General features: G+C 26.5%; 22 protein-coding genes and 1 tRNA gene (2 of these 23 running past the window's edge). 5 read left to right on the top strand and 18 right to left on the bottom strand.

The genetic code is table 11. The features are described 5' to 3' along the window. The 14 genes from MarbSA_RS06470 to MarbSA_RS06405 all read right to left on the bottom strand — a co-directional run. Positions 1-3,420: the 5' portion of a DUF1565 domain-containing protein gene (locus MarbSA_RS06470; protein WP_221061225.1), read on the bottom strand. Its footprint begins 1,482 nt before the window's first position; 3,420 of the gene's 4,902 nt are visible here — the first part of the coding sequence; the start codon lies at positions 3,418-3,420; the stop codon falls past the left edge of the window. Between the two features lie 125 nt (positions 3,421-3,545). Continuing rightward, positions 3,546-9,338, bottom strand: a complete 5,793-nt coding sequence (locus MarbSA_RS06465; RefSeq protein ID WP_221061224.1) for a beta strand repeat-containing protein — start codon at positions 9,336-9,338, stop codon at positions 3,546-3,548. Positions 9,339-10,173: 835 nt separating this feature from the next. Then, on the bottom strand, positions 10,174-10,617 hold the full coding sequence (locus MarbSA_RS06460) for an MFS transporter (protein WP_054834661.1): 444 nt from the start codon (positions 10,615-10,617) through the stop codon (positions 10,174-10,176). A gap of 124 nt (positions 10,618-10,741) precedes the next feature. Then, entirely contained in the window at positions 10,742-11,479 is a 738-nt protein-coding gene (locus MarbSA_RS06455; RefSeq protein ID WP_221061223.1) for a hypothetical protein, read from the bottom strand. A 92-nt stretch (positions 11,480-11,571) separates the two neighbouring features. Next, the gene (locus MarbSA_RS06450) at positions 11,572-14,043 is read right to left on the bottom strand and encodes a right-handed parallel beta-helix repeat-containing protein (RefSeq protein WP_280636280.1); all 2,472 of its coding nucleotides are present in this window, start codon (positions 14,041-14,043) and stop codon (positions 11,572-11,574) included. Continuing rightward, positions 14,039-16,336 (bottom strand): right-handed parallel beta-helix repeat-containing protein, encoded by a 2,298-nt coding sequence (locus tag MarbSA_RS06445; RefSeq protein ID WP_221061221.1) that lies wholly within the window; start codon positions 16,334-16,336, stop codon positions 14,039-14,041. The genes MarbSA_RS06450 and MarbSA_RS06445 overlap by 5 nt, the downstream gene beginning before the upstream one ends. A gap of 408 nt (positions 16,337-16,744) precedes the next feature. Beyond that, positions 16,745-21,913 carry a beta strand repeat-containing protein gene (locus MarbSA_RS06440; protein ID WP_221061220.1) on the bottom strand — a complete coding sequence of 1,723 codons (5,169 nt, stop codon included), beginning with the start codon at positions 21,911-21,913 and terminating at the stop codon, positions 16,745-16,747. 501 nt (positions 21,914-22,414) lie between these two features. Continuing rightward, a tRNA-Arg gene (locus tag MarbSA_RS06435) sits at positions 22,415-22,490 on the bottom strand. A 290-nt stretch (positions 22,491-22,780) separates the two neighbouring features. Continuing rightward, positions 22,781-27,403, bottom strand: a complete 4,623-nt coding sequence (locus tag MarbSA_RS06430; protein WP_221061219.1) for a right-handed parallel beta-helix repeat-containing protein — start codon at positions 27,401-27,403, stop codon at positions 22,781-22,783. 443 nt (positions 27,404-27,846) lie between these two features. Further along, positions 27,847-30,828 (bottom strand): Ig-like domain-containing protein, encoded by a 2,982-nt coding sequence (locus MarbSA_RS06425; RefSeq protein ID WP_221061218.1) that lies wholly within the window; start codon positions 30,826-30,828, stop codon positions 27,847-27,849. 171 nt (positions 30,829-30,999) lie between these two features. After that, positions 31,000-35,862, bottom strand: coding sequence for a cobaltochelatase subunit CobN (locus MarbSA_RS06420; protein ID WP_221061217.1), 4,863 nt, complete (start codon positions 35,860-35,862; stop codon positions 31,000-31,002). Between the two features lie 202 nt (positions 35,863-36,064). Beyond that, the gene (locus tag MarbSA_RS06415) at positions 36,065-37,567 is read right to left on the bottom strand and encodes an Ig-like domain-containing protein (protein WP_054834675.1); all 1,503 of its coding nucleotides are present in this window, start codon (positions 37,565-37,567) and stop codon (positions 36,065-36,067) included. A 464-nt stretch (positions 37,568-38,031) separates the two neighbouring features. After that, complete coding sequence (locus tag MarbSA_RS06410) at positions 38,032-45,108, bottom strand: CLIPPER-2 domain-containing protein (protein ID WP_221061216.1); 7,077 nt, start codon at positions 45,106-45,108, stop codon at positions 38,032-38,034. 273 nt (positions 45,109-45,381) lie between these two features. Then, positions 45,382-47,205: a helicase C-terminal domain-containing protein gene (locus MarbSA_RS06405; protein WP_221061215.1), complete on the bottom strand. Its 1,824-nt coding sequence runs from the start codon at positions 47,203-47,205 to the stop codon at positions 45,382-45,384. A gap of 254 nt (positions 47,206-47,459) precedes the next feature. On the opposite strand from MarbSA_RS06405, the gene cobI reads away from it, so the two are divergent. Continuing rightward, a complete protein-coding gene (cobI, locus tag MarbSA_RS06400; protein ID WP_221061214.1) occupies positions 47,460-48,209 on the top strand; it encodes a precorrin-2 C(20)-methyltransferase in 750 nt (249 codons plus the stop codon). A gap of 240 nt (positions 48,210-48,449) precedes the next feature. Here cobI and msvR read toward each other — a convergent pair whose 3' ends face one another. After that, positions 48,450-49,253, bottom strand: a complete 804-nt coding sequence (gene msvR, locus MarbSA_RS06395; RefSeq protein WP_042702816.1) for a transcriptional factor MsvR — start codon at positions 49,251-49,253, stop codon at positions 48,450-48,452. A gap of 675 nt (positions 49,254-49,928) precedes the next feature. Between msvR and MarbSA_RS06390 the strand changes: the two genes are divergently transcribed. The 4 genes from MarbSA_RS06390 (at position 49,929) to MarbSA_RS06375 (ending at position 53,442) form a co-directional block, all read left to right on the top strand. Next, positions 49,929-51,161 carry an FprA family A-type flavoprotein gene (locus MarbSA_RS06390; RefSeq protein ID WP_054835780.1) on the top strand — a complete coding sequence of 411 codons (1,233 nt, stop codon included), beginning with the start codon at positions 49,929-49,931 and terminating at the stop codon, positions 51,159-51,161. Between the two features lie 170 nt (positions 51,162-51,331). Next, entirely contained in the window at positions 51,332-51,745 is a 414-nt protein-coding gene (locus tag MarbSA_RS06385) for a ferritin-like domain-containing protein (protein WP_221061213.1), read from the top strand. 574 nt (positions 51,746-52,319) lie between these two features. Further along, on the top strand, positions 52,320-52,697 hold the full coding sequence (locus tag MarbSA_RS06380; protein WP_054834773.1) for a putative zinc-binding protein: 378 nt from the start codon (positions 52,320-52,322) through the stop codon (positions 52,695-52,697). 61 nt (positions 52,698-52,758) lie between these two features. Beyond that, the gene (locus MarbSA_RS06375) at positions 52,759-53,442 is read left to right on the top strand and encodes a DUF166 family protein (protein ID WP_156314575.1); all 684 of its coding nucleotides are present in this window, start codon (positions 52,759-52,761) and stop codon (positions 53,440-53,442) included. Between the two features lie 174 nt (positions 53,443-53,616). Here MarbSA_RS06375 and MarbSA_RS06370 read toward each other — a convergent pair whose 3' ends face one another. The 3 genes from MarbSA_RS06370 to purL all read right to left on the bottom strand — a co-directional run. Then, positions 53,617-54,774, bottom strand: coding sequence for a site-2 protease family protein (locus tag MarbSA_RS06370; protein ID WP_042702811.1), 1,158 nt, complete (start codon positions 54,772-54,774; stop codon positions 53,617-53,619). A gap of 246 nt (positions 54,775-55,020) precedes the next feature. After that, a complete protein-coding gene (locus MarbSA_RS06365) occupies positions 55,021-56,256 on the bottom strand; it encodes a molybdopterin molybdotransferase MoeA (protein WP_221061212.1) in 1,236 nt (411 codons plus the stop codon). 174 nt (positions 56,257-56,430) lie between these two features. Further along, a protein-coding gene (gene purL / locus MarbSA_RS06360) for a phosphoribosylformylglycinamidine synthase subunit PurL (protein ID WP_221061211.1) crosses the window boundary here: on the bottom strand, positions 56,431-57,671 show its 3' portion. Its footprint extends 982 nt past the window's final position; only the last 1,241 of its 2,223 coding nucleotides appear in the window; its start codon lies beyond the right edge, outside the window — the gene reads right to left on this strand; its stop codon occupies positions 56,431-56,433.

Raw genomic sequence — 57,671 nt, 5'->3', positions numbered from 1 at the left:
AATAGTAAATGATCCTTGATTTTCACTACTATTAAACCATTCATCACCATTAAATGAAACCTTAACATCATAAGATCCTTTAGGTAAATTAGCTATAATTTTTGCAACACCTTGACCATCGGTAGTAGAATAATAATTGTAAGTTTTACTACCAGATTTTATATTAAAATAGATTTTTTGACCAACAACAGCACGACCATAAATATCTTCCAAAGAAATTTGCAAAACATTATTTTTACCATAAAACAACTGATCTTTTAAAATAAATATCTTAGTAGAAGAAGGTAAAATTGTCAACAGTGCACTAGAATTACAAGGAAAGAAATACCCATCACCTTCATAGAAAGCAGAAACATTGTAAATACCAATACTATTATTAAGAATAATACTAGCTCTTCCATTCCCATCAGTTATTAAGTAATAATCCTCAACAGTACCATTCTTATATTTTATCTTCAAAATAACAGTCTGATTAGAAATATCATAACCATTAATATTTCTTAAAATCACAGTATAACGATTATTTTTACCATAAAAAGTAGTATCATTCATTTCAATAATAGTATTCTTATTGTGAACTGTTAAATCAACAGTCTGACCATCAACTGTAACATTAACAATATAATCACTATCAGAACCAGAAAGAACACTTGCATAAGCATGATTGTTAGTCAAATTAGTAGTTTTTGGAGAAATAGGTACCATACTAGAGTTGAAAACCGCAACACGATCTGGAATAGTACCATTTAAATCATAAATATTACCAACAGCATCAGTAACTTTATCTAGACTAGCTATTAAAGTAGAACCATTAACATTAAGAGTCAATATAACCCATGTATCTAAATGGACATCACCTAAAAACCTATAGACCTTACCATCAGTAGGACCACCATTCCAACCCCACCAATTGTTATTTAAGTAAGCAACACCATTAAAATTAAAAATATCAGAACCAAAAATAGTAGCAGTATTATTTAAAAAAACACTATTTGAAACATTTAAAATTCCACTGTTAAATATAGCACCACCATAACCAGCACTATTACCAATAAATACACAATAAAGAATCGATAAATTACCACTACTTGATATAATACCATTTCTATCATGATCATCTGTAAGAGAATTAAAAGCATTTCTATTATTAATAAAAGAACAATTATAGATAAATCTAGCATTTGCACAAGAAATATTATTATTTACAAAGATAGAATTAAGAATATTAGATGCAACTACAATTGAACCACTCCAATAATTAACAGAATTGTCTGCAACATAACCATTATCAAAAATACTTGCACCAGAAACAGCCCCAAAACTATTACTTACAAATCTAGAATTATTCACAATAGAATAATTAGAATTAATAACTGCTCCAGTAGCATTATTATTTACAAAAGTACAATTATCAATTAAAACCTTATCTGAAACTAAATAAAGAATTCTAGCAGAATTTTCATTGTTGGTAATAGCACCAGACATTCCACTAAAATAAGAATTAAGAATAGTAATTGTACATGGTACATAACCATAAGAATACCTATCATAAGATGAAGATTTTATTACATAATGTCTCAAATCATGAAAATTAGAATTATTAATAAACAAATAAGAGCCAGAAAATAAAATATTTCCCCAGTAAGAATTGCCAGAAGCATTCCTAAAAGTACAATTATTAATAGTCAAATTACCAGAACAATTAATGAAAAGAACAGAATAGGTGAGATTATAGGTTGAAAAAGTAATATTATTAAGATTTAAAGTTCCATAATCAGCAACAATGAAAATACTATTACTAGTATGACGATAAATAGTAACAGGACCATTATAAGAAGAAAAAGTCAAATTCTTCCAAATAAACAAATTTGAATTAAAAGCATTATAATAATCACCAGAAGCGATATAAATAGTATTACCATTTAAAGCAACACTAACCGCCTTGGCAAGAGTTTTAAAAGGACTTTCACGAGACCCATTATTAGAATCATCACCATCATTTGAAACATACCAAGTATGATTAGTATAGCCTTTACCAACAGTTAATTTCAAACGTTGGTTATCAACAACCACATAAACAAGAGTATCCTCACTATTATTCAAATAATAAGTAGTGAAAATATTATTAGAAAGTATTCCAGAATCATTAGTAAAATATCCATTATCAGTTTGTAAATAAAGAGATCTAGAAGGAATATTAATTCCTTCAGGTAAATCCCAAACATTAACACCATCAGTATACTTAAAAATCACTTGAAGGGTGACATTAGTATTTTTACTAGGAATAGACCCTCCATAATCAGAAACAAAAACTGCTACAATCCAATATTTTTGACTATTATAATAATTACTATTTCCAGAATATACAATAGGACCTTTATTAGATAACCACCAATTATACTCAGCACTAATATTACTATTATTCATATAATGATAAATAGAACCACTACTAATAACAGAATAAGTTATATTAACAGTGGAATTTGTAGGACTAACAGATAAAGTAGAACCATTAACAAACAAATTAGAATTTGTAACACCTACATTAGCACATGAAGAATTTAAAATTTTTATTGTGTGATTTGAAGCAGAAATATCAGAATTAATATTAGAAGAATTCATAAAAATATTATTATCCCTATTCTCCCAATTAACCCCTTCAATACTATTAGAAGTAAAATTAGAGGATAAAATAGTTAAATTCCCATCACTGAAAATAGCAGATCCCGATTTAGCTGCATTCCCACTAAACACAGAATCAATAATTTTAACCGTATTAAAATTGGTTATTCCTCCACCATAATTTACACCATTATTATTTTTAAAATTAGAACCAATAATCTCTAATTTTCCATTGTTTAAGATTGCTCCACCTCTTAAACCAACATTAGAATCAAAAGTACAATTTTTTATGGTTAATTCTCCATTATTAAAAATAGCTCCTGCAATAAAATCTTCACCAGAATTATTACCTTGATAAAAAGTGATATTAATTAATGTTAATTTACCATTAGGAGTAATCTCAAAAAAGTCATACTTTCTCTCACCATTAAATATAACCTTTCCATTGCCACCATTAATACCAGAAATAGTGATAGTTTTATCAATGATCATCTTTGTGTTATTTTCTCCAAAATATTCACCAGGCATTATATAAATATTAGAATTGTTAGATGCTTCATTAATAGCTTTTTTCAAACTTTTATAAGGATTATTTTCACTACCATCCCCACTAACATCATTTCCTGATAAATTAACATAAATATCATTAGAGTTAAGACTATTATCAAGAGTATTGGTACTATTAACACTATGATCTATATTATTCCCATTAACATAATCATCAGAAGCACTAGCCATATTCATAGAAAAAAATACAACAATAATGAACATTAACAGTAATAAACAATTTTTTTTCATAATATCTAATCTCTTAAATATAATCTATTAAAATCTAATCTTTATAATCTCTTAAAATATTAATTTCTTAAAATATATTCCTTTAACAAATTTCTATACTAAAATTTATCCAATAAATAAAAATTTTAAAGCCTACTTCTTTTATTATACCTATGTCCAACAATAACTAAAACAATGAAGCCAATAACAGCTAATATTATATAAACAAAGTCAATTGGCTTCATATTATTAATAGTATCTTCTAAAATTTCATAAGAATTTTTAATAGATTGTTCACCAGATCCACCTTGACCTCCAGCTGAACCTCCTCCAGATTTACCACCAGGATTAGAGCTAGAAGAGCTAGAAGGATTCATAATACTTCCAATACCCGGTAAAATGTTATTATTTGTTGAATTAGAACCACTACCTTTTCCATTATTAGAATCAACACCTGTTCCAGAACCAGTTCCATTTCCATTGCCAATTCCATTACCGGAGCCATTACCTAATCCAGAACCAGAACCAGACCCTATTCCAGAACCTGTACCTGTTCCCCATCCATTACCTGATCCACTACCACCAGGCCTAAGTCCCGAACCAGTACCAGGCCCAATATGATTACCTGAACCAGAACCAGAACCTCCAGAAGAATTAGAACCATTAGAACCTCCACCAACAATAAGTTCCCATCCAGAACTTTCAAATAGCCAATTTTTAAATTTATTAGCACGATTCCAAACATCATCACTTGGACCAAAGTTAGAACCCCACCAATTATTATCAAAATCAAGGAAACCGTTGTTACCTCCATAAATAACAGAATTAACTGGAGCAAAGTTATTTAAAATATTAGAATCTTTAATATTAACATTAGCATAATTAAAGTAAAAGGCACCACCATAATGCATAGCGAAATTAGACTCAATAGTGGAATTAAAAATATTTAACTGATTTAAAACATGCCCATAGCTAGAATCACCATTATAATAAACAGCACCACCACTATAACCAGCACTATTATTAGAAATAATAGAATAAACTATTGTAATATTACCATTAATAGCTAATGCACCACCATAAGATCCTGCGGTATTCTTTGTAAAGTTAGATCTTTCAATTGAACCATTATTTGCAGAAAAGTTAATAGCTCCACCTGTAGTTTTAGCTTCATTTTTATGGAATACTGAATTATAAACCAATAAATAACGAGCATTTCCATAAATAGCCCCACCATAACCACCATAATATACACTAGTAGTTACATTATTAAATTTAAAACTAGAATTCAGAATGTATAAATAACTATCATTAAACTCTCTCCAAATATAAACAGAATTAGCTATAACACCACCATTATTAGCTAAATTACATTCATAAGTAGAATTTATAGAATATAAAGTTCCAAAATTATAAATAACTCCTCCATGACCAGGAGCTAATCGAGTCTCATTATCATTATAAAGATAAGAATTACCATCTGTTCTAGCAGTGTTTGAAGCAAAATAAGAGTTACTGATTATTGATGTACAATTATGATAACTATAAATAACACCACCACTACAAGCAGAATTATTAATAAATTTAGAGTTAGATATACTCATATTTCCAAAATTACTAATTACCCCACCAAGATAAGCAGAATTATTATAAAAACTACAATTATCAATTAAAAGGCGACCTTTATTAAAAATTACTCCACCTTGGTCTATGGCAGTATTATTATAAAAATTACAATTCATTAAATTTACATAACCATTGTTAGAAATAATAGAACCATTATTACTAGAAGCATTTAAAAAATTAATTCCAACAATAGTTAAATATCCATTATTACTTATAATAAATATTTTTCCTTTTTTACCATTTAAAGTGACATTTCCATTGTTTTTAATAGTTATTGTCTTGTTTACAAAAATATCATTCTCATAATAAGTTCCACTTAGAAGATATATGATTGCTCGATTATATGCCTGAGAAATAGCATGAGAAATTGTCTTAAATGGATTATCTATACTTCCATCACCAGTAATATCACTACCATTAGTTGAAACATAAACATAATGGGGAGTATTATTTTGACCTAAAACATTTGATCCATAAATAGCATCATTAGCTATAAAAAGACCATTATTACTTACAAGATAATTACCAGAAACTATGAGATAAATAATACCAGTAGAACCAGAACCATTAGAGCTATTAGAACCAGAACTATCAGAATCTAAAGAATCATCAACATAAACTGCATAATCTCCACCTTTTAAATAATTTGAAGTAATATTATTTTCGCGAATCAAATTATTATGAGAATTAGAATAATAAACACCAGCTTGAGCTACATTAATCCAACTTTCAAAACTACCATTAGACCCATTATTAGTATTACTATTAGTATTATGATTATTATTAGTATTATTAACATTATTATTAGTTCCAGAACCATTAACAACAATATCATTATATTCAATCTTATCCCCAGAAGTTTTATAACCTATATAAGCAAAAGACCTGTTTCCATCTGCCAAAAGACTATTGTTTGCAATATATGTATTATAAGATTGATATGATTTAATTAAGAAAATATTGTTTCCTAAGCCATAAAATGTATTATTAACAATTTTTGTATTATTAGACCAAACAGTAGTAGGATAAGGTGCAAAAGAACCATTAGAAACTATTTCAACAGCATATCCAATATTTTTAGCATATAAATAAATATCATTGTTAAAGATTTTTGTATTATCAGCCATAGAAACATAAATGCCCTTAGCAACATTTTCAGAAATAATAAACAATAAATTACTCTCAATAAGATTAGAGTAAGGGCTTCTACCAAACCGATTCTCATAAAAATTAGAAACACTAATACCAGTCAATGAATTTTTACCTTTCAATGTAATAGCATTATTAATTATCCGATTATCATAACTATTATGAGCAATGATAATACCTGTGAGATTTTTTTCAAGAACATTGCTAATAAATATACTATTAGAATGAATAGTGATATTATAAACATCAGATAAAATAATCGCAGAATTATCAGTGAGATTAAACAATAATCCAGTTACATTAGAACCTGCAGAACCAGATTTAAAAATAAATGTAGCATCAATAGTATTAACCTTATAAAAACTAATATTTAGTGGAATATTGAAAATCAAATTATAATGTCTAGAACTTAAATTATTGAATAATAAAGTATCATTAGCTTGGACTGAATTAGCTTTTATAAATTCACCATTACTAGTAAAATAATTAATAACATTAACATCATCAATGACAAAATAATTTTGAGAAAAAGTATTATTTAGATCAATTTTAGTATTATTAGTACCATTAGTAGTATTAATATTACTATCACTAGTATTAGTAGTATTAATGATTATTTGATATCTTGCATTAGTATAAATTATATTGTTCTTAACAAAAGTATTGTTAGAATTAGAAGTAAGGAAAATAGCACTATTACCACTACCTAACACATCATAATTAACACCAATTCCACTTAAATCTCCACCAGTAGTTCTAATTTCATTATCGATAATAGAAACATTATCAGAATTATACAAAGCTACACCATAAACCCCACTACCAAAACCTTCAAGAAGATTATTAATAATAGTAATATTTGAACTAATGTGTAACTCAATTAAATAAGCCATCTTCTTAACATTAACAACAATAATATTATTTTTAATGGTTATGTTATTCACATTTCCCTTCATATAAGCAGTAGCTACACCATAACCAAAACCATTACCCCATAAATTTATCAAATTATTAGAAATTTCACTATTACTCATTGAATCAGTATAAATACCCTCAACTAAATTATCTCCAACAAGAATAATACTGTTTTGAGTTATATTAATGTACTTTGAAAATACATAAGTAGAATCAGTAACTGAAATACCATAAACAAAGCCCTTTTTACTTGAAATATAAATATTATTAGCTTCAACAAGAATATTTTCAGATTGGCCAATCTTAATTCCAATTACAGATCCAGTATAATTATTATCAGAAATTATAGTAATATTATTATTTTTTAATGTAACAAACTCAAGATAATTTTCTAAAATAATAGCTGCAACATTAGTATTATAAAAATTCAAATCACGAATAACAGAACCAGCACCTTCAGAAGTCACAATAATAGTAACATTTGTTAAAAGATTATTTAAACCATTACTCAAAAGAGTCATCTTATAATCAACATAAATCTTCTTATTTGTTAAATAAGTTAAAATCAAAACTAAAGACTCATCAAGAATACCTAATTTAAAGTAACCATCTTTATCAAAATAATTATAAAAATTACTATCCCTGATAACAATACCAGTTGAATCCTCAATGATATCATTCACAGTATTATCGGACATATTGTCTCCATAAGAATCAGTAGTATCTTTAAAAATACCAACAGATGCATTAGTACTGATTTTATTACCAACTATAGTAGTATTATAAATTGTTCCCTGTAAAAAAATACCATAATCATTACTAATAATAGTATTATTAATAATACTAGTAAAATAAAACTTGATGTTATTTGTTTTAAAATAAATACCATAAGACCCAGACCTTATAGAATTACCCAAAATTAATGCATTAGAAGTACCTAAACTAATTCCTGGATCAACCTTAGTATTGATAATATTATTCAAAATCTGAGCGTAATTTCCCCTAATATTAATTCCAACACCAAAATTATAAAGATTAATAACATTATTTTTAACAAGAACATTATCTCCAGAAACAATAATTCCATTATAACAACCATTACTAATAGTTACTTTATTATTAACTACAGTAATATTCTCATTATAACCATCACCACCAACATATATTCCACCACCATAAGAATCAGTAGCTATAACAGTATTATTTTCTAAAAGTAAATTAGAAGAAGTAACGATTATTGCATAAACACTCATATTAATTAAAGTATTACCAACAACAGTTGAATTTATACCATACAAACTTATTCCATAAAATTGATTAACCAATGTATTGTTAATTATCTGAGTGTTTTGATGCTGAGCATATACCAATTGCATCCCAATAGTAGTATCACTTGCATAAATTGCATACAAGTAATTGTTAGTAATAGAGTTATTATAACAATCAGCAGGACCACCATAATCTGCATGACCAAATGGATTATAATAAATTATATTTGCAGCAGTAGTCTGCAAATAATTATAAGAAATATTATTATTATGAGACTGACCCATAGGCATACAAGTACTCCAAGTACTAATCAGCCTATTATAAATAATAGTATTGTTAGAAGACCAACCCATAGGCATTGCAAAAACTTTTAAAGCATCGGCAACCTGAACAGAATTATTAACAATGAGATTATTGTTAGTATTAGTCAACCAAATACCATGTAAACGAACAACATAAACACCCTGATACACAATATCAGTCTTATCATTAAATATCTTAAGATTACTAATAGTAGAACCATCACTACCTGCAATTAAATGAATAACACCATTAGTTATTTGAACATCAGCACCAGTACTAGTTAAAGTCAAAGGAATATCAATAATAAAAGCTTTATTAGAAACATTCCCAATTTTAATAGTATCCCCTGGACTAATACCAGAATTAGAAAGTAATTTACCAGTAAACAAACTAAAATATTGAGAATAATTATCATCAGTGATTATAAACACTTTTGAAGCAAAAGTACTTACACCAGATTTTTCAACCTTAGCTGATGATTTAGTAGTTGCAGAATTATTATTATAATTATTATTGGAATTATTATTAGAATTAGAATTGTCAATAGAAGAATCAGAATGAATAGAATCAGTATCAGTAATTTGAACATCGTTAACAGCATAATTATTAAATCCACTATCAATTTCAGAATGGCCATCAGTACTATCTAAAGATTCTCCATAAATAGGACTAATCAAAAATAAAACAGAGAAAATTAAGACCAAAATGAATTTTTTACTGATTATTATACTAAAAACCTCCTTTATTGATGACTCTAATAATACAACTAAGAAAATAAAACAAATTATTTTATAAATTTTACTTGATTAAATTTAAAGTTTAATTGATAATATATTAATAAACATAATATATAAAGATTACGACAAGATTTAAAAGCTAATATAATCACCATCAATAAAAATTTTATCCTTAACTTTACCAATAATAATTATACTTCCATCTTAAGTAATATAAACCTTAATAGCAACAATTTCAGCATATTATATTTGTCAAAATAAGTACCTTCATCTAAATAGACATTGGTATTCTGAATCACTAGAATAATTAATATTTTTACTATTGAATGATAGAAATTGCCAACAGAACTATTAATAAAATTATTACTATTAAAAAAATTTAAATGCCATTTGAAGCAAAAAATTAGTTAATACCAAATACAAATACATTAGACTTAAAACAATCACGATGAAAACTACTCAATTCAAAAATTAATAGAAATAAAATAAAAAATATATTTAAAGTAACTTAAGAAAAATTCTTAAATTTAAAAGAAAATTAAATATAAATTATATAACTAAATATAATTTTTAATATGTTAAAACAAAACCAAACAAAAATAAACCTACTAATCTACCAAAAAAATTTACAATATAAACATAAATTTAAAATCACTATACAAAAATCCTGTAAACATTGAATACATTATCAGATATCTCTAATCTAAACCTAAATGATTACGATTTTCAAATATTGTGTATTTTAAATTTTTTAATTATTTTTAAGTAATACATTTTAGTTGGTGTAATAAATTATAATATCTTCTTTGATTATTTTTTTAAGTTGTTTTAGTGACCATGCAATTAAAGGAACATTAATCAATATTGAAAATGGATTAAAATATAAAATAAGAGAAATTAATAATGTTATTACGATTATAATGTAAAAATATTTATATGCCTTGTTAATAAGAATATAAATCTTTTTTAATTTTTCAAAATCATATTCATATTTATTTTCATACGATTTTTCAAATAATAAAATAATTAATGATCCTAAAAAGAATATTAATGCAGTAAAAAAATACCCTGTGAAAAAGTTTATCAAAATATAAAAAATTACTATAGAAAGTAATGAAAACATAAATATATTATTATTAATTTCTTTTTCATCTTCCTTACAATTATCTTTATATTCCATTTTACTAACCTTAACTTGACGAATTTTATCATAGTTCATGTTATCAATCCTATTTTCATAAATCTATTATAAAATAAAAGAAATTAATAAATCTTAAATGAAGAGTTAAAAATTCTCTAAAAATAATAATATTTCTTTGAGTTTTAAAAAATTATGGAAAAAATTAATAATAGTATACTTTAATGCCCTGAATAATTATATTTTCATACAATTGAATTTTCAAAATAAATTTTCCATGCCCTTTAAAAATTCTATAAGAAATTTTAGTGCCTTTGACATTAGTTAAAAGTAATTTAACTGCCTTAATTTTGTATTTTTTATTTTTAGTTAAAAATTTAACATTTTGATATTTCATTATTGGGATATTACCAAATTTTGTAATCTCATAATCCCCTTTTTGTACTAATTTAGCAATAACCTTTTTACCAGCCCAATATCCAACAAATGACATATCATTATTATAATAATAAAAACTTTCATTTTTAATCTTTCCTTTAGTATAATAATTAATAATAACCTTATCAATAAAAATATTATCTTTATCTAATATATTTATTTTTAAAGAGTTCTTATTTTTCCCAGTATAATTCTTGTAGAAAAAATTTATAATTTCGTGTGTTTCATTATCAATAAGAGAATACTTTACACTCACAGATCTGATTTTATATCTATTTTGATAATTTTTTTTAATATTAATTTTGTAGTATTCTTTAGAATTATTATTTTTAAAAGCAGAAATTTGTTCAATATTCGAAATCTTCTTATTTAAATTGGAAGAAAAAGAACCTTTATATTGTGTTAATTTTTCAGTACTAGCACAAGCTGCAAAGGTTGTGCTCACTGCAAAAATAGACAAGATAGCAACTATACCAAAAATCAATAAAATTCTACTAAATTTCATCAAATTTCCCTCCATAATTGACATACATACAAATTTAATGTTATATTAAACTTTTAACATTACTCAATTAATTATTTTTTTCTTAATCATTATTATATATACCAAAATTTATTAGAATCTTTACCATGTGCAGTAAAAGAATATTTAACAATTTTTCTTGCATTTATGCCATGAATTTGCAATACTAGTTGTTTAGGGTTCATTCCAAAAAAATATCCACTTACTGATCCATACCCAAAACTTTTTTGATTTGATTTTATAACTTTTACAAAAACTTCGAATGCAACAAAATGATTAGGATATATATTTTTTCTTTTCAATATTGTAAATACAACTCCCCCTCTAATTTTAAAACTAATTGTGAAATATTGAGTTCCTATATATCTTTTTGTTAATTTACCAATTAAAATTTCTGTTTCATTATCTGATAGGAGTGTTATATTTATTAATTGTGTATCTGTAGCATTATTAGTAATGATTATTGCTTTTCCACTGTAAAATTCTAAAAATTTTTCCATTGTCATATTTATATTTCCAAGAGAGGAATCAGCCAAGTATACTATATTATTAGTGATGTTCTTTATAACTACAAAATGACCTTCTCCATTTATCATTAAAAAAACAATATTGTTCTGTCGAAGTTTATCAACAGATAAATTCACTCCTTCTACAATCAATCCTTTTTCTCTTGCAGCCTGAATAAGCCCATACATTGATGTTCCACTAATATCAGACCCTGTAAGTTCTATAATTTCTTCTAATGTAGTGTTAATTCCTAAATTTTTGAGTACTGTTGCTAATGAAGCAGGACCACAATCATAAACATAATCTGACATTACTATTCCTGTTGAATTGATATTTATTAGATTTTCTGTAGTATTTGTAAAATTAACTTCAGTAATATTGAAAATTGAATCATATAAACAAATTCCATAATTACTACTAATTATATTATTATCATTTATTTTTCCACTAGAATTATATAAATAAATTCCTATCCAATCATTTGTTAAATTGTTTTTACTAATAGTTAATGAATCAGATTCTGAAACATATAATGCAAAATAACTATCAATTATTTTATTACTTGAAATATTGTTGTTTGTTGAATTTTCTAAATATACCCCATTATAACCATTATTAATTGTGTTTTCAATTAAAATATTATAAATAGAATTTTCTAAATAAATTGCATAATTTGGAATATCTTTAACATTGTTTTTTAATATTTGATTATCTGTTGAATTTTCTAAATAAATTCCATAGTTATTATAAGATATATTGTTTCCAGATATGTTATTATTAGTTGATTTTTGTAGGAATATTGCATAGTCATTATCTTTTATTGTATTATTTATTATATTACAGTTAGATGTCCAGTTTAAAAATATACCATATGCATCATATGCCTCAGATATAACTAAACCAATTATTGTGGATCCATTACCTCCACTATTAATAGTGAAAACATTCTTTTCGAAATCATACGGATTAATAACTACCTTACCAGAATTAATAGCCTTAATTACTATTTTTTTATTTATAACAATATTTTCAAGATATATACCATCAGATAATAATATTACATCACCACTAGTCGCATTATTAATAGCCTGTTGAATATTATCAAAATAATTTTTAGTCCGATTATTGTACACTCCTTTCATAGTTACATTAAGATTACTTGAAGACAAAACACTCTGATCATTCAATACAGTAGTTACATTAGTTTGACCATTATTTGTTATTTTAAGAGTAGCTTTTGCTTTTCCAGCGCTAGTATATGCAGTGCTATTTATAGTTCCTCTTGTTGTAGAAAAATTAATAGGCAAACCATCAGGCAAAATACCATCAGAAGTATCCTCGCCATTATTATTATGTGTCAAATCAGCAGTCACAATATAAACACCATGAGTATTATTACTTTGTGCGAAATCTCTTTCAACATTAGTTTTTAAAACCAACCAATAATCACAAGTAACATCACTATAATATGTATCAATATATTTTCCAGTAAATGAGAATGGAAAAATATCGTTATTACCCCACCAATTATTATTTGCATTTATTATACCTGTTGAAAAAATTGATGACATTCCATAAGAATTATTAAAAATCGCATTAAAATTAACATAACCAAAAAAATCTTCTAAACATAATCCCAGTTGATTATTAGAAAAAATATTGCTAATAATCTCCCCATTAGCAGATACACTATAAATACCATTATTACTATTATTTATAATGTTTGAATAAATAGAAACATTATTCACACCATTAAGATCTATACCTGCTATAGTACTATTGAATATATAATTTCCCTCTATAAATAAATTATTTGAAGATATTGCACTTATTCCATAACATCCATTTGTTATATTATTTCCAGATATAGTAATATTATTTTTACCATTAACAAAGATTCCATAAGCATACATAGAAGATTTAATAATAAGATCAAGAATACTTACTGAATCTGAATTAATACTGAAAACAGGACTATTATTTGATGGCATAAAAGTTGAATTTCCAGATAATGATTTTAAAGTTAACTGTTTATTAATAACAATTACCTACAGATAAATTTTTACCAATAACTATCACATCTCCATCCAAAGTATCAATATCATCAATAGCTAGTTGAAGATTATCATAAAATTTTTGTGTTCTAAAATTATAAATTTTTCCAGGATTAGAAACCACAACCCATGGAATCAAATCTACAGAATCTACTAAAGAATTATTCGATGAAGAATAAGTAATTAATATTTTAGAATACATATAAACCAAAGATTCAAAGTTAATAGTTAAAAACATAGTTGTAACTATATCAGGACAATATCCATTAGTATCTGCGAAACTCTTAATATACTTTGCAATTTCAACATATTCATAATAATAAAATATATTATTAGTCGAATTTTCAGTTTGATTAAATCGATGATCTAAAATATGGTCTAAAGAAAATGTTGGAAATGTAAGATTATTATCAACTGATAAAACAACTTCAATTAAAATTTTCAAAAATGTAGAAATACTAACTGATCTTTCACCAATGAAAACATTTGAAGGAAGTCTATGATTAGTTTCTATATATGTTTTAACAGTATTTGCTGCATTTAAAATCTGTTCACTATTAAAATAAACAATACCAGAACTATTATCCATATTATTAGAAATTAATGTTATATTAAACGAATTTTGAATTAATAAACTAGATATATTATTATAAGAAACAATATTACCCTGTGAATTATTCAATTTAAAATAATTTATTACTTTATTTGAAAAAACAACACTAAAATTAGAATTAAGCATATATATACTATTAATTCGGTTGTTTGAAAGATTTAAATTATTAGAATTAAATATTTCAGTGATATTTTTAATATTATTTGAAAAAAATGTGTTAAAATTAGAATTATTTATAAATAAATTCTCAATTTGATTATTTAAAATATTTAAATAATTAGAGCTTGTTATTGTTAAATTCTTGATATTAAAATTTGAAATTTTAGAACCACTACCACCTTCATTAATTAAAAAATTATTTATAATCAATCCAAAACCATTTATTGTTAAATTTTTATGAATGAATATATTCCCACTATTATCAGGTCCATACAATTCTAGAATATGACCATTTAAAGTATAAACATCATCAATTGCTTCTTGTAAATTTTTATAATAATTACTAGTATTACGATTAAAAATAAAACTTTCATCTTCAAAAATTGCAATTACTAGATTATAGTCTATTAACAAATAAAATAAACCTCCATTATAGGGTAGACTTATTTCAGCAAAACCATTATTTATCTCAGATATCCTAACATCATAACTACTATACATATGATAAAGAATATTAATTTTATTCATGCTTCCTAAAGATGAAATATCTTCATTAAGATTATTAAAATTAAAATCAAAAACTGTTTTATAATCTATTATATTAAACTTAGGAACAATCCACTTATCCAAAACAACAGTAGACCCCTGATTTCTAATAAGTTCATTTTTAATACTTTCAAAATAGCCAGGATCATATGTTACTATTTCCATCCAATACCACAAATTATTATCTAAATCTAAATAACTACCTCCTGCATCTATATCCCCATAAGGATAATAATCACTTTTATCAAACAGGTTAAATCTAAAAATGGAATTACTCCCCCCAGATAATATGAATAATCCATTAGTATTCTGTTTTATCCTATTACTTTCAAATAAATTATAATAAGAATTACTTATCATAATAACAGGGTTACTTGTGGGCCAATTATTAAATTTTTCATAATAGTCGAAAAAGTTGTTGCAAAAAACATTTTCATGTGCATTATAAATATCCATTGAGTTTATAGTAAAACCTGAAATATTACACCCACTTACAAACTGAACATATAGATTGCCTATTGTAGAATTATAGTGATTAACACAGGTTATAGTCAAACTTTTATGAGATAAAATAATATTTTCATAATAACCACCATAAACTATTAACTTATCCCCTTGCCATGCAGAAGAGATAGCTTGTTGTAAATCATCATAATAAATACCAGTATTTTCATTAAAAACATTACCATAATAATTACTACTCTGAATACTCATAAAATTATGTTTATTAAAATTTGAAACTTCACCAGAATCTTTATTTGAAACAGAATCATTATTTACTGATTCAACCACATCATCCTGATTATCAGATTTATTCACAACAGACTCACTGATAACCTGATTGCTATCACCTAAATAATTACCATTATCATAAGTAACATTATCAGTAGCTGCAACACCATTTATACAAAAACAAATACATAAAAGTAAAACACCTAGACAAAAATACTTTCTAAACATACAAATACACAAACCCATTACATTATATATCTTAAAAGTTCAAATAAAAAAATGAATAAATAAAGCTTAATTGATAAATTATCAAACAAACTTTATAAATGTTTATAAAAAATACAATAAGAAAAAAATATATATCACGAAAAACAAAAGTAATAACTTCATAATAAAAAAACAAAAAAGAATAATAAAAAATATTTTATGAAAAACTAAAAAATTTATAAAATCATGAAAAATCTCCAAAATAAAAAAAACTAAAAAGTAGATTTATTAATAGAAAATAATCTTAAATATTTAAACATTCATTAAGTTTTAAAATTAAAAATAATTACAAAAAATTAAAAATAATTAATAAATGATAAGAAATTTTTATAATAAACTTCCTATCATCTAAAAAAACAAATTTCATTTTTATTTTACTCTTATGTTTTTTAATGCATTATTTCCATAAACTAATGAACCAGCTGATTTTTTAACAGAATTCTTAATATAGTACTTGCCTTTTTTAGCAGATAAAGAAATAGTTAAAAGTGCTGATTTAGACTTACTAAGTTTTAAATTCTTAACAGTCCAAGACAGAATACCAGTCCTCTTATTATACTTAACAAGACCACTAGTAAGAGACCTTTTAAGAAGTTTAACACCTTTAGGTAGCTTATAAGAAATCACAAGACTGCTCTTATCAGGACCAAAATTAGCTAACAGAGTCTTAAAAGTAATTTTCTTGCCTTTAACAGCATATGAATTCTTAATTTTAACTTTACTTAGTTTTGGAACAGATAGTTTACTAGAACGAGTAGAGCTTTGATAAGTGCTGTCACTGACTGAAATTGCTTTAATAGTTAAAGAACCAGTGTTTTTAACTTTATAATTTAATGCAGCTAAACCTTGTGAGTTTGTTTTTGCTTGACCAACATATTTATTGTTCACATAAAACTTAACATATCTACCAACAACAGCTTTACCATTTGCATCTTTTAAAGTAGCCTTTAAAACAGTATTTTTACCATAAGTTCCTTTGTAGTTGCTCATACTTGTGCTTGTTTTTATTTTATTGATTTCAAAGTTAGTAGTTTTTTGATTGTCAACATAAGTATAATCATCAGTATAATTAGCCATTACACTTACTTTACCAGGATTACCACTTACAGTCCAATTAGCATAAGCTTTACCATCCACAACATCAAAAGTACCTAAATATACTCCATTGACATAGACTTCAACAAAACCACTAGTTATAGGATTTTCCTGATTATCACGTACATTAACAGTGATTAAAACCTTATCACCACGATTACCAGAAACCTTAGATAAATCGATAGTTAAATTAGTTGGAACAGTTAAAACTGTGAAATCTGTTGTATCAACAGATCCAGTATAAGCATCATTTTCATGATATTCTGCATATACTTCGCCATTATTAAAATTAGGTTCATTAACAATCCAAATAAATTCAGCTACACCGTCCTTAACAGTGGCATATCCTAATGACTTACTACCACTAATACCATTAAATAAAAACTCAACAATACCCCCATTAACAGGATTACCTTGATTATCTTTCACATTTGCTGTGATAATAATAGTACTACCATTTTTACCTGTAGGATTAGAAACTGTAACATTAGTAGTACTTCCTAAAATATATAATTCAAAAGTTTTCGAAGTATTAAAAGTATCAAAAACAGCTTTTACAGTGTGATTACCATAACCAATACCAGTAAAAGTAGAATTGAATCCAGAATCACTAACATTACCAGTATTTGGTGTTATATAACCAGTATCATTAACAACTTCCCAAGTAAATTCCCTATCTTCAGGAGGAATAGGAACACTACTAGTATCATAATCATACAAAGTACCATTATCATCAGTAACCTTTGGAACAACACTAATACTCTGAGTTAAACCTGAATTACCACTATTAACCAAAGCCATAACAATCCAATATTCAATTGTATAATTTTGGCCATTAATAATTATGTCTGGTTTATCATTAGCTCCCCACCAGTTATAATTCAAATTAATTTCTGAAACCTGAGTATTAGAAATCACATATAAATAAGTTGCAAATGCTGAATTAGTGACAGTTAAATTACAACCACGATTATCATTAAAATTAAATGTTAAATTGCCTTTTGTTAAATTACCAGTTGAGTTATTTGTATTAACAAAAATACAGTTACTAATTACAGAATTATTCCATAATTTAATAACAGAACCTGTATTGTTAAAAATTGAATTAACTGCTGTTAAAAATACAGTTACTCCATACAAATTATCAAAACGAGTATTATTTTCAAATTTACAATTATAAACATTTAAAATCTGTTGTGAACCACCACTACCCCATCGATTAGTAACTACAGCTACTGAATTGATAATAGAACTATTAATCAAAGTTGTATTGCCAATGCCAAAACCTGAGAAATCAGAATGGAAAATACCAGAAGATAAACTATTGTTAAAAATAGTGTTAACTATTAATAAGTTAGAAGGGTTACGAATATCAGAACCACTAAGAGTATAATTGTTACTATCAAATATAGAATCATAAATAGTAAGATTACCCATACCATTATCAATAACACCTAAACGAGTTGAAATAGGTGATGTACCTGTTTCAGGATCACATTTATTACTATTGAAATGAGAATTACGAATAATCATAGTCCCATTATTTTTAATAACTGCATTTGTGTTATTATAAAAAATACAATTAATAATCTCTAAATAACCATGATTAGTTATTAAACCATATTCAACAGCTATCTGACTATTACCTGGAATACTTCTAGAATTCTGTAAAGTTAAATTAATTAACTTATGAATACCTGGACCTTCTTTAGAAGTAATGAATCTAAGAGTATTATTAATATCAGAAATAACACTATTATTTCCAATAATTGTAACATTAAAATCACCAGGTAATTCTAAATTTTCATTCCCAACACCAGTATAAACTCCTTCTAAAAGATAAATGAATACATTTTTAGAATCACCATAACCTTTAATTAAAGCATAATTGATTGTTTTAAATGGATTACCTTTAGAACCATCTCCAGTAGAGTCACTACCATTTGGAGAAACATAAAAAGTTGAATTAGTTTTAAGAACAGCGTTGACTTCCAAATTACCAGTTGTTATTGATACATCTACACCAGATGGACAGTCACCAGTAATAGTATAATTACCATTTTCTAAACCAATATAAGTTAAAGTGGCTGTACCATTAATTATAGGTGCTATTCCTAAATATTTATCATTTGCATAAAATCTTAAATATCCTCCCTCAATTATATTACCTTCAGCATCAGTAACATGTGCTGTTAAAGTAAAACTAAATTTATTTGTGTAAAGAGAATGATAAGTCACATTAATTCTTTTAACTTGACCAGTAGTTAAAGTACCAACACTATTTATGCTACTAGAAATGAAAATAGGATTACCAGTACCACCAGCAGTATTACCATCAAAAGTACAATTAACAAAATCCACAACAGCACCATTTGAAACATATACAACAGAACCATTACCTGAAACAGAATTATTTATAAATTTAGCATTGGTAAAATTAGCAGAAGAAGCAGTAATTCCTCCATCTACCCCTTTATTATCAATGAAAATATCATCAAAGCTGTTAAAAGAACCTCCACCCAATACAACACTCCTAGAATTAGGAACAGAATTATTAATAAAAGTATTATTTATAGTAGTGTAATAACCTCCACCACCTAAAATACCAGTAGTAGAACTACTAGTAAGAGTGTTATTTATAAACATAGAATTTCTAACAGTAAAATTATAACTTGAAAAACTACCAGGCATACCAGCTATTCCACTAGTAGCATTATTGTTTATAAAAGAAGAGTTTTCAATTAATCCACCTCGCATATATAATGAGGTTACATTATTATCTATAAACGTGGAATTAATTACATTACTTCCACCATCCATATATAAAACTGTTTGGCGAGAGTTGTTTTTGAAAATACAATTTGTAATATTTGCAAATCCACTTGCATAAATTGCAGCAGCACCAAAGCTATCAATTGGACTACAATTAATGAAAGTCATGTTAATAATATTACTTTGAATATAACTTCCAAATTTAAACCCTGCACCAATAAATTCACCATCTATTATTGTTTTGTTATAAACACCTATAATATTTAAAATACCAAGATCTGAAAATGACAGATTAGTATTTCCAACTCCTTTATAGGTTCCTTCCATGATCATGATAGTTGGATAAATTGAAACTGCAAAACCTTGATCAATTGCTTTTTTAATAGTTTTAAAAGGATTATCTTGTGAACCATTACCAGTATCATCATTACCACTATTAGAGACATAATAAGTCACAGGAGACCTATCAATACTGACATTAATAATACCAGTTCTAACAGAAGTTAAATTTTCAGATCCTACATAACCTGAAACAACATACAAACCATCATTGAATAACTGTGTGAATGTATAAGTAGCTATACCACTTGCATTAGTAGAATTACTTTTATTTAAAATACCATTTATAATAAAATATACAGTTCCGCCACTAATAGCATTGCCCATATCATCAGTTAAAAGAGCAGTTAAGCGAATATTACTTGGTTTATTAATATTGACAGTTGAATTGCCTAAAAAAGTCAGATTAGAATTAAAATTAGCCCAGTCAGACTTAATAAAGCTTAAATTATTTTTATTAAAACAGTTTATTACAGTATTGTTTTTAAGGTAGATAGTTCCCCCGATGTATAAAATAGGAGTTGAATCGCTATTTGGAGCTGAACAGTTTATAAATGTATTATTTACTATAGAACCTCCATACATATACAGAGTACTGTAAATCCAAGAACTAGTACTATTTATAGTGTTATTAATAAAATAACAATTGTATACAAATGAATTTGCATCTGATGAATAAATAATATTAGAATCTACAATGTTATTTGTAAAATTACAATTATTAAGTTTTATTATGTAACCAAAGATCACTCCACCATAAGATGCTGCATAATTATTATTAAATACAGAATTAACAACGTTTAAATTAGCACCATACTCACTATAAATTGCACCACCAGAAGATGTTGCATAGTTATTTTCAAAATTACAATTAGTAATTGATAAATTACCATAATTTAATATAGCTCCACCATTAGTATTTTTACAATTACGAATAGTTAGATTATACAAATAAACAATAGAATCAGCTTTTATATCAAATAAAAAGCTAGAAGAATCACCATCAATAAAAGTTTTATCCTTACCTTTACCAATGATACTTATACTTCCACCTTGACTAATATGAGCTTTATTAATCACAATTTCAGTATTATTACCTTTACCACGATAAGTACCTTCATCTAAATAAATATTAACATTACTAGAATTAGAAGACTGATTAACAGCTTTACCAATAGAATGATAAGGACTATCAACAGTGCCATTATTAGATGTGTCATTTCCATTAGGAGAAACATAAATGTCACTTGAAGCAGCAGAAACACTAGCTAAACCCAAAAACAAACATATTATAAGTAAAGCACTAATGATGAAAAAATTATTCTTTTTCAAAAAAAATTACCTCCTATGTATTTTTTATTTAAATCATAAAATAATAGCTAAGCAAATAATAAAAATAGGAATTTCTCATATTTTTAGAAGTAATCAGTAGATAAACCAAATAAAAAAAATTAAATATTAAAGTTAAATTGATAAAGTTTAAAGTATATTTGATTAACTATTGAATATAATTATAAAAAAAGGAGTATATAAAATTAACTAAAACATGGAAAAAACTAAAAATAAATTGAAAAATAAATAGATATTCAAAAAATAAGTATTAATGATTGTATAATCCCATCAACCTATTGTATTAATACAATAACACCATGGCAATATTGTTTCCTTAAAGAAATGAGTAATTAAAATCATAAGTTAACATATAACTTTTAATATAATCACATCAATCCATTACATAAACATATTGAAATAAAAATGCCATTAAGTATACAGAATAATTATTAATTTAAATTTAATTAAAAAATTAGCTGATTAGTTTAGTATGTTTAAAAACGGACCTGAGGGGATTTGAACCCCTGACCTATGGATCCGAAGTCCATCGTCATATTCCAGGCTAGACCACAGGCCCCTAAGTGATTTGAAATATTAAAAACAAATATCAACAACAAATAATATCAAATTAACTTAACTTATCTAAATAAGTAGTTCTAAAATAACTTTAGTCATTATAGTATAAATAGTTTTTAAATATTGTGTAAAAATAATATATATCTAAAAATAACAAAAAATATCATAAAACTAATAAAAAGTGAAAGTAATGAATAGTAAAACTGATAAAAATTAATAAATAATAATAAAAAGTAAGTTTAAAAATTAAAAATATTATTAGAGTTAAAATAAAAAAATAAAAGAATATTACTAAACTTTAAATTTTTTTAAATTATTTTTATAGTTAGATTCAACAACTGCCTTATTATAATTTACATTAACATATTTAGTATACTTTTTATGAGTTGAATACTTAAAGAAGGTAAATTTTTGAGTCAATTGTTTACCTTTAGGTATTGATTTTACTGTAAAAATTTTTTCTTTTTTACCATAACCTATTTTAATTCTAAATTTCCCAGAGTCAGCTGTCCCTTGATTTTTAATAGTTATAATATATTTATTTCCAGATCTTTTGATAGATTTAATAGTTAAATCTGCTTTGAATCTTTGATAATTAGAAGTTTTAAAGGAAATTTTATTATTTTTATAGTTTGTTTCATTTATAGCTTTATTGTAATTTATTTCAACATATTTTGTATATTTTTTATGAGTAGAATATTTAAAGAAATTTACATTAATTGTTTTAGATTTATTTGGATCAATTGAACCTATTTTAACTATTTTATACTTTTTACCAAACCAAATCTTAAGTTTAGAAGTTTTAGAAGTTGATTCACCTTGATTTTTTACAGTAATTTTGTATTTATAATTTCCTGATTTTTTAACATGAGTTATAATCAGATCAGCATGATTTTTTACAGTATAATATCCTGTAACATTGCAAGATCCTTGTGTATCATCATCAACAAATAAAATTACAAACTTAGTCTTACCTACATTTAGTCCTGAGAATCCAAAAGTAGCTATTCCATTAGAAGTAGTATTAGCTAGATAAACCTTATTTCCAATTATTAAATATAAAGTTTTACTAGACAAGGCTTTACCTGCACTATTTTTTAATACAGCTTGAATAATACTAATTTTTCCTATTTCTGAAGGAATTGAATAAAATGTAAGGATAGATTTATCTTTAATTTTAACTATTCCTTCATTAGACCCATTTAAATGATTAGAAGAAACCAAAGCATCTGCTTTCAAGTTATAAGATCCAACATTTAATCCTTTTCTTTCAATATAATTATAAACAGCTATACCTTCAGAATTTGTTGTGTTTGAGCCAACATAAAACCCATTCACATAAAAATCAACTTTAACATTGGAAACAGAATTATTTCTCTTATCTGTTACTTTAGCAGACAGTTTAACAGAGCCACCTTTTATTCCAGTAGAATTGAGTATTATAACTTCAATAGGAGCTTTGTTAACAGTTAAATTAGAATATATAGTGTAATCTTCAAAGCCATCTTTAATAATTACTGCTTTAATCTGATATACTCCATAATTTAATCCATTAAATATTTTATTCCAATTAAATCCTGCAAATCCATTAGTAATATAGCTCTCATTAAATAATGTCCATGTTCCCTCATAAAAGACATAAAATTTGACTTTAGCACCATTAACATCTCCTGTTTGGCTGCTAACCGGAAATGTTGAATTAGCAGTACCATTAACTTCAGTTGAAACTGGGGAGAATATTGCTTCAAAAGAGTGATAATAATTTCTTTCAACAACATTCATACCTGCAATTGAACTTACAGAATCTTTTCCTTTTTTCCCATCCATATCAGTGGTATTTAAAAAATTATATACAATTTTATTACCTGATGTATTAGTACAATTAATAGCATATTCTCCTGAAGAGATTATTGAATTATTAGTGATATTGTTACCATTTGAATTAGCAATAAGTAAAATACCAGTATTACCATAAGGAATAGCATCATGATGTGTTCCTTCAAGTGGTGTAGTTAATCTATTACCATTAACATTAATTATATTATAAGAAATAGAGTTCCAAGAAGAAGCATAAAGAGCAATACCATAACTATAACTACCTTGAGACTCAATATTATTATTTGAAATTATATTATAGTTAGATTCAAAAGCTTCTATTGCATAGTTTACTATTGCTGAAGTTCTAATTGTGTTATTAGCAATTGTATTTAATTGAGATTTTTCAAGTGTTATACCATAGCTATAGTTGCCTCCCCAACATTCAAAAGTATTATCAGATACGATAGTATCGTAACTATTTTGACCAGAGATAAAACCAGACACAAAATAAGGTCCAACAAGAGTGACCCTATTATTTTTAAAAATATTGTTTTTAGCTGTAGTTGAATTTGTTCCTGTTGGAGATCCTAATACACCCATTCCATATAAAAACGGATCTTTAGCTATTATCTCTATTATATTACCTATTACTTCATTATTATGACTATCATAATAGATATCTATACCTACAATTGAATTTTGACCATCATTAATAGGATCTATAGGATTTTCTAGAGCAGAAGTCGCATATATACGATTATTAATTATTTTATTATTATCAGAACCGATTAATATAATACCATAAGTTCTATAAATTTCTGGAATTATATGAGTACCATCATCATCAGTACCTCCAACACAAGTACCACCAGTACAAGTACCATCAACACAGGTGCCTCCAACACAAGTACCACCAGTACAAGTACCTCCAACACAAGTGCCATTATCGCATTCAGTACAATTTCCAACGTGATGATTGTATAAGTCTTTAGTTCCAGTAACATTTATAATATTATCTTGGATTGTGCAATTATTAGCTCCATCAAGGAAAATCCCAAATGTTAAAAAGTCCCCTTTCACAGTAACCCTATTATATTTAATTTTAGCATTGTCTGATTTAGAAATCCAAATCCCATAAGCTGTTTTTGTATGATTCAAAGTTATATTACAATAATTAATTTCAACATTATTTGCTTCTACTATGATTATCCCCATATTATTAGAATTGATTATATTTATAGAATCAATTCTAGCTCCATCAATAATAATTTTAAATGTAGTATTGTAAAAGTAAGCTCCATTTCCTTCAATTTTAACTACACGATTTATAATTATGTTCTTATTATAAAAGTTTCCTGAGATAATTAAAATGTCTCTATCATTTACAGTACCTGTTAAAGTTCCATCACTTGTAAAATAATCATCATAATTACTTTCATTTACATAATGAGATTCACCATCAAATATTGGAGTTGAATTTGGAATCGACACTACACCATTAGGATCCCTATATTTTCCATTTCCATAAATAACATTACCCTGACCTTCAAAAAGTATAGATCCAGGACTATCATCAGCATTTTTCGCATCAACTGCAAATTCTCCAGTAGTATTTAGTTTATTATTTTTTATAATAACATTTTTAGGGAATTTACTATTAGATGCTTTATCTAACATTATACAAACACCATTATTAGTAGAATTTATATAATTATTTTCAATTAAGATCAAATTGTTAGTTCCAAAAATAGAAATTCCTTTTCCAGCTTTAGTTGCAATAGAATTATTTTGAAGTGTTATATTTTCACTAACACTAACTTGTATAGCATATCCATTAATAGTGAAAATTGTATTATTTCTTATTGAAGAATTAGTACCTGCAAACTCAATTCCTACTTCATTATTTGTAGACTGATTAATATAATTATTAATTATATTAATATGATTTCCACTTGCGGAAATTCCTATACCTGGTTTATCAGAAGTACCTTTAGACTGTAAATCATTGCCAGTTATATTAATATAGTTTCCTGAAACTGAAATACCTCTTTGAGCACCTCTAACTTTATTATTTTTTATATTATTATAATCACTGTTAGTTATAGCTATTGCCCAGCACCAATCTCCAGAAACTCCATATATTATATTTCCAGATATATTATTATTGGTAGAAGATTTACTACCTGAAAAATCAGCGAAAGCTGCTGTACATAGATAAATACAGTTTGAACCATCGGATTCAAGTGTATTGTTTTCTATTACATTATAATGAGAATCCCCTAAAACAATTAATGAGTGTGTTTGACCTTGACCTGCATTGTTAGGAGTTTGTTTTATTGTGTTTCCTATAATTTTATTATAATTTGATCTAACAACAGGAATAGAATAAGCATTAAGACCGTTAAGAGTGAAAGTACAATTTTCGATTTTATTGTATTGAGTTCCAGTTAAATGAACTCCATGTCCATTATTATTACTATTATTAAAAGTTAAATTTGTTATATTTGAACCAGAACCAGTATTAATAATAGTAATAGTACAGTTAACTAATTTACCATCAACCTTCGTTGTAATAATATTTAATGGTATGGATATTATAAAGTTTTTATTTGTTAATGTTCCCTGAATATATAAAGTATCTCCAGCATTAATTCCTGATTTAATTGATCCATTATTATAAAAAAAGTCATTATAATTAGAATTATTTATAATATAAGTAACAGGAGTACTAGCAATAATCATATTTTGAACATTTAAAGAAGATTCAGTTGAAAAAGACTGATCTATAATAGAGCCTGATTCAGAAGTAGAATCCTTAGAATTATTATAATCATTATTAGATGTATTTTCTTTATTTGAATTACCATTACCATTTAAATTATTATCATTAACACCATTAACATCAACAATATCATCAGCACTGTTATCATTAATAATATTAGCATCAACCAAATTAAAATCAATAAAATTGCCATTAATACTATTATCATTAACAGCATTATTATCAAAACTATTAGTATCAGCAGCATTTGCTGTTCCTAATGCTAAAAAAATTAAAAGAACAATAAATACCATAGTTATTTTTAATTTTCCCATTTTTTCCCTCAAATTATTTTTTTACCGAATTAAATTCAATCGAATATAAAAATTACAATTCTATTAATTATAAGAATAAATTTAAAGTCATGAAAAAACTTTAAAATATTTTTTAGCTAAATTAAATCAAATTAAATAATATTTTATGAATTCAAATTAAATAATAATAAAAAATTTATAAAGATTACTTTATATAAATTCAACATCATTTGATATTATAATTCTTTTAATAAATTCTTATTAATAAAGATTCCTATATTTTTTAAAAAACAAAGAGAAGATAAAAAAATTATGACAAAAATGAAAATAATAATAAAAATAAAAAATGAGAATAAAAATAAAAAAGAAAATAAAAAATAAGAATAAAAATTAGAATAAAAATAAAAAATAAGAATAAAAAAGAAAAATTAAGATAAGCTTTTCTTTAATCTATATATTTATATTTAAACCTTAAATTTTTTCTTATTATTGTTATAATTAGATTCTAAAGCTTTTTTATTATAATTTATCTGTGCAATCTTAGTATATTTGTTATTAGCTAATTTTTTTAAGAATTTTACTTTTAATGTTATAGATTTGCCAGGGTTTATTCCTTTGACTGTAGCTAGTTTGTATTTATTTTTTTTATAGAATATTTTTAACTTAGATATAGTAGACTTAGCTGAACCTTGATTTTTAATAGTAATTTGATAGCTATTGCCCTGTTTTTTGACTTTTTTAATGATTAAGTCTGGTATTCCTTTAACAACCTGATATTTAGTATTAGAAGATTTCAATAAAGCTGTATTTCCTACATAATCGGCAGTGACTCTGAATTTACCCACTTTAAGAGAGGAAATCTTAAATGTAGCTACACCTTTAGAATTAGTAGTTGCATAATAAAGTTTTCCATTGATTTTTAATTGGATTTTAGTATTAGCTACTAAATTTCCATCTTCATCTTTAAGAATTGCCTTAATAGTAGCAATTTTCCCTTTATAGATTGTTTTTGTAAGTATATCTAAGGTAGTTTTTTTAGGAGTGTTTCCAGATATTAGATCAGAAGATTTATCAGTGAAGATAGCTGCTTTTCCAACTTTTTTAGCATTATCAGAAGTGATTATATTGTTTTTTATTGTATTTTTAGAATCTATATCACTTCCATTAATGAATATTCCATAATCTCCTCCTTTTTTATAAATAGAAGTTATCTTATTATTAATAATAGTTATATTAGAAGACCCTTGAGTAAAAAATATTCCTCCATGCCCAAATCCAATTGAATCAAAGCCATTAACAATTTTACTAGAATCAATACCTTTAATTATCATAATATTTCCTTCAACAAGATCATTTAAAGCTCCTGCAGCTGCATAACCATAAACTGCGTCACCATCTCCTGTAATATTATTATTCTTAATAGTATTATATATAGAATTATATGATTGGATTAAATAAATCATACCACCCTTTGCATTGATATTATTGGAAATTATTTGGTTTTTATTTGATTTTTGTGTATAATCCCATGCAGACATGTCACTTATGGCAATACCATAAACAAAGTGTTTGCCATATAAAGAAAGAATATTGTTTGATACAATAGTTCCGATAGCTCCAGTTAAAGAAATACCTCCTGAATAATATCCAGAATTTATATTTATTTTATTTCCACTGATAGTATTATTTATAGTATTATATCCATAAGATCCAATAGAAATACCATAGAAATATACTGAATTTAAAGGATTAGGATTACCAATCATCTCAATATTATTATTCAAAATTTTATTTCTTACACTATCTCCAGTAATAGATATTCCAGTTACAGAATAATAAAGTGCATCTCCTACATTCATTATAAGGATTCGATTATTTTCAAGAATATTATCATTAGACTCTTCAATTGCTAAAACACATGAATCACTTATCATATATAAATCTTTAATAAGTGATCCAGAAGACCCATCTTTTAAGATAATTTGACAAAACGAAATCACAGATGTCTGATTGAAAGGAATAATAGTTAATTTTCTGTCAATGTTAAATTTCTTTTTATTTAAATTTCCTAACCTAAGTGTATCATTATTAGTAACATTAATATTAGCTAAAAAGTCCCCATTATTATCAAAAAAGTTATAATAGGATTCATCATCAATAAAGAATGTTTGTAGATTGTTTGAATATGTAAAATTTTGAGGAGGATATGATTCATTAACCCAAACAATGACTCCATTATTTGTTTCAAGCCTATTATTTGTAATATTTACATTGTTACAACTAGTAGCACTGCTTCTTGAAAATAAAATAATAGGATTATTTCCTGTTGGAATAACATCTGAACCTTTACTAACAGAAGTATAATCTCCACCATAAACAGTTATGTTATTTCCTAGGATATTCATATATCTGGATCCATAGGCAGCAATTCCATATACTGAAACTCCTTTACCATAAATATTATTGTTAGCTATGGTAAAAATTCCATTATTATCTGGATCGATTGAATACATTTCATTCATTGTAGGATTATCAAAATAAACACCTAATTGAAACAGTTCTATTAAATATAAAACTTTTCCATACCCTTTGATAATATTATCACTAATATTTACATTAGAAACAGTATATTCAACACTTGCTGTTGATGGAACCAAATCAGATACTACAATTCCATAAACAAAGTTTTCAGATTTTAAATCTAACTGATTTTTAAATATTGTGAGATTAATTATAGAATCGGCTTGAATACCCCAAATACCTCCTCCAGAACCAGATCCATCTACAACACCAGTTATTATATTATTACTAATTATATAATTCATTGGATTCATACCTGGATTAGAATATCCTCCAGATATATCTGGCTGAATATACATTCCATAAGTACGAAGAGCTTCACCCACCATATTAATAACATTATCAGATATATTTATAAAATTTCCAGCCCCTATAGAATAAATACCATAAAGATTACCAGAAGCTGACATTAAGCTAGTTCCTCTAATATTAATAATATTATTAATAATATTAATATTAGAAACATCACCATCTAAATTAATAGCCATTTTATCAATATTATCAAAAATAAGATTTTTAATTGTAGATCCAGAAGCATCTTCACTTATTTTGATTGTAGAATTAATAATTTTACCAGATTTTTTACCATCGATAACGATTTTTTTATCAAAATTTAATTTTTTATTAGTTAAAGTTCCATTGATGAATAAAGTATCTCCATCTTCAAAATCAGAGTCATCTTTAATTTTTCCATCTGAATCAAAGTAAATATCATAATTATCATCATTAATTGATATTTCTTTAGATGAATTTGTTGAAGTAGACGAATTTGTTGAAGTACCATTTTCATCAGATGCACTTACAGTTCCCATAGCTATAAAAATTAAAAAAATAGCTAAAAAAAATGTGAATTTTTTTGATATCATTTATTTTACCTCATATATTTTTATATTTGAATTTAATTAATTTTTATAAATTTATCCTATTATTATACCTCTAAATATTAAAAGGAATATTAAAGTTAAATTTATAAAAATAATGATGAAAATAATAGCTAAAAGATAATGTTTTCATTCTATTATTTTGTTCTATTGCTTTTATTCCTCTGATTTATTTCTAACATATCCTACAACAAATAAACCTATTAAAGCTAATACTGCAACTATAAATGCTGCAGAAACACCAGATTCTTCACCACTAGTATTCTGTTGATTTTTATCAACTTCATATGATTTACTATCCCCTTGACCAGCTGCAGAACTAGATTGATCACCTTGAGATGATGAATCTCCACTTGTTCCAGCTTCACCATTCGGACCATTAGCACCAGATTCTCCAGCTGAACTACTGTCCCCAGAACCCCCATCTGGATTCATTGCTCCCTGTGTGTTTGGAGAATATTGGCTTTTTCCTTGATAACCAGATAAATCTTGACTTCCCCAATCTTGTAATTGTCCTTCATAATGTTTAGTACCTAAAATTGCACTAACATCGTACTTAACTTTTGTTGAAGATTCTAATTCTTCTAAAAACTTCTTTTTTTTATCATAAGATAAAGATGAAGCTTGAACAACCAATTTATTAAACTCTAAATTTGCACAAGTATGGTGACAGCAAGCTACTCCATAATTAATGGTTTCATTTATATATTTATCTATTATATCTTGTAATACTTTAGGATCTACATTGAATAAACCTTTTTGAGCAGCGACAATAACCCAACCCGCCATACTCTGGAAAGAAGCAGATTTAAAGTCAGAATCAACATTAAAGGAAGGACTTAAAAGATTTTTAGCTAAGCCATTCCATACACTATCTGAAATTAAACTTTTTCCATCTTTTCCAGTAGCTGTTGATACAAATCCAAAAATATATTCGTATTTTTCTGAATAAGATAACCATCCTGAAGCACTTTTTAAGAGTTCATCTCTATATTTTGGATTTAAAATCATAGATCTTATTTCAAATTCAATTTCTTCCTCTAAAGTTCTACTTACATAATTATTAGAATTTCTAATATCTACAATTCCAGTGTCAGGATTTGCTCCTAAATATTGACTAGCTCCAAGTAAACCTCCAAACCAATCATAATAATCATCACTATCTAAGAATCTCCATGTACTATCAATATTTTGAGTTATTAAGTCTGTTTTTCCAAGAAGATATTCATAAGTCTCTCTTTTTTCACTTACAACTAATCTACCATTTTCATCAACAGTCCAAGAGTTTGATACTCTTGAAAGATAGATTTCTGCTAAGTCTTTAGTAAGATTTGTACTATTCCACCATTTATTAGTATTTGGAATATAATCACTCATACCAGTTCCTTCAAGAACAGCACCTGGAAGACCAAATATACGATCTAAAGAAGGAGTTTCATTATAATGTTTTTTAATATAATTCCATTTAAAAGATTCATCAGTATCATTTACTAATTTTACTGCATTAACCATTAAAGAAATCCAATAAACATTACTTGTAACAGCACTAGCATAAACATCAATACGAGGACGATTAATTACTTTACCATTAGATAATTTAATTTTTAAATCTTCTAATGGTATTAAACTTACTCCAGTTACTTTTCCTGTTTTATCCCATTCAGGTGAAACACCTAAAAAGTACAAAAATTCAGCTATCCCAATACCTTCAGTACGTAATATTTCAGTACCCCACATTACAAGTCCAACTAATTCAGGAAACTTACCATTCTTTTCATAATACTGAACTAACAATTGATCTACAATCTTCTTACCTGCCCCCCAAGCTGCTTGACTTGGCATTTTAGTAGTATCTGTAGTATAAATATTTCTACCAGTAGGTAATGACTCGCCATATGCAGGATCAACAGCTAATCCAGGTAAAACATATTCCCCAGACAAAGCCTTCAATATTGATTCCCACTCCATATTATCTTGAATATTTCTTATAGTCTGATTACAATAATCAAGATTAGACATAAAAGTTTCATCAATAATTCCCAATTCATTGAAAAATTCAGTCATATTAGTAATATTTCCCATTAAAAGTTGCTCTATAAAATTTATTAGCCATTCTTGAGTTTTATTAGTTACATTATGATATTTTTGATCATATTTCATATCGTTATAATCTATATCCTTATATTCAGGATAAAGCATATTCTTAATATAATTATATATATGAGTTTTAGATGATACAATTGTAATAACCTCTTGAACCATCTCATCACCAGTTAATACATAACCTAATGAATGTAAACCAAATGTGATAATATCATTATCTAAATCTTCAAGATAGTGATGAAGTTCATCTAGCCATTTGTCAAAACTTTGATTTTTAGTTGGACCATCAAAATAAAGTTCTTTTGAAAGATTTAATATAAGGTTTTTGTATGATTCAGCAAGAGAAATTTCTCCCTTATTCATGTGCTCATTATAAAGAGCCATATAACTATTTAATTTTACTAAATCATCATATAGTTCAGAAACAACCATTGCTGGAGTCATATGACTTATCACAAGAGCCATTGATCTTTCTTTAGCTACTAAAGCTTCCCCAGGATTAGAAACAATATAAGGATAAATATTAGGAATACCAGATAATTCAAAAGTCCAATCATCACCTTGTAATCCTATAGATCTTCCAGGCAAGAATTCTAAGGTACCATGAGTTCCCATATGAATCATAGCATCTGCTTTAAAAACTTCTTTAAGCCAACAATAAAAAGTTATGTATTGTTGATGAGGAGGAAGAGTCAAATCATGATAATTTTCAACTTCTTCCCATCCTCTACTTGGTTGAAAAGTTATAAAAATATTTCCACACATCATACCAGGAATTACAATATAAGAATCATTATAAACCATTATATTTCCAATACCAGAACCCCATTTTTTAATCAATTGATCTTGGAGTGTTTTGTTTAAACTTTTATAAAATTTTATATATTGAAGTAAATCAACTAATTGATTATTCTTATTAAGATCAAAATATTTAAGATATGATTCTATTATTGCAAGATCATTTGGATCTTTTACAAGTTTATCCCACTTACCTTCAACATAACTATCTAAAAGCCCTTGTGCCCATGACCCTTTATTACCAAACATTGAAAGGAGAGTATAAAGTGTTGTAGAATTAGGAATTTCTTCTTCAGACATTCCAATATTATATCCTGCTCTAGATAATTGGATTAATAAATCATGAACACTTTGGAAAACATCTAAATAAGAAGCTCCAATTTCTGCTTTTCCAGGAGGATAATTATATAAAATAACAGCTATTTTTTTATCAAAATTATCTTTTTCTTTTAAGTTAGCCCAGCCTAATGTGGTTTCTACTAATTTTTTAACACCATCTTTTATAACATGAGAATTTCCTTCCTTATCAACATATGAAACGGCAATAGCCCCATATACTCCTTCCATACTTGGAATAGTAACACCATATGTCCATTCTGATTGTGGACCATATTGACTATTATAACTGTATTCACTTATATCATGTAATGCTTTTAAGATTTCAACATTAATCTTTGTAAATTCATCAATAGCTCCACCATCACCCATATTATTATAATCCATAGACCAACTATATAATGAGTTTACAGCAACTATATTGAATTTTGAACTTACATTTAAAAGAATTGAAGCCATTGATGGAGATGTTACTCTTTGAAATACATTGAATGATGGTCTTTTCTTTGATTCATATCCTTTAATTAAAGCATCTACTAATGAGCCCCCATAACCATAGCTAGCTATAATCACATAACCAGATTCAGTGATATTATTAGCTTTTTTATATTCATTATACAGGTTTTCAAATCTTTCAAAAAGATCTGAAATACTTGTAGTGTTAAGCCATTCAATATAATTTTCCACCATCCAATTTAAACTACCTTGTCCATCACCATCAAAACCAGGGTTTGATCTAATCCAATTAGCTACATCTTCTGGATTAGGTCTAAAATCTATTACTTGTTCTTCCAGATTTGGATGATATATTCCCCAAATAGAATCTATCAGAGGAGTTCTGTTTGTATCTTCTGTAGGGTCAATGTTAGATTCATTCATTAAAAATAAAATGTAATCAAATAAATTTTCCATATTCTTAATTAAAACTTCACTAAGAGGAAGTTCTTCAGCTTGATAATAAGTTCCTACAAATGTATTTTCAATACTACTAACATTACCTCCAATAAAATTTAGGCCATATGAATCAACATCACTGTAATCACCAAAACAATAAGCAATATTACCTTTTTTATTTGCAGGAGTATCAATAAACCATTCATAGCTAAATTCATATGACCCTGTCATATACATATCAATATAAATAAAATTGGCATAATCAAGTATCCATTGCATTTTCAATAAATCAGTTTTAGATGCTTGAGAATCTAAATAATAAACTCTATCACTTACATTCATTAATTTATCAATTTTAATTTTATTACCACTATAAGGAGTTACAAAAATAATATCTGGAACAAACAAATGAGTAAAATTATCAGAATAATAACTTAATGTCTTAGTACCTGAATAAGACAAATAAGTTGAATTAAGATAAGAAATATTTATTAAATAGGTTCCAGGATTTAAATCAAAATTAACTTTACCATATTGATCAGTATACCCAGACGAAACAAGATTTTTAGATAAGTCAGTTATCCTCACATAAGCCCCTTTTACAGCAAAACCATCCTCGCTAAGTTTTTTTGAGGTTTTATTATATGCTTCTTTTACAATAACAGTAAGTCTAGATTTTGGAGTTACAGTTTGAACAGAATTAGATTTTACATTTGAATTAGCAGTTTCAATAGTGTTAACATTCTTATTACTAACAATATTAGTATCACTAATATCATTAGAATTAGATGAATCAGTATTTTCTGCAAAAGAAAAATTCATGAAGCATATACTAACAAAAAATAATATAACTAATATAACAGATATTTTTTTAAAATTAATTCCCATGAATTTTTCCCCCTAGTATTTTTTATAAATTTTTTAAGGTTTTATTCAATTATTTAAAATAATATATTCTTGATTCATCCAAATACTGTGTAATTATTCATTTATACTATTTATTCACAAAATTATTATGTACAATTATTTATAGTTATCATATAAAGCTATTTATAGCTATTATATATATTATAACCATTATAACTACTATTTATCTTACTACAAATGACAATTTATTATTATATTCAAGTCGAGTTCTAGAAGCTTTGATTACTTTAGGTTTTAAGTTAAATTTACCCTTTTTAGATGTTAGTATCCAATATAATCTTGCAGATTTTGATTTATGAACTTTTAATTTTTTCAAAGTCCATGTAAGAGTTCTTTTTTTTGCATTATAGATAACTTTACCAGTAGAAACCTTTGGTTTGAAGTATTTAAACTTTTTAGGAATCTTGTAAGATATTTTAAATGAAGATTTTTTAGGACCAACATTTATCAAAGTGGTTTGAATATATACTCTTTTGTTTTTAACCAATCTATTATTAATTACAAATAAAGTAGAAGAAGGTATGCTAAATGTTTTTGATTTAGTAACACTAGTATGGTTTTCATCACCATTAAATACAGCTTTGATAGTAAATTTACCTATAGATTTAACTTTATAAATTAAGCCTGCCATAGTTTGATAATTAATTGTTCCATTGCCAACTAACTTATTATTTACATAAAACTTAACTTTTTTGCCAACTAAAGATGTTATACCCTTATTTAAAGTAACTATTATTGCACTTTTTTGATTATAATACCCTTTGAATTTATTGATAGAAATTTGAGTTTTAAGTTTTGATACAGATAATTTTCCTGTTGCATCATCAGCTTTATAATCATTACCACCATATTTAGAAGTTACAAGTAAATTACCCACTTGATCAAGCCTATAAATAAGTTTAGCTAAACCTTGGCTATTTGTAGTGGCTTGGCCAATTCTAATACCATTAATCTCAAAATAAATGACTTTTTTAGAAATACCAACATTATTCTTATCAGTGAATAAAGCAGTTAATGTAATATTTTTTCCAAACATTCCAGAAGCAGGATATACTTTTAAATAAGATTTAGCTCCTTGAATAGCCATTCCTGCTTCAACATCTTCAGTAGGATAATCAGTTCCAGAATAACTAGCTCTTATAACAAAATTATCATAAGCTGGTGGTTTATAATTAAAATTAGCTATTCCTTGTTCATTTGTATTTGCTTCACCCACCTTCACATCATCAACATAAAAAATTATTTTTCTATTACTAAGAGGGTTATTATTTTGATCAGTTAAAGTAGCACTTAAAACAACACCTTCATCATAACTACCATAGACATTAGGAACAGATAATTTTCCAGAATCGTTATTTTCATTATAATCAACATTAGCAGAATTAAAACTATTATAATCAGAAGAAGAAGTATTGGAAGTATTAGAACTATTAGAAATGTTAGAAATGTTAGAAATAGTAGAAGTAGTAGAATTATTAAAATTAACAGTATTATAATTAGTAGAATTAACCTCAAAATCACTAGAACTATTAGTATAAAAATCATTATCTAGAGCATTTTCTACTTCAGAAGCATTTGTTTCTTCACAGGCTAAAGAAATAACAGCTAAAAACAATGTAAATGAAAATATTAAAATTTTAAAATGACTCGCTGAATTTTTATACATACATAAACCCTTTTTATTCAATATTAAAAATTAATGATATTTAGTAAACTATAAACCTGAAAAATTATATTAATGTACTAAATTAATTATAATAAATAATCTATATAAATGTTTCCATTTAAAATGATTAAATATAAAGTTCATTTGATATTATAAAAAAATAAGAAAATAAATTAATAGAAATTCACTAAACAAAATAAGGACATACATATACAATTTATAAAAAAACTTATAAAAATAGTTAAATTTGATAAAAAGAAAAAAAATTATGATTTATCATTTATTATAGTCCATAAGTATCCTATAAATACTAAAAATAGCTAGAAAAATAACCATTGAAAAATCTAAGTGTTAAAAAACATAAGTATAAAAAATTAAGAATAATTTTAAAAAATTTAAAAATAAAACTTTAAAAATTAAAATTTAAAAAAATTTTAAAAAGAAATAATTAATAAATATAAAAATTATCTCTTTTTAACCCTTAAAACTCCTACGAAAGCTAACAATATTGCTAAAACAGCTATTGGAATAGGCATACCAGTATTCTTCATACCTACAACACCAGGCACAGGACTTGGAGTAGGAGTAGGATCTGGTTTTGGTACTACATCTACACTAGCAGAAGCATTATGTTTCTCAGGATGACCATCATAAGAGTTAGTGAAAACCTCAGCAAGATTCACAATAGTGCCTAATTTCTCAACTACAACAATAAGAGTTAGTTGAGCAACACCATCTTTCGGAATATCACCAATCAACCACAAACCAGTCAGAGGATCATAAGAACCATAATTAGTCTTATGTGAAACATATCGTAGACCTTCAGGGAGCTTATCAATCGCATATACGCTAATAGCTGTGTCAGGACCCCAATTCTTAACAGTTAAAGTGAAATAAACTTTTTCACCAAGATAAGGCTTAGGATTATTAACAGTCTTCTTAATACTAATATGAGATTTCTGTATTGGAGTTTCAACAACCTTAGACTTATTACCCTCAGGATCATTAACTGCATTAGTTATTGCAGTATTCTTAATACCACGAGTTGCATTATTAGCAACAGTACCATTAACCCACACAGTAACATTACTTCCTGAAGCAAGAGAAGCTATAAGATTAGGTAAAATCAACGCACCATTAAATTTTTTCCAGGTACTACCATCAGTTGAATAATAAGTATTCAACAAGAGACTATCATCGAAATAGTCATACAAAGACACATTCAAAGCATCACTCGGACCATGATTAGTAATCACAATCATATACTGAATAGTCTGACCACGAACGATTTTTTCAACATTAACCACCTTAGTAATAGTCAAATTAGCTTTACTAGTCACATTAGTGATAGCAGAATCATTTTTAGGATTTGGATCAGTAGGTGATGTGACTATAGCCGTGTTATTTAAAATAGTGCCATTAGGAGTAGAAGCATTCACAGTAGCATTAATCCAAACAGTAATAGATTCACCAGGCTTTAAAATTCCAAGATCAATCAAATCTTTCCAAGTATAGTAAGTAGCCCAATTATCAGTAGAATAAAAGTCTCCTTTCACATATTGTGGCAATAAATCTCTTAATGTAACATTAAGCGCATCACTCGGACCATTATTCCTGATAACAATCACATATTTAATTTTACTACCAGCAACAACTTTACTATCACCCGTTTTATTAATAGTTAAATTAGCACTTGTAGTCACATTAGTGATAGCAGAATCATTATGAGTTTCTGGATCATTTGAAGCGTTAACAAATGCAGTATTATTTAAAATAGTGCCATTAGGAGTAGAAGCATTCACAGTAGCATTAATCCAAACAGTAATAGATTCACCAGGCTTTAAAATTCCAATATCAATCAAATCTTTCCAAGTATAGTAAGTAGCCCAATTATCAGTAGAATAAAAGTCTCCTTTCACATAATTTGGTAAAATATCTTTTAATATAACATTAATTGCATCATAGTCACCAATATTCTTGATAGTAATATTATAACGTATTTGACCACCAGCAACAACTTTAGTATCACCCTTCTTCGTAATATCCAATTTAGTAATAGTAACATTAATTGTTTTGTTAGCTTCAACTGGACCGTATATTCTGGAATCATCTGTATTATTGCTTGAAGAATAATTTAAATAAACAATATTAGTGAGATTCAAGCCTAAAACACTAGAAGAATTAATTACAGTACAATTAAATTTAAGAGTAACAGTTTCACCAATTGGAAGCTCATAATCTGTACTAGTAGAAAATATTAGTGTTCTAATGATAGGATCATAAGTTACACTCCAGCCAGGTGGAAGTACTGCAGAATTTAAGACATATTCTAAACCAACAGGTATTACATCTCTTACAATTAAGTAGTAAGCAGAAGAACCACTACCTGTTGAATGACTTATAAGTATTGTGAAAACAACATTTTCTCCAGGATGATAAGTATTCTTATTAGAACTTTTACTAATATTAAGTTTAGGTTCAACAACAGTTACATTATCAACAGCAGATAAATTAGACTCATCTTCAGATGAATTCACAAAGAAAATAGTAGCATTATTCACAAGAACAGTACCATTCTTATTACCTGTCATATTCTGTACTAAAACAGTGTAAGCTAAAGTTATAGTACCATCACTAGTAATATTCACAGCACCAAAATCAACACTAATACTATTATCACTAGTAGTGATTGTTGGATTTGCATAGATTACAGATCCAGAAGGAGTGATTACTAAACTACCGCCTATATATTTTAATCCACTTGGAAGTATATCTTTAAATTTTAAACTGCTAGTATATCCTTCAGGTAAAGTTATAACAACAGTATAAGTTAACCTACCACCAATAGGAGAATTCTTATTATTCACATTCTTCTTTATACTAGGATTTATTGTGTTAAATGAAACTTCATTAGACTTGTTAGTATAGTTTCTTGTTTCATTAAATGTATTATTAGGCATAGATGAATAGGTTACATTCGCAATGTTTTTGAAAGTAGAGTTAATATACACATCTTGAATCACAGTAACATTAAAAGTAAATGTCTTATTATCACCACTTGCAATAAAAGTACCTTCATTAGCTACTATATAAATAGCATTACCCTCTCTGTAAATATTGAATCCATCAATTACAGGCAATTCAGCTGTGCTTGAATTGAAGAATTTAGGATCTAAAATATCAGAGATATTTATTCTATATGCATTAGAATTACCATTATTAATAATAGTAATAGTAATTGATAATTTATCTCTACCCTTAATATCCTTAGTTTTATTAGCACTTTTTTTAATTTCTAGATTTGGTTCAACGATAGTAGTATTAACAGAAGAATTGAAAGGTCCTTTTTGGTTTTCATCCCATGTTAAATTAACAAAATTAGTTTTAACTAGACCTGCACGATTTGATGGATCATTTAATACCAAAACTTCTAAATCAATGTAACAATAATTATCATCAGAATCACTAGTAGTTAATCCTTCAAATTTGAAAATTAAATCTCTACCATTTTGAGTAAAAATTAAATTACCAAGATTACCAGCCCAATTTTCTTTATGTAAAGTATAACCGAGGAATCTATATCCTTCAGGTAAACGATCAACTAAAATAATGTTTGTAGCATTACCTTTAGGCGATTTCACCATAATACGATAAGTTAATTTATCACCAATAGTAACATTAGTAGATGGACCATATATAGTTGAATTTACAAAGGTTTTATTTAGACTAGGATCTTTGACTACTATAGTGGCATTACCAGAACTATTATATTCCCTAATCTCAGGATCAATTTCTGCACCAATTGGAAGTGACCAATAAGTGACATTTGCATAATTAACATAATTTTGTCCTAAGTAAGGATTAGACAAAACAGTCACATTAAAATAAAATGTAGCACTTTCACCAACATCAAGATCTCCACCGGTATAAGTCACAACTTTAGTAGCAGGATCATACTTAAATGTAAAACCAGTAGGAGTAGTTACCTCTACAACACTATTTAAATCGAATATATGTTCTGCATTAGCAAGATAATCTTTAACAGTTAGATTATAAGCCTTTGACATACCATCGTTCCTTATAGTTATAGTTATTGTTACTGTCTTACCACCCTGTATCTCATAAGAACTGAATTTTTTAGTAGTATTGATTTTTGGTTCTATAATATTTACTGTAGCATTACTAGTCAGTGTTCGATTATATGGGTCAGCCCAAGTAAGATTAGCAATGTTAGTTCTAGCACGATTAGTTGTGTGCACTGGATTTAAGGTTGCATTATTAAGTACAATGGCCTCATAATCTACATAGAATGTGTTAATTCCACCTTTTTCAGTGTTAACCACACCCTTGAAAACTATTATAAATGAATTACCCTCATATATAATATCATAATTAGGTAATTGCATACCATTTTTATTAATAATTGGAGTTCCTACAAGTTTAAGTCCATTTGGAAGGGTATCCTTAATAGTTATATTAGTTACTTGTCCAGCAGGCAATACAATAGTTAACCTGTATTTTCCAGTTTCCCCAATTGTTAGATTATTACCCTTACTTGGACCATTCTTAGATCCAGTGTAATTTTTTGTGAAATTAATATTTTTAACTTGTATACTTTCATTATCTTCATAGTTACGTGGATCATCAACAAAGTTAGGACTTGTAATATTTGGAAGTGATGTGAAATTAGTAATCTGCACAGTATTATTAAATACTTGTAACGGTGTAACATTATTTGGCAATACAATCTTATAAGTAATAAGAATAGTATTATTTGAAGGATCAACACCAAGAGCATAATTTCCTAAACTCAAACCATCATCAGTGAATAAATCCCAAAGATTTAAGTCAGTTATTTCAACTTCACCACGGTAAGCCCTAAGATCCTTAATACTACTAGTACTGAAATATTGACCATTAATAATAAGGAAGTTATCTCTAACAACAATATTATATGCAGTACTATTTCCCTTGTTTTTAATAATTATATTATAAGTTACCGTATCGCCAGCTTCTAAATTATTTTTTGGTGTTGCATTTTTCTGAATTGAAAGATTAGGCATACCAGTGACAAAATGAACAATAGAATCTTCTGAAAAAGTAGAATCAGTAGTATTATCATACATAATATTTAATAGATTTGCAAGATGTAAACCATCAGCCATCCGATCACCAGTAGCAGTCACAGTAAACAAAATATGAGCAACAGTTTCTTCTTGAGATTCCAAATCAATGTCACCATAATTAAATATAAGTCTATTTTGAGCAGTATCAACAGTCAAATAAGGCAATTTACCAGTTTTAACAAACAAAGTATCTTTATCACCTAATCTCCATTGACCAGAAACAGGAATAGCAGAAGAATTATTTGGACTTTGTCCAGTAGCAAACTGAAGAGCTCTAAACAGAGGGATTGGTAGATAATCAGTTATAACAAAATTATGCAAGTTAGTTGTAGGAATATTTACTTCTAAAGAAAATGTTATATTATCGCCAGGCCTAATAGTGAAATTAGAACCACTAACTTCTTTACCATTTATTCGAACAATAAATTTATTAGACTTAGGTGCAACAATAGTAATCTCAGATCCACTATAATCAGAAACACCAGCACTTTGATTAGTTAAATTACCACTTATAATAACATTATTATTTATAATATCATTAGAAACAATATTCTTATTAGGAATAGTGAAATTAGTATTAATCTGACTACGGAAAGTTAAATTACCCCTAAGCGGATTAATAGATGCTGTCTCATTATAATAATGACAACCAGTTAACACACCACCATACCCATATTTAATTAAAATTGCACTAATATTAAACTTAAGATAAGTAATACCAGTAGTAGAATCATAATTACGGGTGAAATCAGTTAAACTAATTGGTATATTTATAACTGTTCCATTTGGAAGCTGAATAATCAAATTAGGAAGTGGATCATTTAAGAAAGTTTGACCATCACCAAGAGTATCATATATGACTATGTTGTCAAATGAAAAATAGTCAGAGATTTGGAAATTAATAAGATATTCCAAAATATTTTTCGGCTTAGTCTTATTACCACCAGTTATATCTTTAACATATTTCTGAGTTGCAATAGATTTTAACATTACAGTATGATTATCTTTAGCAGAAACATTCAAATCTTTATATTTACCAGAAACATTCACATTATTAGTTGCATTCTCACTTAAACCAGTATTGGGATTAAGAACGTGTTTACTTTCATTATCCAACTTAGGAGCATAAAACTCATAAATCACCACTCTATCCTCACTACTTAAAGTACCAGTAATACTATCAAAAAATATTTCTAAAAGACCGCCTGGAGTATTGGTGTTAGGTAGTCTAATTTCCCTACCAGTTGCATTATCAATTATTCTTAAAAATTGAATATTTCCTGGTAAAATATCTTTAAGTGTAATATTACTAATTATTTGGCCATTAGCAATATCAATTATCAGCCGATATCTATGAGGATTGCTTTTACCTGTAGTAATCTCATTTTCAGGAGTATCAACAACTTTAGTAATTTTAATCACAGTAGGTATAACTCTCAAAGTAGAATTGTTACCAACAATTGTTGGAGATCCAGTTTCATTAGCACCAAACCTGAAAACAGGAGTAGCAGTAATATTTAAAGGTTTGCCAAGAGTTGCATTAGCTCTAAGAGTTGCAATAATCTCCATTTTTGCAATAGGCTGACCTTTAGTGAAACTTCCCAAAGGATATTCTAACACATAAAAAGTCTCACCTGGTGTACCCGTAACAGGCTTTTTAGTTAAAGGATCAATCAAAGTACCATTACTTGGAAATACACCAACACGAATTGCATTAACAGGTTGACCTAAAAAAGTCGCCCCCTTAAATTCAACCTCAGGAGGCAACCTTAAATAAACTATCGGACCAAATCCTGTTTCATTACCCGTGTTATCAAAATTAATCTCAAATTTAAAATCTTCATTAACAAACTGATTTAAATTATTAGGATTAATGGTTATTTTCGGTTCAGGTCCTAATTGGAAATCACAAACACCTTTACCATCATATAATCTCACATTTTTTGACATAGTAATATGACCGGGATAACTAGCAGTTACCTTAAAAACAGAATCTTTACTATCAAAAACTATATTATAAAGTCCATTCTTATCGGTCTGAGTTTTTTTAAGTAAATTTCCTTTTAAATCAAAGACCTTAATAGTAACTCCTTTAAAAGCTAAACCAGAATCGCATCGAATAACTTTACCAGAAATAGAAACATTTCGAACACTGTTAGACTTAGAAACAACAGATTTATCATTATTAGTATTATTAACACCCTTACTATCAGTACTAATACTAGCATTATTAACTATAGACTTAGAAGGCGTAACAACACTATCAGTGCCACTATTTTCAACAGCTGAAACAGAACCATCGGCACTGTTACCTCGATCATTTTGCACATCAGAAGCACAGACAAATCCAATGCTTAAAACAACTGTTAAAATTAAGACTAAAAAAGTGATTACATTATGTAATCTAAATTTCATATTCTCCCCCCAAAATTCTAAAAATATTATTATATTTAAAGAATTAAAATGTAATATTTATTCTTAATTATATATATACTTTTAGGATATATGCAAACATTCCAGGTATTACGAAATCATTAAGATATATAAAAATTTTAAACATTTTAACGAAAATTATGGTTTTTTATATAAAAAAAGATGTTTTTCTTTTAAAAAAAGTAAAAAATATGAAAAAATTTTATAAATATACAAAAATAACTTTTTAAAACAAAAATAAATATATTAAATCAATTAATCTTTAATGATAGCCTCTTTAAAAAACTCAGGGACCAGAGATCTATATAATGGACTTTTAAATAAAATATCTATATCCCCATCAAGAATATAAGTGTAGCAGGAATCATCTTCAGCTCGCATACCCCTTCCATAGGCTTGCATCAATGTCATTACAGTTTTATATGCATACCATCTTCTATCCCTTTTCATACGCATATTAACCTGTTCATCACCTAAATAAGGAAAAGGAACCTTATAAATAACCTGAAACCTACATTTATCATAAGGTAAATCCACTCCTTCACTCATAGAAGGACTAGTTAAAACAAGAGGATCTTCACTTTTCTCAAAATGATTTAAAACACGTTCTCTATTAGCAGAAGTGTGAGAAATTAATCTTGAATTAGGCATTTTTTTAATAATATATTCTTGACACTTATAGCTATTTGTATGAATTAAACCTTTATCATTCTTGTGTTTCTTTAATATAGCTTCAAGAATAGGTAAAGTTTTAGGAGCACTTCTTTTAATTCTATTAGAAGACATTTTACCAGCAATATTTAGTTCAATAGGTCTTTGACTAGGAGGAAAAGGACTATCAACTTTAATATGATAAACCTCATTAGGATTTAAACCAAGCCACTTAGAAAACATTTTATGAGATAAAATAGTTGCACTTAAAAAAATACAAACTTCTCCATGTTTAAATAAATAATCTTTTGCATATTGATGAACTCTAAGTGGTTTAAATGAAACACCATCAGATAAAGGATCAATAATCCAATTTTTAGGCTCATTTTCAAGATTTTCTCTCAATTGTTTTAGTCGTGAAATTGTAGAATTAATTCTGTCTGCTTTGTTTTTTGGAAGGTCTTTAAGTTCAATATCACGATAAGCATCTTTAATTGCGTCAATTTCCATTATCCAATCTTTATAATCCTTTTCTTTAAGTATATTAGGGTTAATGACCTTTTTAATATCTTTTTTAAGTCTTCTATTGTATAAAGTGAGTTCCATCGTATTCATTAATTTGTTTTCAATATTATGAGCTTCATCAAGAATTAAAAGATTTCTAGGAGCAAAATGCTTTACATAGTTTAATTCAAGAATAGCATAATCATAATTCATTAAAGTAATAGGAGAGTTAATAGCATTAGATTTTTGTTGCCAATAATGACAATGTTCTTCAGATTGATAAAAAACAGAGCCTCCAAATTGATCTTCAAAAGCTTCTGAACCAGTTAAATTAGGAGTTTTAGAAATACCAAATTTACAAAAAAAGTTTTTGGAAGTAGGAGTAGTTTTACAAGTTCCAACATCACATGTAGAATCTAAATCATCGTTCAAACAATAAAAATTTCCCCTGCCCTTTACCATTGGGAATTTAAATTCATTAAAATATTGAGACTGTAATTGTTTAGTCATAGTAAGAATATATGCTGACTGATACATTTTAGCTAATGTAGTAGCTATCGCTGACTTTCCAGTTCCAGTTCCTGCCTCGAGAATTATATATTTATATCCATTTTCAATAGCTTCATTAATATCAGATATAATTTCAAGTTGACCTTTTCTTGGAGAAGAAAAAGGGAAATTTTCAATTATTTCATTATCAATATTTGGAAATTCTTTTTTTAATTCATTGATTCTTTCTTCTGTAATAGAAGTTTCTCCAATAGAATAAGAATTATCTATGTTAATTGAACTCATATTTACTATATTAGATGAGATATCATTAGAATCTATTGAATAATTAGATTTAAGGTTTTTTTGTGTTATTCCACAAACACAGTTATTTTTTAGCATTCCACAATTTGGACAAAATAAAGAATTTGACATCAAAAGTATATTAGTGATAGGAGTATAAATAAATTATAGTTAATGGTTATGAAAAATAATATTTGTTTTAAAAATTTGTTATTAATAGCTAAAATTACTTATTTATAACTTAACTAAAAGTAATTATATAAATAAATTTGTAGTTAATCATCTGTTATTATTAATAAGTCTAGAAAGAATTAATATGTCTAAAAAGACTAATTTTATAACCAAATTTATTTTAATCCAATGAAAAAATAGAAAATGGTGTTTTATTGACATTACAAAAAGGTAAATTATTCGGAATTGGTATCGGACCTGGAGACTACGAACTCTTAACAATAAAAGCTTTAAAAGTTCTAAAAAATGTACCAATTATATGTTCTCCTAGATCTGCACCAAAAAAAGAAAGTATAGCCCTTTCAATCATTAATCCGATTATAAAAAAAAGAGAGAATGGAAAGAGCGAATATAACTATGAAGATGATAATCTTAAAAATCAAACCTCAAGTTTAAAAATTTTAGAACCTGTTTTCCCTATGACTGAAGACAAAAAAACTTTAGAAAAACATTGGGACGAAGCTTCTGAATTGATATCTAAATATTTAAATAAAGGATTAGATGTTGCATTTATTACATTAGGTGATCCATCAATATACAGTACATTTTCCTATGTCCAGAAAAGATTGGAAAAAAGTTTCAAAATAGAGGTAATTCCTGGAATTAACTCATTTACAGCTTGTGCCTCAAGTATTGGTAAACCATTGGTCGAAAAAGATGAAATTTTAATGATAATTCCAAAAATAGATGATAGAATTGAAAAGCTACTTAAGGAAGGAGATAGCTTTGTTTTAATGAAAACATCCAGAAATACTGAAGAATTAGAAAATATAATATATGAACAAAGAGGAGAAAAAGAAATTACTTCTGTTCAAAACTGTACAATGGAAAATGAAAAAATAATAGAAGGATTTCCAAAAAACAAACCCTATTTAACAACAACTATATTAAAGTTAAAAAAATAAATAATCTGAAAATTAGTTATTAATAAATCTAAAAAGTAATTAGTTATTAATCTAAGAATTATTAGTAATTAACTAAAATTAATTATTAACTAATCAAAAAAGTAATAATTGATTAATCTAAGAATTATTATTAATTAATATAAAAAATAATAATTATTAATTAGATATAATAAATCCTTAAAAATAAATATTAGATATAATCCAATTATTTAAAACAAAATATTATAATTATTAGAAATCTTATTCTAAAGTTTCTACTTCAAAAACACAACAATTATCGCCCATTGTAAAACATTTTGTTTCGATGACCTTTACTTCTTTTTTTAAGAAAGAAGATAAAGTAGCTTCAATTATACCAGCATCTAAATAGCATGCAGGTTTTCCAGTTTTAGGGAGCAGTCCACATTCAAAACAATCATAAGCAGTAATTTCTATTTTTTCTCCGAGTTTAAGCTCTAAACGACCTAATCCATAATCTTCCCAAAATTCTTTTAAGTTTTTAATAAAGACATCTATATCATCAGCTTTAATTTGTTCATATAAAGCTAACCCTATACGACGACCAGATTCATAAAGTATTGGATTAATATTAAATCCTTCTTGAATTAATGTCGATCTAAATGTGTGAAATAAGAGATGTGAAAAATTAAATTTGCCATCTTTATCTATTTCTTTATTTACAATATTTTCTAACAAAAAGCTAGTTTTTTGTTCTTCAAGTTCAAATGGCTCAGGAGGTTCAATTTCCCCTAAAAATCTTGAATTTATATAGAATATTTTTCTTCTTTGATCATCTGGATCAAATTTAAAAGAGATGACACCATCATTTCGTAAAGATTTTAAATGAACAGAAATTGTTGATTTAGATTTGCCAGTATTTTTAACGATTTCGTCAAATTCCATCTCATTATCTTTTAACATTGATAGTATAACAAGTTTTACAGGGCTTTTAATTACATTGACCCCTATTTCCTTATGACCTTTGGAAAAAATTTGAATAGGTTTTTGTTTTTTTGCTTCAGTGATTTTATCAGTAAAATCCATATTTATACCCCTTATTATAAATATGACATCAATTATTATTAAATTATTATTAAATTATTATTAGACTGATTTTTAATATTATTTAAAATTCTTAATATTACTTAAAGTTCTTAATATTCATTTAAATTTTTATAATCTTAACAGTGCCATATAAGTATTAAAATTAGCATGATAGAACTATATATGTGTATTTATTCTATTTTAATATTGAAAGAATATATAGTTTTATCTATAAAAAGAAGTATATAAATCTTTTTCTTGCAAAATATAAATAATTAATAAAGGTTAGATAAGTTTATAGTAAATAATAATTAGATAATATCCCAGTAAATCTAAAAAACAATGTTTAATTATGTTTTAAATTAAAATAAATCCTATTGAAGATACTTATTAAAATAAAACAGTTCGTGAATATTGGAAATATAATTAAAATATATATAATATTATTTTTAATTATATATAAACATATTATATATAAAGTTATTTGAATTATAAAAACAAAGCATACTATAAAATAAAACCTATTATACGATAAAGGACATTGAAAAAACAACATTTAAATATAAGTTCCTCTAAATATGTTCATATCCATACGAACAATATATTAATATTAATAAACTATTAGAAATAAAAATATTAATGTTAATAAAATATTAGATAACTGGAGATAATAAAATGAAAGCAAAAGCAACAAAAATAGCTGATAGAGTATACTGGATAGGAGTTCTTGACTGGGATTTAAGAAGTTATCATGGATATACTTTAGATGGAACAAGTTACAATGCATATTTAGTTTTTGGTGATGAAAAAGTAGCCTTGATAGATAATGCTTATCCAGGGAAAACAGAAGAACTAATGGCTCGTGTAGATGATGCATTTCAACAAGAAGGAAAAACCGATGGTGAATCTAAAGTAGATGTAATTATACAAAATCATGTTGAAAAAGATCATAGTGGTGTTTTAGTAGATATTCACAGGAGATATCCAGAAGCCCCAATTTATTGTACTGAAATAGCTGTAAAAGGATTGAAAAGACATTATCCTAAAATTAGTGAAGCAGAATTTATCACTGTTGGAACAGGAGATACATTAGATCTTGGTGGTAAAACTTTAGCATTTTTAGATGCATTCTTGCTCCACTGGCCAGACAGTATGTTTACATTATTCTTAGAAGAAGGAATATTATTCCCAAATGATGCATTTGGTCAACATTTATGCTATTCAAAACGTTTCGATCATGAAATACCAGAACATATTTTAATGGATGCTACCAAAAAATTCTATGGAAACCTCATAGTACCCCTATCTAAACTAGTTTTAAAGAAGTTTGAAGAGGTTACAGAGCTTGGATTACTTGAACAGATAAAAATGATAGCTCCTTCACATGGACAAATATGGACAGACCCTATGAAAGTTATTGGTGCATATAGTGATTGGGCAACTGGAAAGTGTAAAGATAAGGTAACAATAGTATATGATACTATGCATTATTCCACACAAAAAATGGCTCATGAAATAGCTGAAGGAGTAATGGCAGAAGGATATGAAGTTGAAATGTTCTTTTTACATGAAGATGAAAGAAGTGAAATAGTTAAAAGTATATTAGATAGTAAAGCTATAGCTATTGGAGTTCCTACAATCAATAATGAACCTTACCCAAGTATTGGAGATTTAATGTACTATTTAAAAGGTTTAAGCTTTGAAAGAACAGGAATTGAAAGGAAAGCTATAACTTTCGGTTCCATGGGTGGAAAAGGAGGAGCACCAGAAATTTTAGCTAAAGATTTAGGAGAATATGGATTTGATGTTGTAGATAGCTATGAAGTATATTATGTTCCTGATGAAGAAGAAAATGAATCTTGTTTCAAGTTAGGGCAAAAATTAGTTGAAGAAGCTAAAAAATTATAATAATAAAAAAATCAATTTACAAAAAAATTTGTATAAATCTATTATAAAGAAGTTTAAAATAAAATAAAAAGATATAATAATAACAAACTTCATAATATTTACATAAATTAAAAATTATACATGTAAAACCAAAATATTGAGTTTAAAAAATATATATACGAGGAGAAAAAATGCCAAAGTATGAACATAAAATAGGTGTAACTAAAGGAACAGATTTAGAGAAAGAAGTAAAAGCAAATTTCATGGGAGAAACCCAAGAAGTTGGAATGTACTTAGCTATGTCTAGACAAGCTTCTAGAGAAGGATATGGGGAATTAGCTGAAGTTTTTAAAAGACTTGCATGGGAAGAAGCTGAGCATGCTGCTAGATTTGCAGAGATGAATGGAGTTATAAAGCCAACCCTAAAAGAAAATGTTGAAATGATGTTAGAAGGGGAATTAATGGCTAATAAAGAAAAAAGAGCTGCTGCTGAGAAAGCTGGAGATTGTAAACTCGAAGATCCTTGTGATTTCTTTAAAGAAAGTTCTAAAGACGAAGGTCGTCACGCTAAAATATTAGAAGGGATATTAGAAAGATATTTCTAAATAAATCTTAGAAAGCTCATTCTAAATTTATTTTAAATATTTCTGAATATTTCTAAATATGTTAAAAAATTTAAATATATTATAAATATATTTTTATTATTTTATCTATTTTTATTTCTTTATAATTTATTATAATATATATTATTATAACTCATATTATAATTCATTTTAATTATAGCTTATATCCTATTATATCTTATATTCTATTAAGCTTATATCTTATTATAGCTTATATTCTATTATGTTACGTTTTATTATAACTTACGTTCTATTATATAATTATAGTAATATTTAACTATAATTTTTCATTATAACTTATTTAATACTTTTATTTTAAATTCATAACCATTTACTTCGCTTTAATCAAAAGCTAATTATATATTAACTTCTAATTTTTTATATTATCCAATTTTCTAATTAAACTTTAATAATGAATCATTAATAATAGTTATTAATATTTATTTTAGTAATATGATTATTTTACTAATAAACTATAATATTAACTATCCTAATATTAAACTAGAAAATATTTATAAATATTATAAAATTCTTAAATATAATAGTTGGTGGAAAAATGGAGAATAAAATTTCAATAGCTGCATGTAATGGAATGAGCGCTTTAGGACTTGTTGGTAGAGCTGCATGTAATGATTTATCAACAGAAAATGATAAAACATTGTCTATATGTATTACAGCTACTGCGGCAGATAATCAAGAATTTAATCAAATTATTAAAAAATATCCTATTATAGCTATAAATGGATGTTCAGATGATTGTGTGAACAAAATACTTAAATCAAAAGGTATTGAAACAGAAAAAACTTATAATATAGATAAAATTTTAGAAGAAAAAAGTTTAAAAGTTATAGACCCATCTAGATTAGACTCTGAGGGTGAAAAAGCTGTTAAAGAACTGAAAAATGTGATAGAAGCGGAATTAAAAAAAATGTGAATATTATTTTAATAAATCCTTAAAAATAAACATGATAAAAACTATAAATTAAGAGGATATTATGAATATCAATATAGGTATTATTAGAGATGAGCCCAATCTTGGAGAAAGAGCCTTGAAAACTATAGAAAAAAAGTTTAATGTAGAAATGGTTGATATAGAATCTACAAAAGGAACATTCATAGATGATATAAACATTGATAAAAATACCCTTGAAAAATTAGAGAAGTTTGATTTATTAATAACTTATATAAAACAAGCAGATATGGTCATGGAAATTGTAGAAAAGTTACACGATAAAGTTTCATGGATAATAATTGGAACTTGGCGAGGAGAAGGGTTTAAAAATCAACTTCTAAAATATGAAAATGTTTCTGTTCCTGATGCAATGTGTGAATTAGAAATAGGTAAAAAAAATCCAGTTTTTGATGAATTCACAAGTGTGTTTGGAAAACCAGAAATAAAAGTAAACTGCCAAGGAGAAAAAATAGCTGAAATTGATGTTATAAGAGGATCACCCTGCGGAGCTACCAATTTTATGGCTGAAGACATTTTAGGAGAAAATGTAGATGATATAGAAAATTTAGCTAAAAAAGCAGGTCTTCGAATTCAGCATTACCCTTGTAGAGGACATAAATTGCGATTATTTGCAGACGAAGAGTCTCATAAACAGCTAGCATCTCAACTACATTATGAATCAGTGAAAAAAGCTTTAAAAAATGAAAAAGATGAAAATAAGAAATAATATAAAATAATAAATAAATTATTAAAAAATAAATAAAAACAAAATCAATAGATAAAAAATATTAAAAATGTAAATAAAAAAAAAATAAAAAAAAAATAAAAAAAAAATAAAGAAATTTCATTTTTAAAGTTATAAAAATAAATTTTTATAAATTATATTAAGATATGAGTTATATTAAAATAATCCTCCAGTTAAACCTGCGATTAGACTTATAGCTATTATAAATATCATGAAAGAAGATATAAGAACTATTATAGGCTTTACAATATTTTCAGATAATTTATAGTCTAAAAGCTCTTCAAGCAAATGTCCTCCATCCAATGGTTTCATTGGAAGAAGATTGAACAAACCAATGGCTAAGTTAAGGAATGCAATCCAATTAAACAATTCTAAAAGTGAAAACCAAATCCAAGGAAGTGTATTTCCATAAGTATTAGCTACATTATCATTAATTTGGTAGTTTTTAACAGCTTGAACTCCCATATAACCCAAAGAATTATTATTAGGATTTTTACCAGCGACAAAACTATAATTTCCCCTGTCCGTCGTGACATTAACAGTTTCGCCTGGTTTTAAAGTAGATAAAGCATTTGAATAAGCATTTCCATCTGTAACATTTACTCCATTTAAAGACTCTATTATCATTCCAGTTTGTAAAATGTCATAAGCAGGAGTTCCTTCAAGAACTCTTTCTATTTGAATCCCGTCCTCATGAAATGTTTCAGGAATAACAAAAGAGGAAATAGACATTGTAATTAAAAATGCTACTACAAAAAGAGATATATTGGCTATTGATCCAGCAGCATAAACCCTCATTCTTGAAGTTTTTTCAGCTTTTTTCATATCTTCTTCATCAGGTTCAACAAAAGCGCCTGGAAGAACAGCAAATAATAATAAACCTATTGATTTTATGTTGATTTTTTCTACCCTAGCTAAAATTCCATGAGAAAATTCATGGACAATTAATACAGTTGCAAGAGCAACTATCCCATAAGCAAATGGAATATATATTGGAGAACCTGGAATTTCAACACCAGGAATAACAAGAGAAACAGAAGGAGTTTCAAATACTGTTGAAAGAGATGAAAGAAGTAAATAAGTCATTACAATCATAGCACCAAAAGAAATGAAAATACCAACATTCATAAACCATCGCCAAAACTTTGGAGAAATATTAGCTAATTTATTTATAAATCCTCTAAGTCTTTTAGTTTTCCACATTAAAAGTGGAAAATTTACTTCTAATCCATGACTAGTAAGTTTATTCTTAAAAATTAGGGCAATAGCCCATATAATTGCAAATGCTATTGCATAATACCATAAACCATTCATTATTTCACTCTTTAGCAAAAATAAATTTAATAGATAACTACTAAGTTTAAATAAATCTAAACTATAGAACTATATAAACCTAAATAAGTCTACACAATTTATTCTAAGTAACATATTAACATTATTAATATTGTTATTAGTAATCCTATTATTTAAAATAGAACTACTAAATCAAAAATTATTATAAAAATTATATGAGAATTATTATAAGAATTATTATAAAAGTTATTTTTAAAATATAAAAAATTATTTATTCCAATTCATAGATTCAAAAAAGACCACATCTACAATTTCATCTTTAGAAATACCTTCTTGATTTTCATCAACAATAATATAAGCATTAGCTTCAATCATAGACCTAAGAATTCCAGAACCTCTACTTAAAACAGCTTTAACTTTCTCATCATCAGCATAAGACCTAATAAAGTCAGTACGCCCCAAGTTAGAATATATTTTAACATCAGCTCTTCTTTTCTCTTTTCTAGGGTTAAATTCGATATTTTGCATTTTAAACAAGAAATTCCGAACTAAAGCATCAAATTGCCCCATTGCTGCTACTGGATAACCAGATAACATGAATACTGGAGTATCAGCAACAATACCAAAGCCAACAGGCTTTCCTGGTCTTAATGCAACTCCATGGAACAAAACATCACCAATAGAATCAACAGCATCTACAACAACATCACCTTTACTAATAGCTGTTCCTCCAGTTGTAATAATTAAATCATAATATTTAGAAGAATCTAATAAAGTTTTTTTAACTTCTTCAAATATATCTTTAGCAGAAACAACATCAACATGAGCCCCACAACTTTCAATCATAGAAGATATAACATATTGATTTGAATTGATTATTTGGGCTTTTTCAAGTTTTTTAGTAGGATTGATCAATTCATTACCAGTTATAATCAATTTAACTTTAGGTATTTTATAAACTTCAATATTACTTATACCTGCAGAAGCTATAATTCCCATCTCTTGAGGTCGAATAATAGTTGAATCTTTAACAACTAGATCTCCTGATTTAATATCTTCTCCCTTAAAAGATACATTTTCACCAGGAGTAACTTGAGAATGAATTTCAATAAATTCATCAGAAGATCCTTTACAATTAGTGATAGTATATTCTTCCATCAAAACAGCATCAGCACCTTTTGGAATTGGAGCTCCAGTGGCAATTCTAATAGCTTCTCCAGAATTAATAATTTTATTAGAAAAATCTCCAGCACCAATTTGATCAATGATGCTTAGTTTTTTTATAGCATTTGGAGAAGCACCAAAAGTATCACTAGCAATAACGGCATAACCATCCATAGCTGATTTATCAAAAGGAGGAGAATCGTGAAAAGAATAAACTTCTTCTGATAAAACTCTTAAATATGAATTTTTTAAATCAATAATTTCTGTTTCCATAATTATCTGATTTTTATCAAGGATATCTAATGCATCCTCCATTGGAATTAATTCTGATAAAAACATAAATCCTCCCTAAACAATACAATTTATTATTGAAAAATATAAAAAATATAAAAACATGGGATATTTAGTATTACATTATAAAACTAAATGCTTATTATATAATAAAATTAAATGCTCAGTATCATATAATAAAACTAAAATGTTTAGTATTATTTCATAAAATATGTGTCATGACTATGCCATAAATTGTTCAATTACACCATTATATGCATCTTTTAAATCATTAACAAATATATTAATATTATTATCATTACCCCTTATTTTCAAAGAGTTTCCTTTAACTTCCCCAATACAAGCACAAGGAACATCGATATAATCTAAAACATTCTCTAATTCATCAGATTTAACTGTAACAATATATCTTCCATGACTTTCTGAGAATAATAAGTTATTATCATCAATATCTTCAGAGTTTTCAATAGGAATATTAGATAAATCGATTTCAGCCCCAATTCCACTTGATATTGCCATTTCAGAAAGAGCAATAGCAATTCCTCCGGCAGAACAATCATGAATTGCAGTTACAGTATTATTTGAAATATTTTCAACACTATTAAATTCACCATTATCATTAGCTAAAAGTTTTAAAATAGACTTTGAAGATTTTATTTCATTATCAATTCTAATTTTTGGAGCTTCACCTTGTTCAAGATCATGAACAGCTCTATGATATTCAGAACCATCAATTTCATCATAAGTTGCACCAATAATTAAAATCTTATCTCCTTCATTTTTAAACTCCATAGTTCTAATATTATTAAGGTCAGCTACACCAATAACACCTACAGTAGGAGAAGGATTAATTTTAATGCCTTCAGTTTCATTATAAAAGCTTACATTACCACTAATAACAGGAGTTTCAAATTTTTCAGCTAAATCTGCCATTCCTTTAACACATTGTTTAAACTGCCAAAGTATCTCAGGATTTTCAGGATTTCCAAAATTCAAACAATCAACCACAGCGTAAGGTTCTGCTCCCATTGAAACTACATTCCTAATTGCTTCAGCAACACTTCCAGCACCACCATCATAAGGAGAAAGCTTAGTGTGAATACTATTACAATCACAACTAAGAACAACAGCATTTTCATCATCTATTTTAAGTACAGCAGCATCATCACCAGGTTTTACAACGGTCCTAACTTGAACTTCATGATCATATTGTTTATAAACCCATTTCTTAGTAGCTATATTGGGAGAAGATAATATTTTTAATATAGATTGATCAATCGGTGAATTTTCAACAGCCACATAGTTATCATCTTTTTTTGGAGCTCTGATTTCACGATTTAATGAAGGAGGATCAGCAAGAAGAACAGCAGGCATACTAGCTATTATCTTATTATCCCCATTAACATCTTTTTTAGTAGGATCCTCAACAACCATCAATTTTGTATCAGTGACTTCACCGATGA

Origin of the sequence: Methanobrevibacter arboriphilus (assembly GCF_019669925.1) — an archaeon.
GTDB lineage: Archaea > Methanobacteriota > Methanobacteria > Methanobacteriales > Methanobacteriaceae > Methanobinarius > Methanobinarius arboriphilus_A.
The sequence above is the reverse complement of the archived record's forward strand: the minus strand, read 5'-3'. Positions and strand labels throughout refer to the sequence as shown.

Coding starts and splice junctions, on each gene's coding strand:
- MarbSA_RS06370 (WP_042702811.1), bottom strand. CDS start 54,774: ATGAATGGTTTATGGTATTATGCAATAGCATTTGCAATTATATGGGCT.
- MarbSA_RS06375 (WP_156314575.1), top strand. CDS start 52,759: ATGAATATCAATATAGGTATTATTAGAGATGAGCCCAATCTTGGAGAA.
- MarbSA_RS06405 (WP_221061215.1), bottom strand. CDS start 47,205: ATGTCAAATTCTTTATTTTGTCCAAATTGTGGAATGCTAAAAAATAAC.
- MarbSA_RS06410 (WP_221061216.1), bottom strand. CDS start 45,108: ATGAAATTTAGATTACATAATGTAATCACTTTTTTAGTCTTAATTTTA.
- MarbSA_RS06425 (WP_221061218.1), bottom strand. CDS start 30,828: ATGATATCAAAAAAATTCACATTTTTTTTAGCTATTTTTTTAATTTTT.
- MarbSA_RS06420 (WP_221061217.1), bottom strand. CDS start 35,862: ATGGGAATTAATTTTAAAAAAATATCTGTTATATTAGTTATATTATTT.
- msvR (WP_042702816.1), bottom strand. CDS start 49,253: ATGGATTTTACTGATAAAATCACTGAAGCAAAAAAACAAAAACCTATT.
- MarbSA_RS06415 (WP_054834675.1), bottom strand. CDS start 37,567: ATGTATAAAAATTCAGCGAGTCATTTTAAAATTTTAATATTTTCATTT.
- MarbSA_RS06445 (WP_221061221.1), bottom strand. CDS start 16,336: ATGTTTAGAAAGTATTTTTGTCTAGGTGTTTTACTTTTATGTATTTGT.
- MarbSA_RS06365 (WP_221061212.1), bottom strand. CDS start 56,256: ATGTTTTTATCAGAATTAATTCCAATGGAGGATGCATTAGATATCCTT.
- MarbSA_RS06385 (WP_221061213.1), top strand. CDS start 51,332: ATGCCAAAGTATGAACATAAAATAGGTGTAACTAAAGGAACAGATTTA.
- MarbSA_RS06455 (WP_221061223.1), bottom strand. CDS start 11,479: ATGAAATTTAGTAGAATTTTATTGATTTTTGGTATAGTTGCTATCTTG.
- MarbSA_RS06390 (WP_054835780.1), top strand. CDS start 49,929: ATGAAAGCAAAAGCAACAAAAATAGCTGATAGAGTATACTGGATAGGA.
- MarbSA_RS06460 (WP_054834661.1), bottom strand. CDS start 10,617: ATGAACTATGATAAAATTCGTCAAGTTAAGGTTAGTAAAATGGAATAT.
- MarbSA_RS06430 (WP_221061219.1), bottom strand. CDS start 27,403: ATGGGAAAATTAAAAATAACTATGGTATTTATTGTTCTTTTAATTTTT.
- MarbSA_RS06380 (WP_054834773.1), top strand. CDS start 52,320: ATGGAGAATAAAATTTCAATAGCTGCATGTAATGGAATGAGCGCTTTA.